General features: G+C 70.2%; 40 protein-coding genes. 21 read left to right on the plus strand and 19 right to left on the minus strand.

Annotated elements, in window-relative coordinates:
* Positions 1–8 precede the first annotated feature (8 nt).
* The gene (locus tag D451_RS0103470; RefSeq protein WP_017533437.1) at positions 9–1,142 is read left to right on the plus strand and encodes a S1C family serine protease; all 1,134 of its coding nucleotides are present in this window, start codon (positions 9–11) and stop codon (positions 1,140–1,142) included.
* Between the two features lie 79 nt (positions 1,143–1,221).
* On the opposite strand, the gene D451_RS0103475 is transcribed toward D451_RS0103470, so the two are convergent.
* Entirely contained in the window at positions 1,222–2,361 is a 1,140-nt protein-coding gene (locus D451_RS0103475) for an Mrp/NBP35 family ATP-binding protein (protein ID WP_014908528.1), read from the minus strand.
* 358 nt (positions 2,362–2,719) lie between these two features.
* Between D451_RS0103475 and D451_RS0103480 the strand changes: the two genes are divergently transcribed.
* A complete protein-coding gene (locus D451_RS0103480; protein ID WP_017533438.1) occupies positions 2,720–3,775 on the plus strand; it encodes a CPBP family intramembrane glutamic endopeptidase in 1,056 nt (351 codons plus the stop codon).
* A gap of 8 nt (positions 3,776–3,783) precedes the next feature.
* Here D451_RS0103480 and D451_RS0103485 read toward each other — a convergent pair whose 3' ends face one another.
* Positions 3,784–4,263 carry a GtrA family protein gene (locus tag D451_RS0103485; RefSeq protein WP_017533439.1) on the minus strand — a complete coding sequence of 160 codons (480 nt, stop codon included), beginning with the start codon at positions 4,261–4,263 and terminating at the stop codon, positions 3,784–3,786.
* Between the two features lie 198 nt (positions 4,264–4,461).
* On the opposite strand from D451_RS0103485, the gene D451_RS0103490 reads away from it, so the two are divergent.
* On the plus strand, positions 4,462–5,619 hold the full coding sequence (locus D451_RS0103490) for a 5-(carboxyamino)imidazole ribonucleotide synthase (RefSeq protein ID WP_036567734.1): 1,158 nt from the start codon (positions 4,462–4,464) through the stop codon (positions 5,617–5,619).
* Entirely contained in the window at positions 5,616–6,149 is a 534-nt protein-coding gene (purE, locus tag D451_RS0103495) for a 5-(carboxyamino)imidazole ribonucleotide mutase (RefSeq protein WP_014911560.1), read from the plus strand. The genes D451_RS0103490 and purE overlap by 4 nt, the downstream gene beginning before the upstream one ends.
* A gap of 58 nt (positions 6,150–6,207) precedes the next feature.
* Here purE and D451_RS0103500 read toward each other — a convergent pair whose 3' ends face one another.
* The gene (locus D451_RS0103500) at positions 6,208–6,783 is read right to left on the minus strand and encodes a TetR/AcrR family transcriptional regulator (RefSeq protein ID WP_017533441.1); all 576 of its coding nucleotides are present in this window, start codon (positions 6,781–6,783) and stop codon (positions 6,208–6,210) included.
* A gap of 69 nt (positions 6,784–6,852) precedes the next feature.
* Between D451_RS0103500 and D451_RS0103505 the strand changes: the two genes are divergently transcribed.
* Positions 6,853–8,373, plus strand: coding sequence for an MFS transporter (locus tag D451_RS0103505; RefSeq protein WP_017533442.1), 1,521 nt, complete (start codon positions 6,853–6,855; stop codon positions 8,371–8,373).
* Between the two features lie 29 nt (positions 8,374–8,402).
* On the opposite strand, the gene D451_RS0103510 is transcribed toward D451_RS0103505, so the two are convergent.
* The 7 genes from D451_RS0103510 to D451_RS0103540 all read right to left on the minus strand — a co-directional run bounded on the left by D451_RS0103510 (position 8,403) and on the right by D451_RS0103540 (position 15,108).
* Entirely contained in the window at positions 8,403–8,966 is a 564-nt protein-coding gene (locus D451_RS0103510) for a DUF6939 family protein (RefSeq protein WP_017533443.1), read from the minus strand.
* A 161-nt stretch (positions 8,967–9,127) separates the two neighbouring features.
* Positions 9,128–9,865, minus strand: coding sequence for a VOC family protein (locus D451_RS0103515; RefSeq protein WP_017533444.1), 738 nt, complete (start codon positions 9,863–9,865; stop codon positions 9,128–9,130).
* Between the two features lie 145 nt (positions 9,866–10,010).
* Positions 10,011–10,193, minus strand: coding sequence for a DUF397 domain-containing protein (locus D451_RS0103520; RefSeq protein ID WP_017533445.1), 183 nt, complete (start codon positions 10,191–10,193; stop codon positions 10,011–10,013).
* A 194-nt stretch (positions 10,194–10,387) separates the two neighbouring features.
* Entirely contained in the window at positions 10,388–11,122 is a 735-nt protein-coding gene (locus tag D451_RS0103525) for a TNT domain-containing protein (protein ID WP_014912149.1), read from the minus strand.
* A gap of 141 nt (positions 11,123–11,263) precedes the next feature.
* Positions 11,264–12,595 carry a UDP-glucose dehydrogenase family protein gene (locus tag D451_RS0103530; RefSeq protein ID WP_014913087.1) on the minus strand — a complete coding sequence of 444 codons (1,332 nt, stop codon included), beginning with the start codon at positions 12,593–12,595 and terminating at the stop codon, positions 11,264–11,266.
* Between the two features lie 256 nt (positions 12,596–12,851).
* Positions 12,852–13,553: a hypothetical protein gene (locus D451_RS0103535; RefSeq protein ID WP_017533446.1), complete on the minus strand. Its 702-nt coding sequence runs from the start codon at positions 13,551–13,553 to the stop codon at positions 12,852–12,854.
* A 43-nt stretch (positions 13,554–13,596) separates the two neighbouring features.
* Positions 13,597–15,108, minus strand: a complete 1,512-nt coding sequence (locus D451_RS0103540) for an LCP family protein (protein ID WP_026124795.1) — start codon at positions 15,106–15,108, stop codon at positions 13,597–13,599.
* 302 nt (positions 15,109–15,410) lie between these two features.
* Between D451_RS0103540 and D451_RS0103545 the strand changes: the two genes are divergently transcribed.
* Positions 15,411–16,406, plus strand: coding sequence for a glycosyltransferase family 2 protein (locus D451_RS0103545; protein WP_014910779.1), 996 nt, complete (start codon positions 15,411–15,413; stop codon positions 16,404–16,406).
* A 100-nt stretch (positions 16,407–16,506) separates the two neighbouring features.
* A complete protein-coding gene (locus D451_RS0103550; protein WP_017533447.1) occupies positions 16,507–17,577 on the plus strand; it encodes a DUF4429 domain-containing protein in 1,071 nt (356 codons plus the stop codon).
* On the opposite strand, the gene D451_RS0103555 is transcribed toward D451_RS0103550, so the two are convergent.
* Positions 17,574–18,326, minus strand: a complete 753-nt coding sequence (locus tag D451_RS0103555; RefSeq protein ID WP_014909055.1) for a glycerophosphodiester phosphodiesterase — start codon at positions 18,324–18,326, stop codon at positions 17,574–17,576. The two genes, D451_RS0103550 and D451_RS0103555, sit on opposite strands and share 4 nt — an antisense overlap.
* Positions 18,323–19,090, minus strand: a complete 768-nt coding sequence (locus tag D451_RS0103560) for an IspD/TarI family cytidylyltransferase (RefSeq protein WP_017533448.1) — start codon at positions 19,088–19,090, stop codon at positions 18,323–18,325. The genes D451_RS0103555 and D451_RS0103560 overlap by 4 nt, the downstream gene beginning before the upstream one ends.
* 419 nt (positions 19,091–19,509) lie before the next feature.
* Here D451_RS0103560 and D451_RS0103565 point away from each other — a divergent pair, with 419 nt between their 5' ends.
* The 8 genes from D451_RS0103565 (at position 19,510) to D451_RS0103600 (ending at position 26,636) form a co-directional block, all read left to right on the plus strand.
* A complete protein-coding gene (locus tag D451_RS0103565; RefSeq protein ID WP_017533449.1) occupies positions 19,510–20,358 on the plus strand; it encodes an ABC transporter permease in 849 nt (282 codons plus the stop codon).
* Positions 20,358–21,296, plus strand: coding sequence for an ABC transporter ATP-binding protein (locus tag D451_RS0103570; RefSeq protein ID WP_014909394.1), 939 nt, complete (start codon positions 20,358–20,360; stop codon positions 21,294–21,296). Before D451_RS0103565 ends, D451_RS0103570 begins: the two co-directional genes overlap by 1 nt.
* A gap of 198 nt (positions 21,297–21,494) precedes the next feature.
* Positions 21,495–22,181, plus strand: a complete 687-nt coding sequence (locus D451_RS0103575) for a hypothetical protein (RefSeq protein ID WP_014913134.1) — start codon at positions 21,495–21,497, stop codon at positions 22,179–22,181.
* A complete protein-coding gene (locus D451_RS0103580; RefSeq protein WP_017533450.1) occupies positions 22,178–22,936 on the plus strand; it encodes a DUF5941 domain-containing protein in 759 nt (252 codons plus the stop codon). Before D451_RS0103575 ends, D451_RS0103580 begins: the two co-directional genes overlap by 4 nt.
* Before the next feature lie 33 nt (positions 22,937–22,969).
* On the plus strand, positions 22,970–23,701 hold the full coding sequence (locus D451_RS0103585) for a phosphocholine cytidylyltransferase family protein (RefSeq protein ID WP_014908159.1): 732 nt from the start codon (positions 22,970–22,972) through the stop codon (positions 23,699–23,701).
* Positions 23,702–23,706: 5 nt separating this feature from the next.
* Positions 23,707–24,756: an iron-containing alcohol dehydrogenase family protein gene (locus tag D451_RS0103590; protein WP_014909142.1), complete on the plus strand. Its 1,050-nt coding sequence runs from the start codon at positions 23,707–23,709 to the stop codon at positions 24,754–24,756.
* Positions 24,734–25,504 carry a CDP-alcohol phosphatidyltransferase family protein gene (locus D451_RS0103595; protein ID WP_014912685.1) on the plus strand — a complete coding sequence of 257 codons (771 nt, stop codon included), beginning with the start codon at positions 24,734–24,736 and terminating at the stop codon, positions 25,502–25,504. The genes D451_RS0103590 and D451_RS0103595 overlap by 23 nt, the downstream gene beginning before the upstream one ends.
* A 301-nt stretch (positions 25,505–25,805) precedes the next feature.
* Positions 25,806–26,636, plus strand: coding sequence for a glycosyltransferase family 2 protein (locus D451_RS0103600; RefSeq protein ID WP_193789589.1), 831 nt, complete (start codon positions 25,806–25,808; stop codon positions 26,634–26,636).
* Positions 26,637–26,961: 325 nt separating this feature from the next.
* Here the strand turns inward: D451_RS0103600 and D451_RS0103610 are convergent, their stop codons facing one another.
* The 4 genes from D451_RS0103610 to D451_RS0103625 form a co-directional block, all read right to left on the minus strand.
* On the minus strand, positions 26,962–27,567 hold the full coding sequence (locus D451_RS0103610) for a malonic semialdehyde reductase (RefSeq protein WP_017533453.1): 606 nt from the start codon (positions 27,565–27,567) through the stop codon (positions 26,962–26,964).
* 109 nt (positions 27,568–27,676) lie between these two features.
* Entirely contained in the window at positions 27,677–28,876 is a 1,200-nt protein-coding gene (locus D451_RS0103615) for a glycosyltransferase (RefSeq protein WP_026124797.1), read from the minus strand.
* Between the two features lie 234 nt (positions 28,877–29,110).
* Positions 29,111–30,484: a nucleotide sugar dehydrogenase gene (locus D451_RS0103620; protein ID WP_017533455.1), complete on the minus strand. Its 1,374-nt coding sequence runs from the start codon at positions 30,482–30,484 to the stop codon at positions 29,111–29,113.
* Between the two features lie 101 nt (positions 30,485–30,585).
* On the minus strand, positions 30,586–32,259 hold the full coding sequence (locus D451_RS0103625; protein ID WP_193789590.1) for a glycosyltransferase family 4 protein: 1,674 nt from the start codon (positions 32,257–32,259) through the stop codon (positions 30,586–30,588).
* A 284-nt stretch (positions 32,260–32,543) separates the two neighbouring features.
* On the opposite strand from D451_RS0103625, the gene wecB reads away from it, so the two are divergent.
* The 3 genes from wecB (at position 32,544) to D451_RS0103640 (ending at position 37,941) form a co-directional block, all read left to right on the plus strand.
* A complete protein-coding gene (wecB, locus tag D451_RS0103630) occupies positions 32,544–33,653 on the plus strand; it encodes a non-hydrolyzing UDP-N-acetylglucosamine 2-epimerase (protein WP_014912035.1) in 1,110 nt (369 codons plus the stop codon).
* Positions 33,654–33,830: 177 nt separating this feature from the next.
* On the plus strand, positions 33,831–35,582 hold the full coding sequence (locus tag D451_RS0103635; protein ID WP_017533457.1) for a hypothetical protein: 1,752 nt from the start codon (positions 33,831–33,833) through the stop codon (positions 35,580–35,582).
* Positions 35,583–35,748: 166 nt separating this feature from the next.
* The gene (locus tag D451_RS0103640) at positions 35,749–37,941 is read left to right on the plus strand and encodes a glycosyltransferase (RefSeq protein ID WP_017533458.1); all 2,193 of its coding nucleotides are present in this window, start codon (positions 35,749–35,751) and stop codon (positions 37,939–37,941) included.
* A 409-nt stretch (positions 37,942–38,350) separates the two neighbouring features.
* Here D451_RS0103640 and D451_RS0103645 read toward each other — a convergent pair whose 3' ends face one another.
* The 3 genes from D451_RS0103645 to D451_RS0103655 form a co-directional block, all read right to left on the minus strand.
* The gene (locus D451_RS0103645) at positions 38,351–39,637 is read right to left on the minus strand and encodes a sensor histidine kinase (protein WP_026124799.1); all 1,287 of its coding nucleotides are present in this window, start codon (positions 39,635–39,637) and stop codon (positions 38,351–38,353) included.
* Positions 39,638–39,701: 64 nt separating this feature from the next.
* Positions 39,702–40,370 (minus strand): response regulator transcription factor, encoded by a 669-nt coding sequence (locus tag D451_RS0103650; RefSeq protein WP_014911258.1) that lies wholly within the window; start codon positions 40,368–40,370, stop codon positions 39,702–39,704.
* A gap of 265 nt (positions 40,371–40,635) precedes the next feature.
* The gene (locus tag D451_RS0103655; RefSeq protein WP_017533460.1) at positions 40,636–42,783 is read right to left on the minus strand and encodes a bifunctional metallophosphatase/5'-nucleotidase; all 2,148 of its coding nucleotides are present in this window, start codon (positions 42,781–42,783) and stop codon (positions 40,636–40,638) included.
* 324 nt (positions 42,784–43,107) lie between these two features.
* Between D451_RS0103655 and D451_RS0103660 the strand changes: the two genes are divergently transcribed.
* From D451_RS0103660 to recD2, 3 genes are all read left to right on the plus strand, one after another.
* The gene (locus D451_RS0103660) at positions 43,108–43,659 is read left to right on the plus strand and encodes a hypothetical protein (RefSeq protein WP_014909583.1); all 552 of its coding nucleotides are present in this window, start codon (positions 43,108–43,110) and stop codon (positions 43,657–43,659) included.
* 69 nt (positions 43,660–43,728) lie between these two features.
* Complete coding sequence (locus tag D451_RS0103665) at positions 43,729–44,211, plus strand: MmcQ/YjbR family DNA-binding protein (protein WP_014911329.1); 483 nt, start codon at positions 43,729–43,731, stop codon at positions 44,209–44,211.
* Entirely contained in the window at positions 44,150–46,405 is a 2,256-nt protein-coding gene (gene recD2 / locus D451_RS0103670; protein WP_026124800.1) for an SF1B family DNA helicase RecD2, read from the plus strand. Before D451_RS0103665 ends, recD2 begins: the two co-directional genes overlap by 62 nt.
* Positions 46,406–46,633: the final 228 nt, after the last annotated feature.

The raw sequence follows: 46,633 nt of genomic DNA on the forward strand, positions 1-46,633 counted from the left end.
TCCCGCCGATGGAACACGGCGCCGCACCCCCCGGCACGCCCCCCGAACGCCGCCGACGCGGGGTGCCGGTGTGGGCGGCGCTCACCGGCGCGCTCCTGGTGGCCGTCCTGGCGGGTGGCGCGGGCGGTGTCGCCGGAACGATGCTCTCCTCGGCGGACGGAGGCGCGACCGACTCCGACCAGGACGGGCCGGTCATGAACGAGCCCCCGCCCGAAGCCCCCGAACGGGCACCGGACACCGTCGCGGGCGTGGCCCAGCGGGTCAGCCCCAGCGTGGTCTCCCTGCGCAGCGCGGACCCGCGTGTGGGCGGCGGAGGCTCGGGGTTCGTCATCGAAGGCGACTACGTGGTGACCAACGACCACGTCTCCTCCGTGCTGGAGGACGACGGGATCGTGATCGACTACAGCGACGGCAGCAGCACCGGGGCCGAGGTGGTGGGCTCCGACCCCAGCTCCGACCTGGCCGTCCTGGAACTGGACGACCCCAGTGACGTGGAACCTCTGGAGTTCGGGAACTCGGACGAGGCGATCGTCGGTGACGAGGTCATCGCGATCGGGGCTCCGCTGGGTCTGGCCGGGACCGTCACCCAGGGCATCATCAGCGCCCTGGACCGTCCGGTCAGCCCGGACGAGGGGGACACCCAGTTCTTCGCGATCCAGACGGACGCGGCGATCAACCCCGGCAACTCGGGTGGGCCGCTGGTCGACATGCAGGGGCGGGTCATCGGGGTCAACTCGATGATCTACAGCATGGGAGGTGGAGCCTTCGGAGAGCAGCCCACCGGCAGCATCGGTCTGGGCTTCGCGATCCCCTCGACCGAGGCGGAGAGCGTCATCGGCCGGATGATCGACCACGGAGAGACCGCCTACGCCGACCTCGGCGTCACCTACGACCAGGAGAGCCCGGTCGTGGGAGCGGTGATCTCCGACGAGGACGACGCCATCGAACGCGGCGGCCCCGCCGACGAGGCCGGTCTGGAACCGGGGGACGTGATCGTCTCCTTCGACGGCCGTCGGGTCAACTCCCACGGCGAGCTCCAGGCGATGGTCCGCGACAAGAACCCCGGCGAAGAGGTCGAGCTGGACTACGAGCGCGACGGTGACCGCACCACCGTCACCGTGACGCTGGGCTCCGAGGACTGACCCTCCTCGGACACGACGACGGCCCCGAACCGGACGGTTCGGGGCCGTTCGCGTCTTCCGATCGACCCGGAGGCCGGCCTCAGCGACCGGCGGGGGAGATGCCGAGCTGCATCCCCGCCAGACCGCGCGGCTTGCTGACCAGCTTCTCGGCGATCTCGGTGATCACCTTGGAGGCCTCGGCGTCCGGCGTGCTCAGGACCAGGGGCTCGCCCTCGTCACCGCCTTCGCGAAGGCGGGTGTCCAGCGGCACCTGGCCCAGCAGCGGGATCTCCGCGCCGAGGGTCTTGGTCAGGGTGTCGGCGACCTGGCGGCCACCGCCCTGGCCGAACAGGTAGACGGGCTCGGCGCCCGCGTCCGGCTTGTAGTACGACATGTTCTCGATGACACCGGCGATGCGCTGGTGCGTCTGGGCGGTGATGGCGCCCGCGCGCTCGGCGACCTCGGCGGCGGCCTGCTGCGGCGTGGTGACCACCAGGAGCTCGGCCCCGGGCAGCAGCTGCGCCACGGAGATGGCGATGTCACCCGTGCCGGGGGGCAGGTCCATCAGCAGGACGTCCAGGTCGCCCCAGAAGACGTCCGAGAGGAACTGCTGGAGGGCGCGGTGCAGCATCGGGCCGCGCCACACCACCGGCTGGTTGCCCTGGGTGAACATCCCCACCGAGATGACCTTGATGTCGTGCGCGGTGGGCGGCAGGATCATGTCCTCGACCTTGGTCGGGAAGTCCGACGCGCCCAGCATGCGCGGCACCGAGTGACCGTAGATGTCGGCGTCGACGACACCGACCTTGTGCCCTTGGGCGGCCAGCGCCGCGGCGAGGTTGACGGTCACCGACGACTTGCCGACACCACCCTTGCCCGAGGCGACGGCGTAGACCTTGGTGAGCGAGCTCGGCTTGGCGAAGGGGATCTCCTTCTCCGCCTGACCGCCGCGGAGCTTGGTCTGGAGCTCCTTGCGCTGCTCGTCGCTCATCACGTCGAGTTCGACCTTGACGGAGGTGACGCCGGCGACCTCGGTCACCGCGGCCGTCACGTCCTTTTCGATACGCCCCTTCATCGGGCAGCCCGCGACCGTGAGGTAGATACCCACGTGCACGGCACCGTCGTCGGCGATGTCGACGCTCTTGACCATGCCGAGGTCGGTGATGGGGCGGCGGATCTCCGGGTCTTGCACCGTGGCCAGGGCTTTGTTTACCTGCTCGGTGGTTGGTGTGGAGGACATGTACTCAATCGTAGGTCAGCGGGACGGGGTACGAGGCCTGTGGTGTCACCCCAGGTCCACCCCTTCCAACGGAAGGGCGGTTCGTCGCTATTCCGGCCCGGTCGCCGTCTTTCCCCACACCCGGCTCCACAACGTGACCGGCCGATAACGGCGTGGCCTTAACGCAGGCGATACATGCCCGGATAGTAGCCTCGGCCGCACGATGGGAAATGTGCCGCCACCGCCTGGTTCGTCCTGGCCCACCGCGCCCGAGGGGCCGGATGGGCGGGCTCGTGGTGCGGAGGAACAGCCTCGGGAGCAGACCTGGGCCTGGCCGCCCGGGGGTGAGCGAAGGACACCGCCGGGCGGCCACCCGGCGTTGACCCCCGCACCGTCGGTGTGGGCCTGGCCACCTCCCCGGCCGGTACGGCGGAGCCGTTTTGCCCGCGCGGAGATCCCCGAGGGTGAGTCCTATCACAGGCTGGCCCGTACGCCACTGTTCCGATGGTGGATCCCGCCACTGGCGATCCTCGTCTTCGCGGTCCTGCTGTCCTTCCTGTGGATCGGCGTCGTCGTCGTGATGACCATCGTCGCGATCCTCGGCGGCGGCGGGCTGGCACCGGACTCGGCCCGTGTCGGTGAGATCGCCGGGCTCGCCTTCGGACTGTCGTCGATGGCCCTGCTCATCCCACTCGCGCTCTTCATAGCCCGCGTGGTGCAGTGGCGCAGCGCCGGCTCCCTGATCTCCGTGGACGGGCGTGTCCGCTGGCGATGGATGGGCGTGTGCCTGCTGGTCGCCCTCATGCTCGCCGGAACGTGCGCGGCCCTGGTGCCGATGCTCCCGTTCCACTCCGCCGACGACGCGGCGGTCGAGGCCACCTCGGCCGGCACCCGAGCCGGGATCCAGGTCCTGCTCGCGGCGCTCACCGTGATCGTCCTCCTCGTACCGCTCCAATCGGCGGCCGAGGAGCTCACGATGCGCGGGCTGGTGATGCAGCTCGTCGGGTCGCTGGGCTCCGAACACGGCGAGGGCGCCTTCTCCAGGGTGATGCGGTCCCCATGGCCGGCGATCCTGGCCGGTGGCACCCTGTTCGCCGCGTTGTACGCCTCCACCCACCCGGGACACGTGTGGACCACGGCCTCCCTCGTGGTGTTCGGCGCGGCCATGTCCTGGCTCACACTGCGCACCGGCGGCCTGGAGGCCGCCATCGGGCTGCACGTGGTCAACAGCCTCTTCCAGTTCACCCGCTGCGCGCTGGAGGGACGCCTGTCCGAAGTGGGCACCGGGGTGGTCATCGGCGCGGGACTGCCGGTGGGGGCCGACACCCCGCTGACACTGCTCCTCACCGTCGCCCAGGTGGGTCTGTACGTCACCGTCGTCCTGTGGTGCCTGCGCCGCTTCGGACCCGCGACCCGGAGCGCCGTCCACGCCTGAGCCCCGTCTCAGGGCACCCGGCTCTCGGGGGCCTCGGTCGGCTCGGGGTCCTCGGCCCGTCGGGGGAACACCCACGTCCGGTAGGCGAAGAAGCGGAACAGCGTTCCCAGCCCCACGCCCACGACGTTGCCGGCGATGTTGGTCGCCACGGGCCCGTCCAGCCCCAGCACGTGCACGGCGAAGCTCAGACAGCCCACCTGGATGAGCATGCCCACGCCGTTCATGAGCAGGAAGAGGAGGGTCTCTCGACCCAGCCCCGTTCCGGGACGGTCACGGAAGGTCCAGAACCGGTTCCCGACGAACGCGACCGCGATCGCGCAGGTGGTGCCGATCACCTGACCCGCGATGAGCGACAGGTCGGTGACGCTCCAGGCCAGGTTGGTGATCGCCACCTGCACCACGTAGGCGATGGCGCCGACGGAGCCGAACTTGCCGACCTCGGCCGCCAACGCGGCGATGCGGGGATGCCGGGCGAGGAACTCGCGCACGACCTGCGCCTCCAGTCCTTGGGGGAGCGTGAGGGTGGGCGGGGAGCGGCCCTCGGTGGGTCCGACCGAGGGTCCTAGACTCTCTAACCGGGGCTACGAGGAACACCCCGGCCGCGGGTTCCGAGCCGGAACGGCCAGGTTCCGCCAGGGGCGGGACCGTCCCGCATCCGCGGTTCACGAGCATTGAGTTGAGGAACTGTGAGCGAGCGTAACCGCATCGTCCCCCGCGTGGGAATGGTCGGTGGAGGTCAACTCTCCCGAATGACCCACCAGGCGGGCATCGCCCTGGGGGTGGACTTCTCCGTCCTGGCGGCCCGTCCGAACGACAGCGCGGCCCTGGTCTGCGGTGACGTCACCCTGGGTGACGACCGCGGGCTCGACGACGTCCTGGCCTTCGCCAAGGCCAACGACGTGGTCACCTTCGACCACGAGCACGTGCCCGAACCCGTCCTGCGCGCCGTGGAGGAGGCCGGTGGGCTGCTGCGTCCGGGCCGCGACGCCCTGCGCTTCGCCCAGGACAAGCTCCGCATGCGGACGCGTATGGCGGAACTGGGCGCGCCCTCCCCGCTCTGGCGTGCCGTGACCACCCTCGAACACGTCACCGCCTTCGCCGAGGAGGCCGGCTGGCCGGTCGTGCTCAAGGCCGCGCGCGGCGGTTACGACGGCAAGGGTGTGTGGGTCGTCGCCGACGTCGACGAGGCCCGCGAGGTCGTGGAACGCGCCGCCGCCGAGGACGTGCCGCTGCTGGTGGAGGAGAAGGTCGAGTTCACCCGCGAACTCGCCGTGCAGGTCGCCCGGTCCCCCTACGGCCAGGTGGCGGTCTATCCGGTCGTCGAGACCGTGCAGCGCGGCGGGATCTGCCACGAGGTGATCGCGCCGGCCCCCGGTCTGGACGAGGAGAAGGCCACCCGCGCCCAGCGGCTGGCCATCGAGATCGCGCACGCGCTCGGCGTCACCGGGATGCTCGCCGTGGAGCTGTTCGAGACCGCCGACGGGGTGGTCGTCAACGAACTGGCCATGCGTCCGCACAACTCCGGGCACTGGAGCATCGAGGGCGCCCGTACCTCCCAGTTCGAGCAGCACCTGCGCGCCGTGCTCGATCTGCCGTTGGGCTCCCCCCGCCTCAACGCCCCCTTCACCGTCATGGCCAACCTGCTGGGCGGCGACGACCCCGAGGTCTACCGCCGCTACCTGCACGTCATGGCCAAGGACCCCGAGGTCAAGGTGCACTTCTACGGCAAGGAAGTGCGTCCCGGCCGCAAGATCGGGCATGTCACCGTGATGGGCGACGACCACCAGGACCTGCTGGCGCGCGCCCGCGACGCCGCCGACTATCTGCGAGGAGACCACAAGTGACCGAGAACAGCCCCGTGGTGGGCATCGTGATGGGGTCGGACTCGGACTGGCCGGTGATGCGCGAGGCCGCCGAGGCCCTGCGCGAGTTCGACGTGCCCTTCGAGGCGGACGTGGTCTCGGCGCACCGCATGCCGCACGAGATGATCGCCTACGGCTCCGAGGCCGCCGGTAGGGGCCTGAAGGCGATCATCGCCGGGGCCGGAGGCGCCGCCCACCTGCCCGGCATGCTCGCCTCGGTGACCACGCTCCCGGTGATCGGCGTCCCGGTGCCGCTGAAGTACCTGGACGGGATGGACTCGCTGCTGTCGATCGTGCAGATGCCCGCCGGGGTCCCGGTGGCCACGGTGGCGGTGGGCGCGGCCCGCAACGCCGGCCTGCTCGCGGTGCGCCAGCTGGCCGCCCACGACCCGGAGCTGGCCGAGAGGATGTCCCGCTTCCAGGAGAAGCTCAAGTCCCAGGCGCACGCCAAGGGCGAGCGGCTGCGTCGCGAGGTCTCGGAGGGCGACAAGCCCACCGGCTTCGGCTTCTGAGGGCCAGGAGAAGGCCCCGGCGTCCACGAGGGACGCCGGGGCCTTCCCCCGTCCCGGGTCAGGGGGTCGGGGGCAGGAGGGCGCGGATCCCGGCCACCGCCTGGTCCACGGTGGGCATGTGCTCGGGGGAGACCAGGTACTGGAGTACGTAGCCGGTGACGATGTTGTAGAGCATGGAGCCCAGGCCCGCCACGGTGTCGGCGTCGAGCTCCTCCGGCGCGACCCCCAGGAGCAGGGCGGCGAGCTCTTCGCGGGCCCCTTCGATCCCGTCGGCCAGGGCGGCGCGCATCTCGTCGTCGAACTGGACCTGGGCGAAGGCCTGGACGCTGGAGACCATGAGGTCCCGGTGGGCGGGGACGGCCTCGAACAGCGAGGTGAGCACGGCCCTGATCCGTTCCTCGGGGGCGGCCGCGGAGGAGGACTCCCGGACGAGTCGGGTGAGCACGTCGCCCCACTCGCTCGTGGCCTCCAGCACCGCGGTGTTCATCAGTCGGTCCTTGGAACCGAAGTGGTAGCCGATGGACGCCAGGTGGGCTCCCGAAGCGGCCGCGATGTCGCGTGCGGTGGTCTTGCCGTAGCCCTTCTCGGCCAGGCACCTCTTGGCGCCGGCCAGCAGGTCCTCACGTTGGCTCATGCGCCCACCCTAACATTTTGACGTACGTACATATTGACGGTGGATTTTGACGTACGTACGATAAAATCCATGAACACGACCACCGGACCCCCACGAGCGCCCGTCCGCACCCGGATCGGGCTGCTCCTTCTGCTCATCCCGGCACTGCTGGTCTCCATGGACCTGTCGGTGCTCTTCGTCGCGGCCCCCGCCATCGCCCGCGACCTCGAACCCACCGCCGCCCAGTGGCTGTGGATGATGGACGTCTACGGCTTCGTCCTGGCCGGACTCCTGGTCACCATGGGCGCCCTCGGGGACAGGATCGGCCGGCGCCGGCTACTGCTCACCGGTGCCCTGCTGTTCGGGCTCGCCTCGGCCCTGCTCGCCCTCGCCCCCTCCAGCGGGCTCTTCATCGTCGGGCGGGCCCTGCTCGGACTGGCCGGGGCGACCCTGGCGCCCTCCACGCTCTCCCTGATCCGGGCGATGTTCACCGACGCCCGACAGCGGGCCGCCGCCGTCGGAGCCTGGACCGTGGCCTTCACCGGAGGGGCCGTCGCCGGACCGATCATCGGTGGCGCGCTGCTGGAGTTCCTTCCCTGGGGCTCGGTCTTCCTGATCAACCTGCCCTTCATGGCCCTGCTGCTCTTGGCCGGCCCCTTCCTCGTCCCCGAATCGCGCGACCCCGCCGGAGCCCGATTCGACCTGCCCGGGGCGCTGCTGTCCCTCATGGCGATCCTCGGCCTGGTCCACGCCGTCAAACGCCTCGTCCAGTACGGGGCCGACCCCCGAGCGATCGGGGCGCTCGCGCTCGGGCTGCTCCTCCTGACCCTGTTCGTCAGGAGACAGCGCCGTGTCGAACATCCGCTCATCGACCTGTCGCTGTTCGCCCGCCCCGCCTTCGGGGCCGCCGTCACGGGCAACGCGGTCGTCTCCTTCGCCGCCGCCGGCATGGGGCTGCTGACCTTCACGTTCCTCCAGAGCGTGCACGGGCTCGGCCCGCTGCACGCGGCCCTGTGGGCGCTGCCGACCTTCTTCGGCACCGTTCTGGGGGCGACCGTCTCCGGAGCGCTCTCCTCACGGGTCCGGCCCGCGCCGATCATGGCGGCCGGCCTGGCCCTGGGCGCGGGAGGGTTCGCCGTGATCGCCCTGGTCCGGCCGGACACGGCTCTGCCGATCTTCGTCGGCGGATACACGCTGATCACCCTCGGCGCTGGAATGGTGGGCGCCCTGGCCAACGCCCTCGTGCTGGCCACCGCGCCACCGGAACGTTCCGGGGCCGCCGCCGGTATCTCGGAGACCGGTACCGAGCTCGGGGCGGCGTTGGGCGTCGCCGCCCTCGGCACGATCTCCCTCACCGCCTACCGGAACGGGATGGCGGGGGTCGACGGGCCGGCGGGGGAGACCGTCACCGGGGCCGTGGACACGGCGCCCGGGCTACCGGCCGCGGAGGCCGAGCGTCTCCTGGAGGGAGCCTTCGCCGCCTTCACCCACGGGGTGAACACCGCCGCGCTGGCCTGCGTCGCCCTCCTGGGAGCGTTGTCCCTCGTGGCCCTGGTCGCCCTGCGGCGCCTGCCCGCCGGAACCGAGGCCCCCGAGCGGATCGACGCCTGACCCCGAGCTCCCCGCCTCGAAGGGGGAGTTCACGGGGACGTCGGCTCGCGCTCCTCCGGCCACGCGTCCTCGACGTACGACCGGACGAGCGCGGCGTGGGAGAGCGGGCTGGAAGGATCGGAGACGTCGCCGTTGGTGGTGTGGTCCAGGAGCACGACCTCCTCCTTCGCGCGCAGCCGCTCCACCAGGTCGGCGACCCGGTGTTCGAGGACCCACCGGTAGACGGGCAGGTAGATCAGGCGCCGCGCCGCCTCGTAGGGGAGCAGTCGATCTCCACGTGGACCGGCGCGGTGCCCCAGGACGGGCCCGTACCGGCGCACCGTCCGCTTCAGCCCCCTCATCGTCGTCACGTCGAACCTGGACGGATCGACGTCCGAGCCCTCGAAGACCTTGAGGCCCTGCCAGATCCCCTCCACGGAGGCACCGGTCAGGTCCTCTTCGAAGGGGATCGGGATCCCGCCGTGCGGGAAGAACGGGCTCAGCCGCACCCACGGTTCCGGAGCCCTGGAGGTCGTGTCGATGATCTCCGCCCCCGGGAACGCGGCCGCGAGCGAGGCGGGCGAGCGGCGGCGGGAGGCGACGTGAACGGTCATGGGGGGCCTTCCGTCTCGGCGGCACGGGCTCCGAGTATCCCCCGTGGCACCGACATATCCCCTCGAATCGACCTCGATCGGAGACACCGCGATGTCTTCGCGTGGAACGAGACGAGGCGCCCCTGAGGGAGCGCCTCGCCGTCGTCGTGCGGGTTCCCCGCCTACTTCGGCGTGAGGATGCAGAACTCGTTGCCCTCGGGGTCGGCCATGACCGTCCACGGCACGTCCTCCTGGCCGACGTTCACGCGCGTCGCGCCCAGCTCGCAGAGCCGGTCGGCCTCCTTCTCCCGGTCGCCGCCCGCGTAGGGGCGCAGGTCGAGGTGGACGCGGTTCACCACGGTCTTCTCCTCCGGGACCCGGAAGAACTCCACGTAGGGGCCGATGCCTGTGGCGGAGCGCATGACCGCGTAGTCGCCGTTGGCCTCGTGCACCGTCCAGTCGGTGGCCTCGCCCCAGAACCGGGCCATCGCCTCGGGGTCGCGGCAGTCCACCGCGATCGCGCCGATCGGCCCGGTGCCCTCGTGGCGGTCGTCTGGAGCGAGGACGCAGAACTCGTTGCCCTCGGGGTCGGCGAGGACGACCCACGAGCTGTCACCCTGGCCGATGTCGACCGGTGTGGCGCCGAGCGCCTTCAGCCGCCGCACCGTCTCCGCCTGGTGCTCCGGGGAACGCGAGGTCAGGTCGATGTGGACGCGGTTCTTGACCGTCTTCGGGTCCTCGACGGGCACGAGGTCGATGACGAGGTCGCTCGGGTTCGGGTAGTCGAAGCCCGCCGGTTCGAGGTTGATCTCCCCGGGGTTGCTGTCGTCGAACTCCCAGCCGACGGCCTCGGCCCAGAAACGTCCGAGTCGTGGCGCGTCCAGGGCCTTGATGTTGACCTGTACGAAGCGGAGGGTCATGCCGTCCTTTCGAGGATCGTCCGGGCCCGAAGGCGTCCGAAGAGGATCCGTTCGTCACCGCGTGACGATGAGCGTGGTGCGTGCGGGTCGACAGTGGCAGGGGGACTCAGACGTCGCAATGGGTTTTCGTGGCCGGATCCGGTCGTCACCGCGTGACGACGACCAGAAGGGCGGCCCACTCGTGGGCGGGGAAGACGAGGTGCCCCGCGACCGGACGCTCACTGTCGCGGACGGCGGCGCCCGCGGGGAACTCGGCGACCTCGACGCACTCCTGCCGGGTGGTGCTGTACGAGGACTTGTGGAAGACGAGGGACGGGTGCTCGGCCATGACGTGCCTCCTGGGGGATGCTTCTCGACCTCTCCGACAAGGATCCCACCCCCGGCCCTCCGGTGTCAGGGATTCCGTCACAAGGCCCGCACGGCCCCTCGGCCGGCTCCGGGCCCGCCTGCGGAGGAACGTGTCATCCACCGGGCGGCGCGGGGTGAGGACCCCGGTGCGCTGGAGTCCTCCCCGCGAACCCTCTAGGCGGCGAACTCCTCGGGGAAGAGGCACTCCGAAGTGGACCGCTGCTCCAGGTAGCGCCACTCCAGCAGGTCGTTGACGGGCACGTAGCCCTCTCCGCCGGCCTCGGGGACCTGCTCGGCGGGGACGAGGAGCTGTTCTCCGCCGCCGGGCTGCTCGAAGTGCGGCGCGATCGGCCCCACCAGCGCGGTGACGGGGCGGACGACCTCGTAGCAGTTGTAGTTGTGCTCGGGTCCGTCCGGCCAGGTGTTGAGCGAGTCCGGGGGCAGCGCCCGCTCGGCGTAGGAGGCTCCGGCCGGCGCGAGGAAGGTCCCCCACGGGGAGCCGAAGCGGTCCAGCATCCACCCCTCCGGCAGTTTCCGCAGTTCCTGGACGGGTTTGCCGTCCTCCACCACGAAGCCGTCGTGCTCGGGGTAGTCCCAGCCGTCCTCGGTGGCCCAGCGGTCCAGGAACTCGACGGGGGTCAGGCCGCCGAGCCGGTCGTATCCCTCGACCAGTTCGCCGACCGGCCCGTCGGCGGGCAGTTCCCTCGGCCCCAGGCGTCGGTCGCCGCACAGGTAGCGGTCCCGGTCCTCCTCGGTGGGCGGCGGGTCCAGAGCGGGGCATCCGGCCTCGGGCACCAGGGGCGTGACGGGTGCGAGGGGCGGGGAGGGGACGGCCTCCGCGGCCAGGACGGGGGAGGCGCTCGAGATCAGGGCCAGGGCGGTGAGGGCCGCCGCGCGGAAGGTCGGCATCGGTCTCCGTTCGATCCTTGAACACGGTGTGTTCCGCGAGAACTACAGAGAGAAGTCAACCATGGTGCGAGGCTCTGAACATGGGAAACGGCCGCCCCCGTACGGGAGCGGCCGTTCCTTCGGCTCGAACGGCGGTGGTGCCTACTGGCGGCCCAGGGCCCGGTAGGTCCAGCCGGAGGCGCGCCAGTACGTCGGGTCCAGCGCGTTGCGGCCGTCGACGATCCGCTTCTGGGCGACGACCTCGGCCAGCTCCTCGGGGTTGGCCTCGCGGAACTCGGTCCACTCGGTGAGCAGCAGGACCACGTCCGCGTCGCGGGCGGCCTCCAGCATGGAGTCGGCGTAGTTGAGCTCCGGGTGTGCCTCCCGGGCCCGCTCCAGGGCCTGCGGGTCGTACACGGTCACCCGGGCGCCCAAGGAGGCGATGGTCGAGGCCACGTCCAGGGCGGGCGAGTCCCGGATGTCGTCGGAGTTGGGTTTGAACGCCGCGCCCAGCACCGTCACGGTGCGGCCGGCGAAGTTGCCGCCGATCAGCTGGCGGGCGATGTCGATGGTGCGGGCCCGGCGACGCTGGTTGATCGCGTCCACCTCGCGCAGGAACGACAGGGCGGGCTCCACGCCCAGCTCGTCGGCGCGGGCCATGAAGGCGCGGATGTCCTTGGGGAGGCAGCCGCCGCCGAAGCCGAGCCCGGGGCCGAGGAACTTGCCGCCGATCCGGTCGTCGTAGGACAGGGCCTCGGCGAGCTGGATCACGTCGGCACCGGCCACCTCGGAGACCTCGGCCATCGCGTTGATGAAGGAGATCTTCGTGGCCAGGAACGCGTTGGCGGAGACCTTGACCAGTTCGGCGGTCTGGAGGTCGGTGACCAGGAACGGGGTTCCGGCGTCGACCTGTCGCTGCCACAGGGCGCGGACGGCCTTCTCCACCCGGGGGGAGTCGGTGCCGATCACGATGCGGTTGGGGCGCAGGGTGTCCTCCACCCCGAAGCCCTCACGGAGGAACTCGGGGCTCCAGCCCAGCTCGGCCTCCTCGCCGACCGGGGCGAGGGCGCTCAGGCGCGCGGCCAGGGTCGCGGCGGTGCCCACCGGGACGGTGGAGCGGCCCACGACCACGGCCGGTCGGGTCAGGTGCGGGGCGAGGGACTCCACGGCCGCGTTGACGTACTTGAGGTCGGCGGCGCCGCTCTCGTCGCGCTGGGGGGTGCCGACGCAGATCAGGTGGAGGTCGGCGAACTCGGCGGCCTCGGCGAAGCTGGTGGTGAATCGGAGTCGACCGGCCTCCAGCCCGGAGGTCAGGAGCTCGTCGAGACCAGGTTCGTAGAAGGGGACGCGACCGGAGCGGAGCGTTTCGATCTTGGCCTCGTCGACGTCCAGTCCCAGGACCTCGAAACCCATTTCGGCCAGACAGGCGGCGGTGGTGGCGCCGAGATAGCCGGTCCCGATGACGGTGACCCGCCTGCTTTCCGCTTCGACCACTGGTGTTCCTTCCTCGCTTCCGCACGCGCCTCGTACTGAGTCTTCCCGCTCATGACGGCTGACATCCCGCACGAGGGCAGAAAACGGACATGGTACGGCCGATGGGGGTGCCCAAGAGGGACGGTGCATCACCCTACGCTCAAGGGCGTGGCGCCCGACCCAACAACACGTGAACAGTCAGGCGCACAGGTTACCGGTGGGTGGGAGGCCGTCCGCACGGGGGATCCGCGGAGCCGTAAAGCCCGGGGACGGCGGGTCAACGGCGGTCGTCGTCGAGGATCCGGGTGTGTTCGGAGTCATCGTCCAGCGGGGTCCACACGGCCCCGCTCCCTCCGCGCCGGAACGGGGTCGTGGTCTTGTTCGGGTCGTCGAGGCCGCGCCGGGGCGAGGCGGGCGGCGGGACGTCGGGGACGGTGTCGCCGACCGGGCCTCCGTCGTTCCAGGGGCCTCCGTCGGAGACCTCCGGGCCGGACCCGTCGGCCTCCTCCATCGGGGCGGGACGGTACCGGTCGCGGTTGGCGGAGGCGACCACCCTGGTGCCGGGCAGGGGGCCGAGGTCGTCGGCGGCGCGCCACCGCGTGGGCAGGAAGGCCGATCCGGCGAGCAGGACGCCCAAGGGCAGGGCGACGACGAGCCCCGTCCCGTTCGGGTAGAGGAAACTGGCATCGTTGAGCCAGCTCAGCGCGGAGTCCAGGCTCTCCCGGGAGAGGACCGGCCACAGGCACAGGGCGCTCAGCAGCACCCCGGAGGAGGCCGCGACCATCGGCGATCGTCGCGAGGCCACCAGATAGGCGCCCAGGCCTCCCAGGAGGCACAGCACCACCACGGACGAGACCGTCGCGAAGCCCACGTCACCCTCGACGATCCGCGGGAACGTCTCGGACGACCAGGCGAGCCCCACCCACAACACGGGGGCCAAGGCGATGCCGGCGAGCAGGCCGAGCAGGTGGCGGAGCACTCTGTCCCTTTCTCTCCAGGGCCTTCCACGACCCTTGTCCAGGCTATGCGCAGATGTTGTCCCGAGCGGTGGTGGTGTCGGGGGCGGACGGCGCGGCCTCCGGCTCGGCCCCGGCCTGAGCGGTGGGGGCCGTGGGCGCCTCGAAGGTCGTGTAGTCGAACCCGATCACCACCTGGAGACCCTCGTCCAGGGTCCCGTCCTCGACCGTCTCCGAACCGGGGAGCGTGCCGGAGACGTACTCGGCGAGCGCCTCCTCTCCGGGCCCGTACCTGACCTCGGTCCGTTCCACGCTCCGGTCGGTCCAGTTCTCGGCCGGGTCGGTCACGTTGAAACCGGCCGTGGTGAAGCTGTCGTCGAGCCGGGCGCCCAGACCCGGGGTGGCGGTGCCGTTGAACACCCGCAGGCCGACGTCGGCCGGGACCGGCTCGTCGTCCTTCCCGCCGTCGTCCTCGGCCTCGGGCTCGGGGGCCTCCAACGGTCGGTCGGCGTTGATGGCGGCGAACATCTCCCGGGCGGCGGGTTCGTCCCACAGCAGGGCCACGTCGCCGCGCGGGGTCCAGTGGTCCATGTCCGAGATCGGCACCTGGGCGAAGGTGACGTCCTTCAGGTCCAGGTCGCGCATCTGATAGGCGAGGTCGTTGATGGCGCTGGTGGTCAGCCCCTCGTCCACGGTCACCGAGGACAGGGAGCTGTCGAGGAAGGCGGTGAGTTTCCCGGGATCGGACAGGGTCTGCGAGCTCATCGCCTTGTCGAGCATGGCCGAGAGCACCTGCTGCTGACGGTCGATCCGGTCCAGGTCGCCGCGGGCGGTGGCCCGGGTCCGGGCGAAGGCCAGCGCCTCGACCCCGTCGACCTGGTGCGTTCCGGCCTCCATGTCCAACTGCGCCTTGGGGTCCTGGATCGCCTCGGGCAGGCACACCTCGATGCCGTCCAAGGCGTCCACCACGTCGACGAAGCCGTTGAAGTCCACCTCGACGTAGTGGTCGACGCGCACGTCGGTGACCGATTCCACGGTCTGGACCGCGAGCCCCGGCCCTCCGTAGGCGTACGCGGCGTTGATCTTGTCCTCGCCCTCACCGGGGATGTCCACCCACAGGTCGCGGGGGAGGCCCACCACGGTGAGGTGATCGCGTTCGTGGTTGAGGCGCACCAGCATCATGGAGTCGGAGCGCTGCCCCGGGGTGGAGCCGACGCTGAGCGCGTTCTGGTCCTCGGTGCTCATCTCGTCGCGGCTGTCGGAGCCGATGACGAGGAAGGTGAGCCCACCGGTCTCGTCGGGACGGTCGCCGTCGCTCAGTCCGCCGAACACGTCGAAGCGGTTGATCGACCCCGACATCCATCCGGTGATCGCCCAAGAGGTGCCCGAGGCCAACAGGACCAGTACGGACAGTACGCTCATCAGCAACAGACCGTTGCGGCGACGGCGGACCCCGGCGCCGGGTACGGTGATCCGCCCCGAACGCGCGGAACGTCCCGGCTCCTCCGGGGGTAGGGGCGTGGACCTTTCGCGTCGGAACTCGCCCTTTGGTCCGTGCCGTCCGGCGTCGTCGCTCATCGGCATCCCCGTCCCACCCGTTCCACGGTGTCCTCGGTACCTAAGGTTGTCACCCGATCCGCCGAAGGGCGCGGGATGTCGACCATCGGCGTGTTGTGCTCCCCGGCGTCCTCATCAAGGTCGGACGCGTCGGAAGGCGAAAACGTTCTCCAGGGGGTCGCACGTCTCGGAACATCTGCCCCGAGGGGTAGGGCTCCACACCCCGCCGGACGGATGAGCGGCGGCGCGGTGTGCAGTACGGTTGACGGCGCGTAGATCCCCCCGTACGCCGTCCCGCCATGTTCTGACCCTGGGAAGTGCCCGTGTCCTGGCCGCCTGTCTCCGTCGTCATGCCCGTACTGAACGAAGAGCGCCACCTCGCCTCGGCGGTGGAGCACGTCCTCGCCCAGGAGTACCCGGGCGAGCTGGAGGTCGTGCTGGGCGTCGGTCCCTCCGAGGACCGCACCAGGGAGGTCGCCGACGGTCTGGCCGCGGCCGATCCCCGGGTCAAGGTGGTGGACAACCCCACGGGGAAGACCCCGGCGGGCCTGAACGCCGCCATCGGCGCCTCCTCGCACGACATCGTCGCCCGTATCGACGGTCACGCGATGATGCCCTCCGACTACCTCAAGGTGGCGGTGGAGACCCTGGAGGAGACGGGCGCGGACAACGTCGGCGGCATCATGGCAGCCGAGGGCACCACCCCGTGGGAGAAGGCCGTCGCGGCCGCCATGACCTCCAAGGTGGGCGTGGGCAACGCCCGTTTCCACACCGGTGGTGAGGGCGGCCCGGCCGACACCGTCTACCTCGGCGTCTTCCGGCGTTCGGCCCTGGAGCGCGTGGGCGGCTACGACGAGGCCTTCCTGCGGGCGCAGGACTGGGAGATGAACCACCGCATCCGCACCACCGGCGGCACGGTCTGGTTCCAGCCGAGGATGCGCGTCTCCTACCGTCCCCGACGCAACATGCGGCTGCTCGGGAAGCAGTACTTCCACTACGGCCGCTGGCGGCGTGTGGTCGCCCGCCAGCACAAGGGCACCATCAACCTGCGCTACCTGGCACCACCGGTGGCCGTGGCCGGGATCGTCGCCGGTCTCCTCGGCGGGTTCCTGTTCTGGCCGCTGTGGCTGGTGCCGGCGGCCTACCTGGCCTTGATCACCGTGGCCTCGGTTCCGCTGATCCGGGGGCTGCCGGTCTCGTCCTGGCCGCTCGTCCCGGCCGCGCTGGCGACCATGCACATGTCGTGGGGCGTCGGTTTCATCACCAGCCCGCCCGGCCTGGGCGCCGATTCGCGGACCGCGCAGGCCGCCGGTTCCTGACGAGACCGGGCGGCGAGGCCCTACCCGTAAGGGTTCTCACCCTCCCGTGGATTCTCCGCTTCTGCTAGTCAAGAGAGCGGAGACGACCGGAGAGGACGATATGGACGAGTTGCGCGGGGACCAGGCGTCATGGGCGTTCGACAGTGAGATCGTTCGTGTGCGCTTCGAGACGAAGGGCTGGTTCAAGAGCCCCCTGTTCAAACTCCTGGGGACCCTCGACCTTCCGGTCGGGGCGATCCGGGAGATCGACTTCCGGCCGGGCGCGGGTCGTAAGAAGGGGTGGGTCCTCCAGCTGCGGCTGCACGACCGCATGGACCCCTACGCCGCCGTCGGCGCCATGCTCGACGAGAAGTACCAGCCCTTCCGGTTGACCGGCCCCGCCAAGACCGAGCTGGTGGCCGAGTACCTGGTCGACCAGCTCCGATTCGCCGCCGAGCAGGCCGGCCCTCCCGACCCGGCCACCGTGCTCTCCCTGGTGCCGTCGACGCCTCTGCACGTCCTCACCTCGGAGGGCACCGCCCGCTTCGAGGCCGATCGGCTGTCCCTGGTGTGGTCCGGTACCTACGCGAGCGGCTACAAGAAGAAGAAACAGCGTCGTGAGTTCGAGCTCTCGGAGATCGCCCACATGGAGTGGGCCCCGGTCGACGAGTGGGGTTGGGGCTTCGTCCGGGTGGTGACCCGCGGCCGCGTCGCCGACGCCAAGCCCAAGAACGACCTCAACGTGCTGCGCGCGGGCGAGGAGGGCAACGAGATCCAGCAGGCCTTCCTGCTGGCCGCCACCGTCACCGCGCACCAGTGGGCCCGCGACGTGCGGCCCCGCCCGGCCCTGGGCTCCGGTGGGACGGAGGTCGAGGAGGAGACGAAGCCCGGCTTCGACGACCCCGAATGGTGGAAGGAGACCGCCCGCAACGCGGTCGACGTCCTGCGCGGTCCTCGGATCTCCTTCCATCTCCCCGGTTCCGGAGGCCGGGGCGCCACCGTGGAGGAGGACGGGGACGAGGCCGCCATCACGGCGGGAGAGGGTACGGACCCGGCCCCGGAACGGGGGACCGGGGCCGACACCGCGTGGATCTTCGAGCAGATCGAACGCCTCGGCGACCTGCACGCCAAGGGGCTGCTCACCGACGAGGAGTTCGGAACCAAGAAGGCCGAACTCCTCGACCGGATCTAGCGGAGGGCGGCCACCGTTCCGGGGACGTCGTCCACCACGACCGCGTCCATCCCGGCCTCCGCGAACCGCGCCGAGACCTCCGGGTCCGGGCACCAGGAGATGATCTCCAGCCCGGCCCGGTGCGCGATCTCCACGGTGTACTCCAGCGGGCGGCGCCCGGGTACGGGGCCCTCCACGCCGGTGTCCAGCGCACGGGAGTCCACCGCGACCACCGGGCAGCCCAGTCCCACGGCGCCGGGGATCGCCGAGTCCGCCGGGTTGCGCACGAAGGGCATCCAGGCGGTCGGGACCCCGGGGGCGCCCTCATGGACGGCGACCAGCAGCCCGGGGTCGAAAGAGCAGACGAACGTGCGCCGGCGGTCGGCCTCCCGGCGCAGGAAGGGCATCAGCAGCGCGGCGGTCCGTCGCGCCGGAGCGTCGACGGCGTCCTCCATCACCGTCTTGACGTCCACGTCCAGGCCGATGTGGTCGGGAACGACCTCAAGACCCTCCTCCAGCCCGATCAGTCCGGCCCGTCGGCACTCCGCGAGATCCAGGTCCACGATCGCGCGTCCGTCGTCCAGAGCGGCGTTGTGATGGAGCACGAGCGCGTCGTCGGCGGTCCGCCGTACGTCGATCTCGACCCAGTCCGCTCCGGAGCGCACGGCCGCCTCGAAGGAGGCCGCGGTGTTCTCCACCGCGCCGTCCACTACGCCCCGGCCGGCGCCCCGATGGCCGATCACCTCGGTCGCCTCGAACACCCCGCTCACGAGACCCCCTCCGCGATCGCGTTCCCGGACGCGTCGTGGGCACGTCGACGACGCAGCAGGGTCTCGGCGATCTCCACGTCCCCGGGGTTGGTGACCTTGATGTTGTCCTCCTCACCCGGAACGATCCGCACCTCCTCCTCGGGGAGGTAGCGCAACACCACCCCGCAGTCGTCGGTGGCCACCAGATCGGGGTCGGCCATGGCCGCCTCGTAGGCGCGCCGGGCCACCCCGAGCCGGAACCCCTGGGGAGTCTGCATCCGACGCAGGGACGAACGGTCCGGGGTCTGGGCGATGACCTCGCCGCCGGAGCGTCCTTCGGTCACCCTCACCACGGTGTCGGCGCTGGGCACCGCCACGCCCACGGCCCCGGCCTCGCCCAACGCGGACACGCAGGCGGCGATGGTCCGGGGGAGCACCAGGGGGCGGGCGGCGTCGTGCAGCAGCACCAGATCGTCGTCGGTCGCCGAGGCGACCGCGGTCAGGGCCGCGTAGGAGGTGTCCGTCCGCGTCGCGCCGCCCGGGAGGACCCGGCTCACCTTGGCGAACCCGGCGCGCGCGACGATCTCCTCGACCTCCCCCACGTACTCGTCCACCATCAACACCACGATCTCGTCCACCTCGGGCGCGGACTCGAAGGCCGCGATCGAACGCTCGATGATGGTGCGGCCCTCCAGCGAGAGCAGCTGTTTGGGCCTGGGCGCCCCCATCCGGGAACCGACCCCTCCGGCCAGAACCGCCGCGATCACCCGCGGACCTGTGGACATCGTCGCCTCCGTATCGATCGTCGGTCGCCGGCGGCGACCGAACGGGGACACGCCTCTCGTGGGCCGGAGATGACGGGAGGGGGGAGGGGACGACTCTCCGGGAACACGGGCGTGCGAAGGCCGACCCTAACCGAACGGAGGGAGGAGGAGAGGCGTCGGATCGGGGGAGGACGGTATGTGGTTGACACGGTCTGTCCGATGCGGCGGTAACCTATGGACGCCTGTTGGGCGTGCCCGGTCCCCACCTCCTTTCGATTCGGACGTTGGAGCCGGGCGTGGTTCATGACCGCCCCCCGGACTCCGCCGGATCCCCCCCGTTCCGGTCCCGGTGAGGGTAGGACCGCGTCGACGGCCGGTGCGCACAGGTGAGTTCGTAGACGCGACTGTCCGGCACATCGTGAACCGGACGATCTCAAACCTTGGAGGTGGCGGTGGCGTCAAGGACGCTGGCCGTCTGGGAGCACCGGAAGGTCGTCGGCCTCCTGGTCCGGCGCGACCTGAAGGTCAAGTACCAGCAGTCCGTGCTGGGGTACGCCTGGACGATGTTGGAACCCCTCGCCCTGACGTTGGTGTACTTCTTCGTCTTCGGTCTCGTACTCCAGGCCGACCGCGGCATACCCGAGGAGGCCAAGCCCTACGGCGGCTACATCCTCTTCCTCGTCGCCGGCATTCTGCCCTGGACGACCTTCGGAGCGATCCTCTCCGAAGCGCCGAAGGCCATGATCACGCATTCGAAGTTGATCACCACGATGAAGGTGCCCCGGGAGATCTTCCCGATGGCCACCGTGGGCACCAAGTTCGTCGAGTACCTGCTGACCTGGCCGGTCCTGCTCATCTTCGTGTTCGCCCTGGGCGGCCGTTTCACCTGGGAGGGCATGCTCGTCTGGCTGCCCCTGGCGATCGTGCTGACCTTCGCCTTCGGGTTGGGCGTCACCCTGTTCCTGGCCTCGGTCAACGTGTTGCTTCGCGATGTGGAACGACTGACACGTATCCTGACCCGAATCCTGTTCTACGGCTCGGCGATCCTCTTCCCGGCCTCGATGGTGCTCCACAGCGACGGAGTGCCCGGGTGGGCGAAGACGATCTATGAGCTCAACCCGCTTATGGGTATCTTCCAGATGCACCGCACCGTATGGTTCGCCGGGTTCGAGGAGTTGACCCCGAGCCCGCTCGCCGTGACCTCCGCGGTGGTCGGTTCCATCCTGATGCTCGCCATCGGATACTGGACGTTCCGTCGTCTGGAGATGTCCGTACTGAAGGAGTTGTGATGGCGTCCACCTACGAGGCCGCGGTCACCGGCGGTCCGGTCATCGAGGCCAAGGGGCTCGGCGTGAAGTTCGCCGTGAACCGTCGCCGCAAGCGCAGCCTGCGTGAGATGTTCATCCACGGCAACAAGCGCGACCCCAACGCCGAGGGCAACGAGTTCTGGCCGCTGCGCGACGTGTCCTTCGAGATCGCCAAGGGCGACTGCGTCGGCATCGTCGGCAAGAACGGCACGGGCAAGTCCACCCTGCTCAAGATGATCGCCGGGGTGCTCATCCCCGACGAGGGCACGGTCGAGGTCCGGGGCAAGGTGGCGCCTCTGCTGGAGCTGCGCGCCGGGTTCAACGACAATCTGACCGGACGCGAGAACGTGTACCTGGTCGGTTCCCTGCACGGCATGAGCGAGAAGCAGATCGACGAGCGCTTCGACGAGATCGTCGACTTCGCCGAGGTCAAGCCGAAGTTCATCGACACCCCGGTCCGGCACTACTCCAGCGGGATGAAGGTACGCCTGGGCTTCGCCCTCATCTCGCAGCTGGAGCACCCGATCATGCTGGTCGACGAGGTGCTCGCGGTGGGCGACAAGGCCTTCAAGCGCAAGTGCTACGAGGCCATCGACCGGATGCTCGCCAACGAGCGCACCATGGTGCTGGTCTCGCACAACGAGCGGGACCTGAAGCGCTTCTGCAACCGGGGTCTGTACATCAAGGGCGGCGAGCTCGCCCTGGACACCGACATCGACTCGGCCCTGGCCGCCTACAACGCGGACACCAAGGTGGAGATCGAGGAGCGCAAGAAGAAGGACGAGGCGAAGAAGAAGCGCGCCGAGGAGAAGGCGAAGAAGGTCGAGTCCGAGCAGAAGGCCGTCGAGGCCGACGCCGAGGACAAGGCCGAGAAGAAGGACGAGAAGGGCGAGGGCAAGGACGGGGGCCGGGCGGCCTGACCGGATCCACCCTTCACGACCTGCGGCGAGAGCGCACCACGGCATGTTCCGGAGGTGCGTTCTTCGCTGTTCGGACCTGTCTGAAACCGCTTTCCACGTGCGAAAAGGGCGTAACGGCGGCCTTGAGCGTGTCGGTGATGGATTGTGTACAGACGGTGGGTGACGGTGACTCTCAGTTGACATCGGGAGGGCACGGACATGGCCGAGGGAACCGTGGCGCGGGCGACCGCGAGGATCATCGAGCGAAGGCACGTCACCCGGTCGGGGGTGACCCGTGTCAGCCTCGTCGCCTCGGTCGCCGCCGCGGTCTGGTTCAGCCGGGCCGACCCCACCGGGGCCGTCCTCGGATCCCTGTTCCTCGCGCTGATCCTCGCCTGTGACGCGGTCCGCTCCCGGATGCGCTCCGACCGCCGGGACGCCCTCACGCTGTGGACCGTGTCCATGGCCTCCCAACTCCGGGAGTACGTGGTCTACGTCGGACTGGCCTTCGGAGCCGCCGCGGCCGGCCACGCCAGCGCCTGGGGATGGGCGGCCGGCGCCCTGATCGCCCTGGCTCTGCGCAACGCGCTCCTGGTGGCCTTCGCGGCCCCGCCCGCGAGTTCGGCGTCGCCCGCCCTCTTCGTGCCCGCCCAGCGACGTTCTGAGGCCGTTCGGCCACCCGGGGTGCCCAGGCCCCGCCCCGCCGGGGTCCCCGAGCCCTCGCTGCCGCTGCCGCTCCTGGTCCGTCGGGTCATGGCCTTCGGGCAGCCGACCCGCTTCCTCGTCATCGCGGTGGCCACCACGCTGTGGGACGCCAGGATCGCCTTCGTCAGCCTCATCGTGGGCTGTGCCGTGGCGATCACCGGAGAACTCGTCGATCCCTCCTCGCGCGGGGAGGGCCGATGAACGGAAGACCGGTGAACGGCTTCGGGGCCGAAGAAGGCGTGAACGGCCATGACGTGCCCCGGACGCGGGAGAGGCTCGTGCCCGCCGTACCGGATCTGCGTCACCTGCGTGATGACGGTCATATCGCCCGGCTGTGGGGGAGGGTCGCCCCGGGGATCGCTCCGCCGCTGCTCACGGCGGTGGCCGGAGCCCTCGTCGTCGCCGTCCTGTTGGCGGCGGACCGCGGACAGCTCACAGGCATTACCCTGTTCGCACCGGTCGCTGCCCTGCTACTGTCCGGTGCGGCCTCGGGCCATCCCCACGACGGACGGTTCGACCTGTTCGTGCCGCCCGTCCTGCGTGTCACCGAATACGGCTACCTGGCGGTGCTGGGTTCGGCGTCCGGCGTACCCGGTCCTATGGTGTTCGTACTCTTGGTGACGATCGTCTGTCACCATCGCGACGACGTCGCGCGGCCCGCGGTCGGTGTGGATCGACCCCTCGGGGTACGCCACGCGGCGCTCGGGTGGGACGGCCGGATGCTCGTCATCGCGGTCGGGGGCGCGTTTTCCGCTCTCACCGCCGCCTACGGCATACTCGCCGGATACCTGGTGGTCCTGATGGTGCGCGAGTGCGTGCGCACCTGGAGCGCGACACCGGTGTCCGACGTGCGGACCCGACCCGCCACCCCCGGCGGGGCGGACCCGGGGGATCGGTCGATCCCCCACGACGGAGACGGGGGCCAATCGGTCTCCGGAACGAACGGGGAGGCGTGAGCGCCTCCTCGACCTAAGGAGGAACTCGCCCTCATGCTCGGAATGGTTCTCGCCGCAGGCGCGGGGCGCCGTCTGCGTCCCTACACCGACAGCCTCCCCAAGGCCCTGGTGCCCGTCGACGGCGAGACGACCATCATGGACATCTCGCTGCGCAACCTGGCGGCGGCCGGGCTCACCGACGTCGTCGTCGTGGTCGGCTACTGCGCCCAGGCGGTCGAGGAGCGCAAGGAGGCCCTGGAGGAGCGCCACGGCGTCAAGATCACCCTCAGCTACAACGACAAGGCCGAGGAGTGGAACAACGCCTACTCCCTGTGGACCGCGCGTGAGTTCTTCTCCGAGGGCGTCCTCCTGGTCAACGGCGACACCGTTCACCCCGTGAGTGTCGAGGAAACGCTACTCGCCGCCAGGGGACCGGAACTCCTCCTCGCGGTGGACAACGTGAAAAACCTCGCCGACGAGGAGATGAAGGTGACCCTCGACGAGGACGGTCACCTCCAGAACATCACCAAGCTGATGGACCCGGCCACCGCCGCCGGCGAGTACATCGGCGCCACCCTCATCGAGAGCTCGCTCGACTCCCGTCTGGCCGACGCCCTGAAGGCCACCTGGGAGCGCGACCCGCAGCTCTACTACGAGGACGGCTACCAGGAGCTGGTCCGCCGCGGCGAGAAGATCGCCGTCGCCCCCATCGGCAAGGTGGACTGGGTCGAGGTCGACGACCACGACGACCTGGCCAAGGCGAGGGAGATCGCGTGCCGCTACTAGCCCGAATGCTCCCCTCGCCCCTGGCGATCGACGTGCGCCGCGGCGCCATCTCCTCGCTGGGAACGGTGCTGGCCGACCGCCGCATCGCCACCGAGGGACGTATCGCCGTGGCCGTGGGCCCGGGTCAGGGGGCGCAGATCGCCGCCGACCTGGACCTGCCCCAGTGCGAGGTCTTCCAGGTCGAGGAGGGCACCGTCGACGCGGCGACCGAGCTCGGCAAGAAGCTGCGCTCGGGCGCCTACGAGGCCGTGGCCGGCATCGGCGGCGGCAAGACCATCGACGTCACCAAGTTCGCCGCGACGATGGCGGGCATCCCCATGGTGGCGGTGGCCACGAACCTGGCCCACGACGGCATCGCCTCTCCCGTCAGCTCCCTGGAGCACGAGGGCGGCAAGCCGTCGATCGGCGTGACCATGCCCATCGCGGTGGTCATCGACGTCGACTACGTCCAGGCGGCCCCCTCGCGTCTGGTCCGTTCCGGGATCGGCGACGTGGTCAGCAACATCTCGGCGATCGAGGACTGGGAACTCGCCGGGAGGGTGAACGACGAGCCGGTCGACGGCATGGCGGTCACCTTCGCGCGCGTGGCGGCCGAGGCGGTCCTGCACCGCCCCGACTCCATCGAGTCCGACGGTTTCCTCAAGGTGCTGGCCGAAGGGCTGGTGCTGTCCGGGATGGCCATGTCGGTCGCCGGTTCCAGCCGGCCCGCCAGTGGCGCCTGCCACGAGGTCCTGCACGCGGTGACCCAGCTGTACCCGGGGGCGGCCAACCACGGCGAGCTCGCGGGTCTGGGCTCCCTGTACGCGTCGTTCCTGCGCGTACGGCACCTGGACTGGCCTCAGGCCCGGCTGGACGAGATCCGTTCCTGCCTGCTCCGCCACGAACTGCCCATCGTCCCCTCCGACGTCGGTCTCGACGAGGCCTCGTTCGCGAAGGCGGTGGCGCACGCCCCGGACACCCGTCCGGGACGGTTCACCATCCTTGAACACCTGAACCTCTCCGAGGCCGAGATCGGGCGGAGTGTCGCGGACTATGTCGAAGCCGTCGGTCGCTGAGGTCCGCGCGGGAGGTCAGCCCGCGGGGATCAAGGAGCGCGTCAACGAGGAGCACTGGGCGGGTCGTCTCTACATGAGGGACATCTCCCCGTACCTGTCCACGCTCTTCGTGCGGCTGCGGGTCCCCCCGAACCCCATCACCTACCTGATGATGGTGTTCGGGGTGCTCGCCGGCGTCGTCGTCGCCTTCGGTGGACTGTGGTCGGCGATCCTGGCCGCGGTGATGGTGCAGATCTACCTGCTGTTGGACTGCTCCGACGGCGAGGTGGCCCGTTACACGGGGCGCACCAGCGTGGCCGGGATCTACCTCGACCGGATCGGTCACTACGTGTCCGAGGTCGCCCTCCTCGTCGGTCTGGGCATCCGCGCCCAGGGAGAGTTCGAGGCGGGCGGCTGGGTCGTCCTCGGTATGGCGGCCGCGCTCGGCGTCGTGCTGATCAAGGCCGAGACCGACAACGTGGTCGTGGCCCGTGCCAAGGCCGGGCTGCCCGAGAAGATCACCGAGGAGGCCATGCGGCCCAAGTCCTCGGGGTTGAGTCTGGCCCGTCGTCTGGCCTCGGCGCTCAAGGTGCACCGCCTCATCCAGGCGGTCGAGCTGTCCCTGATCGTGGTGGTGGCGGCCGTGGCCGACCTCTTCCTCGGGGATCTGCTCGCCACCCGGATCCTGGTGGTGGCCTGCGCGGCGGTGGCCGTCCTGATGAGCTTCGCCCACTTCGTGAGCGTGCTCGCCTCCCGACGCCTCGAATAACGCGTCGATGACGCTCCGGTGACGTTACGGGGCCGTGGACGGTACCCGGTCCACGGCTCCGTACACTCCACTTTTATCCTTTCGTTAGTCTGTTTCTGCGAACGTTGACATGTGTCCACCTGTCAGCCGCACGTCGTCCATTGAACGGTTCGCGATCATGGCCACACCAGTGATTCCGCCCTCGCAGGGCTCCGTCTCGTCCACCGACTCCGGTACGTCCAGGGCGCGGGACCCCCGAGCGCAGGAACGGAGCGGTCCTCAGGTGCCCGGTAAACCCACTCTGTCCTGTGTCCTGCTGACCATGGGCACCCGCCCCGCCGAGCTGCGCAGGGCGATCACGAGCGTGTTCGAGCAGGAGGGCGCCGACGTCGAGGTCATCGTCGTCGGTAACGGCGCCGACCTTCCGGAGCTGCCGGAGAACGTCGTGACGGTGCGGCTGCCGGAGAACCTCGGCATCCCGGAGGGACGCAACCACGGGGTGCGGGCGGCCCACGGCGACGTGATCCTGTTCCTGGACGACGACGGCTGGTACCGCTCCATGGACCTGGCCCGGCACGTGCGCGACCGTTTCGCCGAGGAGCCGAGGCTGGGCGCCCTCTCGTTCCGGATCGCCGACCCCGACGGCGGCCCCGACCAGCGTCGACACGTCCCCCGCCTGCGCGTGGGCGACTCCCGCAGGTCGAGCGTGGTCACCACGTTCCTGGGCGGGGCGTGCGCCATCCGTCGCACCGCCTTCGAGGAGGGCGGCGGCCTCCCTGGCGAGTTCTTCTACGCCCACGAGGAGACCGACCTGGCCTGGCGGATCATGGACGCCGGCTACACCATCGAGTACGACGCCGACGCCGTGATGTACCACCCCGCGGTGGCGCCGACCCGACACGAGAACTTCTACCGGCTCAACGCCCGCAACCGGGTGTGGCTGGCCCGCCGTAACCTGCCCTGGCCGCTGGCCTTCGCCTACCTGGGCACCTGGGTGGGGCTCACGGTCCTGCGCGAACGCGACAAGGAGTCGTTGAAGGCCTGGTTCGGCGGCTTCCGCGAGGGCTGGCGCGAGGACGCCGGCCGTCGCACGCCGATCGGCTGGCGTACCGCCTGGCGGATGACCCGGGCCGGCCGGCCGCCGATCATCTGAGCATCGCACCGTCTTCTCCGAGGAGGTCGTTCTGGGCGCCATCACCCTCGTCCTGCTGTTCGGGGCGCTGCTGTTCGTCGCCGTCGTCGTGGGGGTCGTGGTCATCGCCGTGACCTCGAACCGACGTCGTACGCGGGCGCGACACCATCCGGCCGGATACGGACCACCACCGGGGTACGCTCCGCCGTACCCTCCGGGGCCGGGAGCCGGCGGCCACCACCCGGGGCAGCGGGGTCCCCTCGGGCCCTGACCGTTCATCCCACGCGTGACGAAGGGGGCGGGCGCCGTACGGCGCCCGCCCCCTTCGTGTGCTCTCCCGAGGGGATCAGATCTCGGTGACGACCTCGTCGTAGTCGAGGCGGGGGAGACGGTCGAACCAGGCGTCGGGGCCGGGCTTGCCGATGTTCATGACGACGAGCGGACGCTGCTTGGAGTCCTCGCCGAAGAGCTCCTTGCGCAGGCCCTCGGCGTCGAAGCCGGTCATCGGGCCGGCGGCCAGACCGGCGGCGCGCACGCCCACGATCAGGTAGGCGACCTGGAGGAGGGCGTTCTGGAGGGCCATGGACTCGCGGGCCTCGACCGGCATGCCGGCGAAGTTGTCGCGGGCGTCCGGGGCGACCGGGAAGGTCTTGGGGAAGTGCTCGTGGAAGTCGCTGTCGGCGGACAGGACCAGGGCCAGGGGAGCGGTGGAGGTCTTGGGGGCGTTGTTGCCCTGCATGTGGCGGACCAGACGCTCACGGGCCTCGGGGGAACGCACGACGGTGACGCGCAGCGGCTGGTTGTTCATGGCCGTGGGGCCGAACTTGACGAGGTCGTAGATCGCGCGGAGCTGCTCGTCGGTCACCGGCTCGTCCGTGAAGGAGTTGGCGGTGCGGGCGCTGCGGAACAGAAGGTCCTGGGCGTTCTTGTCGAGGGCCAGGGTGTCGGTCATGATCGAAAACCTCGTTGTGCTCTTGAACGTGGGAAGTCTCGCCCGAGGGCGACGAGCAGCACAACCTAGTTTGCTAGGAAGATATTTCTATAACCGACCATATGTGACGTCATTCACTAAGGGCGGTGCGCGGATGCCGCCGGCGCTGACGGGGTACGCGCCCCGGCACGATGGTCGGAGTGGTGGGCTCGGGGCGCTCATCGGAGACCTTGGGCCCCCCGGCCTCGGCCACCCACTCCTCCAACTGCTTCACGAACAGTCGGGCCTGGACCGGCCAGTGGAAGGACCTCTGCGCGATCCGGTGGCCGGTGCGCGCGTACTCGCGGCGGACCTGTTCGTCCCGCCGTAGCTCCAGCACCGCCTCCGCCGCGGCCTCCGGGTCGCCGAAGGGCACCACGATTCCGGAACGACCCTCGGGACGACGGGTCACCAGGGCCTCGGCCATCGGGTTCGGCGTGGTCACCACCGGAAGCCCGTGCGCCATGTACTCCACGACCTTGGTCGGCAGGGAGTGCCGGTAGTTGTCGGTGTCGTGGAGCAGGCTGATCCCGGCCAGGGCGCCCGCCGTCATCCGCAGCGCGTGGTCGTTGGGCACGAACCCGTACCAGTGCAGGGCGTTCTCCTGGTGGGCCTCGCGCAGAAGCGGTCGGATCGACCCGTCGGCGTTGCCGATGATCTCCAGGCGCACGCCGTGCTCGCGCAGCCGACGCCCCATCTCCACCATTTCGAGGGCGCCGCGGGCCTTGGACACATGGCCCAGGTAGACGACGCGCTCGTCGCCGGGAGGGCGCAACGGGACGTCGGGGACCTCGGTGGTGTTGGGGACCACCGGGTGGTTCCCGCGGAAACGGGGACGGTAGCCCTCCTCGGCCAGGAGCAGACGCATCCGACGCTCGGCCCTGCGCTCGAAGCCCCGGACGACCCGACCGAGCGGGCGACGCAGCGGTTCGGGGATCCAGGGCTTGGTGAGCAGGGCGGCCGGGGTGTCCTCGTGCACGTCCCAGACGGTCACGGGTCGCTTGGAGGGGAGCGCGAGCAGGAGCTCGGGGTCGTGGAAGAGCAGCAGGTCGGCCTGGGGCGCCAGCGCCGCGAGGGCGGACCTGGCGGCGCGCAATGAGGAGAGTCGGTCGCGGCCCTGGGCGCGCGGTACGTCGACGGAGCGGACCCGGTCCCAGGGGGTCACCCCGCACTCCCGGAACGGGGCGACGTAGGTGACGGTGTGTCCTGCGTCCACCAGGGCACGGATCTGGCGGTGCAGGATCCTGGCGTCCTCCGGGTGGTGCACGATCGTGGCCACAAGCGCGTGCATGAAGATCACCTACGTGTGTCACCGATTTGTACCGACTACAGCGATGATCTGCCGTTTAGCGGCGATATTCGCTGTACGACACGGTATTCACCTGGGGAAACGCACGGAGGACACCCGGATGGACTCCGGGGGTGGTTCCGGTGAACCTTCGGTCGGCGGGTGGTGAACACACGAAGGCACGCCGTCGAACGCCATGGGCGTTCAGAGCGGCGTGCCCTGGTGAACGGCTCTGTTCTACAACACCTGAAGACCTTCGCGCTGGATTCGCCGGCGCTCCTGTGTCGGCACCCCGGCGGCGATCGCGGTCTCCTCCGGCTCGGAGCGGCGCAGGACGCCCCGGGTGTCCAGGAGCAGTCGCGCGTACTCGCTCAGCAGCTTGGGCCGGTAGTCGCTGTGGTCCGTGAGCAGGATGGTCAGGTCGGCCTCGGCCAGGGCCTGCTCCAGGTCGGTGGAGCGGGGCACGTCGACGCCGTCCACCTGCCAGGACTCCACGTGCGGGTCGTGGTAGGTGAGCGTGGCGCCCTTGGCGGCCAGCTTGCGGGCGACCGGACGCGCGGGCGACTCACGCTGGTCGGCGATGTCGGCCTTGTAGGTCACGCCCAGCAGCAGGACCTTGGAGCGCGACAGGGCGAGCCCGGACTCGTTGAGCAGTTCCTGGGCCCGCTGCATGACGTAGGACGGCATCCGCCCGTTGATCTCCTGGGCCAGCTCGACGAACCGGAACGGGTAGCCGAGGGTCTTGACCTTGTAGGAGAGGTAGTTCGGGTCGATCGGGATGCAGTGACCGCCCACGCCCGGACCCGGGTAGAAGGCCTGGAAGCCGAACGGCTTGGTGGCCGCCGCGGCGATGGAGTCCCACAGGTCCACGCCCAGCTCCTGGCAGAAGATGGCCATCTCGTTGACCAGGGCGATGTTGACGTGCCGGTAGGTGTTCTCCAGGAGCTTGGCCATCTCGGCCTCGCGGGTGCCCCGCGCGCGGACGACCGTCTCCACGAACCGCCCGTAGAAGGAGGCCGCGGCCTCTCCGCACGCCTCGGTGAGGCCCCCGACGACCTTGGGCGTGTTGGCGACGCCGAAGGTCGGGTTGCCCGGGTCGATGCGCTCGGGCGAGAAGGCCAGGTGGAAGTCGGACCCGGCGACCAGGCCCGATTCCTCCAGCAGCGGGCGGACGACCTCGTCGGTGGTGCCCGGGTAGGTGGTGGACTCCAGGATCACCAGGGTGCCCGGGGTCAGGTGGGCGGCGATGGCCTTGGCGGCCGAGGTGACCGCGCCCAGGTCCGGGCCGCCCTCCGCCGACAGCGGGGTGGGCACACAGATGACGATGGTGCGCGCCGTGGCCAGGCACGCCGGATCCGTGGTCGCGCTGAACCCCTGGTCCAGCATCATGGCCACGTCGTCCGAGGACAGGTCGTCGACGTGCGAGATCGCCTGGTTGAGCCCGTCGACCACACGGTCGCTGACGTCGAAGCCGGTCACTCTCAGCCCCGAGGACACGGCCTCGGCGGCCAAGGGTAGACCGACGTAACCGAGCCCGAGGACGACGAGATCGGTCGCCGAGCCGTTGTTCTGCTCGGGGACAGTGGCTGGGTTGTTGGCTGCGGCATCCACTTCGTGGTCACACTCGCATTCATTTCGTGAACGGGCGCACATATTCGAGGACTGCCATTCGGAGTGATGGACGTCCGAGTGTAGGCAGCTGTTGTCCACGGTTACGGGATCTGGCCTGGTCCGGACATTTTTCGAATGAGAACCCGATACGCCTGGTTGTAGCGGTATGCGGCTTCAGTCCATGTGCGCTTCGCGCCTACACGGTCCTGACCTGCTCGTCCATAGGACGTCCGCTTTTGCCGACTGTAGGCGAGTTTTGTGATGACATCAGCTAGACGTGCCGATTCGCCCGCCGGAATTAACTCTCCTGTCACCCCTGGTTCCACGATCTCTCTAAGAGCAGGAAGATCACTGGCAACAACGGGAAGTCCTCCCGCCATGGCCTCCACGGGTTTCAAAGGCGTCACCAGACGGCAGACCCGTTCATCTCGGCGAGGGACGACGAACACGTCGAGCGCCGCGTGATGGTGACGGACCCGATCGGCCGGGACCCGCCCGGTGAAGTGCGCGGCGCCCTCCAGGCCGAGCCGGTCGGCCAGGGAGCGCAGGGCCGGCAGTTCGGGCCCGTCGCCGACGATCAGGGCGTGCGCCGACCCGCCCTGTTCGCGCAGGAGCGCCACCGCCTCCAAGAGCACGTCCAGCCCCTCGTACCCGAAGCAGCTCGTGGTGGTCCCCACCACGAACTCCTCGGCCCCGATGCCCAGGCCCTCGCGGACCTCGGAACCCGAGGGCAACGGGTCCAGGAAGGAGGCGTCGACGGCGTTGGGCACGACCAGCAGTCGCTCCGAGGGGACCCCGCGGTCCTCGATGTCGGCGCGCATGGCCTCGCCCAGGGTGACCACCAGATCGGCGGCGAGCATGCACTCGGTCTCACTGGCGCGTTCGGCCTTGTAGAAGGCGTCGTCCACGCTCCGGGAGGGATCCCTGGACAGCCACGACTCCTCCAGGAAGCCCCGCACCTCGTAGACCACGGGCAGGTCGTACCGGCGTCCCAGCTCCAGGGCCAGGCGCGCGTTGTGGTGGTTGCTCGCCGCGTGCAGGACGTCCGGGCGCACCTCCTCCACCAGCCGTGAGGCCAACCGCAGCCCGACCCGCAGCTCCTCGGCGGGATCGGCCGGAGCGGTCCAGGACAGCAGACGGTGGTAGGTCACACCGTCGATCTCCACCCGGGTCCGCGGATCCGGAACGCCCTTGGTGAGCGGGTAGCCGACACGGGTGACCACGTGCACGTCCATGCCCGCCTCACGCTGGGCCACCGCGATCTTGTGCGTGCGCTGGGTGTACCCGGCGTTGGTGTGCGGCAGGGCGTTGGTGACCAGGTGCAGGACCCGGGGGGCGTCCTCCGCGAGGGCCGGTCGCCGAGCGTTCACCGTGTCGTCAGGCCGCGTTGGCGCATCGCGGGTTAACGTGATCCCGTGACGGTCAGGCGAAACGGACATGGACGCGGGGACGGCACGTCCCGTGGCCAGGGCCGTCCGATGCTCGGCCGTACTCCGATGCGGACCCGGTGGGATGCGTTCCACGAGTTCACGGGCGGTCTCGGAATCGCCGGCGGCCAAGGCCGCGGTGACCAGGCGCCCCAGTCCTCGGGGAGAACGGCGGGACGCCGCGGCCAGCAGCGCCTCGCGGGCCTCCTCGCGTCGACCCTGGTCCCACAGGGAGTAGGCGCGTGGCAGGGCACCCGAGCGGGCGGCCACGGCGCGCACCGGACCACGCAGCGGACCCGGCATCAACCGGGCGGCCAACAGCGGCAGCCGGGCGGGGTCGGACCGCATGTGGTTCCAGGCCAGCGACGCGGTGAAGGTCACCGCCCGGGGCCACAGGGTGCGCGGACGAGACGGTCGGGGTTCGGGAGTCTGGGTGTCTTGCACGGTCAGTCACACAACCACGTGGACGTGACCAGGTGGTGACACCACGGCGACATGGGCGGGACAGATGGGGCAAAGAAGCCCGCCACTCGAACGGATCGTCCCGTATGTTCCCGATGTCCACCTCGGAGTCGCCCCCTCCGAGTCACCGACACCACAGCCAACGTGAACACCAGCAGAAGGAAACAACCGTGGCAACGAGTGCCCCCCCAGGCAGTGAGGACACCGCGATCGCGCACGTGGTCGGCGCCCGTCCCAACTTCGTCAAGGCCGCCCCGGTCGTCTCCGCCCTGCGCGGTCGAGGCGCGCACCAGCGGGTCGTGCACACCGGACAGCACTACGACGACCGCATGTCCGCCGTCTTCTTCCGGGACCTGGGCCTGCCCACCCCCGACGTCGATCTCGGCGTCGGATCGGGCTCGCACGCCTCCCAGACCGCCGCGCTCATGGTCGGTCTGGAACGCGAGTTCGTCGAGAACCCGCCCGGAGCCGTGGTGGTCTACGGCGACGTCAACTCGACCGTAGCCGCGGCCCTGGTCGCCGCCAAGCTCGGCATCCCGGTCGCGCACGTCGAGGCGGGGCTGCGCTCCTTCGACGACACCATGCCGGAGGAGATCAACCGCAAGGTCACCGACCGGCTCAGCGACCTGTGCTTCGCGACCAGCCCGGAGGCCGTCGGCCACCTCGCCGGCGAGGGCATCGACCCGAGCCGCGTGCACCTCGTCGGCAACCCGATGATCGACACCCTTCTGGGCAACCTCGACCGCTTCGACGCCGACGCGCTGCGCGCACGACTCGATCTGCCCGAACGCTACGTGGCGGCCACCCTGCACCGGCCGGCCAACGTCGACGACCCCGACAGCGTCGCCCGCCTGACCGGACGCCTGCACGAGATCGCCGACATCGTCGACGTCGTCATGCCCGTGCACCCGCGCGGCAAGGCCTCCTTCGACCGGGCCGGTCTCGGCGACCACCCGCGCGTACGCCTCCTCGAACCGCTCGGCTACCTCGACTTCGTCGCCCTCACCCGGGGCGCCGAGGCCGTGGTCACCGACTCCGGCGGCGTCCAGGAGGAGACCACGATCCTCGGCGTCCCCTGCCTGACCCTGCGCCCCAACACCGAACGACCGATCACCATCACCCATGGCACCAACCGGCTCGTCACCGAGGCCGACCTGCTCGCCACGCTCGACAAGGTCCTCGACGGCCACGTCGGCGAACGCCTCGGAGACACCCCGCCGCTGTGGGACGGACGGTCCGGTGAGCGCATCGCCTCGGTCCTCACACAGTGGTCCAGGTGAGAGAAGCCATGCAGCCCTCCCACGCGCACCCCGGGGGTCCCGAACGGTCCGCCGTCCGGTCGACCCCGGGCCTTCGCACCCGTCCCGGCACACGTCGGACGGCGTTCCCGCCGAACCAGGGTGCCGCGCACCCGAGGGGCGACAGGGCCGTCCGACCCGAGCACAAGGTGGCAGACCGTGAAACGGCGTGAACAGAGCCAGACCGAACAGCTTCGGCAAGCCCTGGCCGAACGCGAGGCCCAGCTTCAGGAGGCCCAGGCCCGCCTGGCGGCGCTGGAAGGGTCCACCTCCCTCCAAGTGGGGCGGGCTCTCACCGCGGCGGCCAAACGACCGGGCCGCTCCCTGGTCCGCCTGCCGCGCGACCTCTACCGTCTGTGGCGCCGCAGCGGTACCACCAACCACGCCGAACGCCGCCGGGTCGAACCGGTCCGCTCCTTCGACGCCGAACGCCAGGAGGCCCGCCTCCTCACCGGCCTCGGAGGAGGAGGCACCGACCGTCTGGTCGCCGCTACCGTCGTGGGACCCGAGGTCCAGAAGGCCATCGACCCCTATCTGAGCTCGGTGGTGCTGCGCCCGCACGACGCGCAGATCGTCATGGACGCCGTCGACGTCGACCTTCTCCTGGTCTCGTCCTCGGCCGCCGCCCCCGGTTCCTCGTGGGCGCACGTGGGCGACCCGGCCGCCGTCGACCGCACCCGGGCCCTGCACTGGGTCCTGGAGTCCGCCGGCTCCCGAGGCATCCCCACCGTCCTCCTCGACGACGGGACCGCCCCGCCCGCACTGCGCAGGCTCGGCTTCGACCGCGTGTACAAGGGCGACGCCGGGGTGCCCCTGCACCTGTTCAACCCGGTCGCGGCCGAGCTCGCCCTCGGCCCCGAGGCGGTCTACGTCCGCACCGGCCCGGACACCGTCGTCCCCGACGTGCTCCTCGAACTCGGCGTGGGCGTGATCGACGTGGACTCGCCCGGACTGGCCGACGCCCTGCGCGCCGCGAACGTCGCGGTGATCCCCGAATCCACCCCCGGCGAGGCCGCCCTGCGGCGCCGGGCCTGGGCCTGCGGCACCCGGGTGGTCTCCCACCCGGCCGTCCCCGCCCCCGAGAGCGAGGACCTGACCGTCAGCGTTCCCCGACTGCGTTCGCTCGGCCCCACGCCGCGCGAGGTACGGACCATGCTCCGCCAGGTCTTCCTGGAGGAGGCCACCCCGGTCCGCCTGGCCACGCTCCTGGAGGGCCTCGACTTCTCCGAGGGGACCCCCGGCACCGAACTCCCGCTCAGCGGGCGTGGCGTCGCGGTCCTGGCCGACCCGGGCTCCGCGGAGGAGGCCGATCGACTCGCCGAGGACCTGCTCTCCTCGCGCCTGCGACCGGCCGAGGTCGTCGTCCCCGACACCGCGGGCCGGCTACCCGGCCTTCAACGGCTGCGGGCGGAGGGCGTCACCGTCCTCACGGTCCACCTCTCGGCGCCCGACACCCCGGAGGAGCTGGAACGGGAGGCCGGCACCACCGGACCGGGCGGCCTGGCCCCCGGGCAGTGGGCCGCCCTGGCCGAACGCGCCACCAGACCTTGGGCCTACCTGTGGACCGGAACGATCGGCGGACACCGTCTGGTCGACCTCGTCTGCGCGGCCGAGTGCTCCGGCGCCGACGCCGTCGGGATCCCCGACACCGCCGAACACGGAACCGAACCGGACGGGGGCGGGGAACGCGGCTTCTTCGACCGGAACACCGGGGTCCGACAGTACGTGTTCGTCACCGGGATCGAGCCCGAGCTGGCCCGCACCGACCTGCTCCGGAAGTCCTGGCACCCACGAGAATGGAACCGGCGCGGCACCCGACTCCTGGCCCTGGGACCGGACCACGGGACGGGGCCCGACGGCGACGACGAGGGTTCCACCCACGTCGACGCCTCCACGGGGGCCGTGGGTTGACCCCCGTCCGTTCGTCACCCGCCGCCACCCTCGACGGACGCCCGCGGCGCGGTGACTCCCGTCCGTCGCCCGGCGGCGACGGCTCCGGCGCGGCGAACTCTCCCGCATGGGCCACCCACCAGCATCCGAAGGGAAGAACGTGAGCACAGTTCCTCCGCGCGCACTCTTGTACGGCGACGTGGACCTCAACATCATCGACGGTTCGGCGATCTGGGCGCAGTCGATGGCCCAGGCCCTGGCCGCGGCAGGTTGCGAGGTCACCTTGCTGTTGAAGGCGCCGGTGCGCACCGACCGGCTCACGGCGCCCTTGGAGGAGGTCCCCGGGGTCCGACTGGTCCGTCCCTACGAGGACCGTATGCTCTCCGACCTCGGTCCCCGGGGGATCACCCCCGAGCAGGCCGTGGAGCTGGCGGGACGACTGCACGCCCGTAAGCCCTTCGACCTGGTGGTCGTCCGGGGCCGTCGGGTCGCCGGTCTGGCCGCCCAGGAGGAGGCCCTGTCCGGACGTCTGTGGACCTACCTCACCGACTTCCCGCACAGCGTCGACGAACTGACCGCCACGGCCACCGCCGAACTCACCGAGATCGCCCTGGCCTCCCGCTTCCTGCTCTGCCAGACCGAGGAACTGCGGGCGTTCCTGGAGACCACGGTGCCCGCCGCGTGCGGACGTTCGGTGCTCTTCCCCCCGGTCGTGGTGGTGCCCCCGGGCGTCTCCGCCGACGGACAGGTGCACGCCCGCACCCGCCTGACCTACACGGGCAAGTTCGCCCCGCGCTGGAACACCCTGGAGATGACCGGGCTGCCCGAGGAGCTCTCCCGTCTGGGAGTCGACTCGGAACTGGTGATGATCGGCGACAAGATCCACGCCGAACCCGCCGACTGGGCCAAACGGATGCGCAAGGCCCTGGAGGGCACGCCCAACGTGGACTGGCGCGGCGGTATGGCCCGCGCCGAGGCGCTGCGCCAGTCGGCCGAGTGCGACTTCGGGCTCTCCTGGCGCGACCCGGACATGGACGCGAGCCTGGAGCTGTCCACCAAGGTCCTGGAGCTGGGCGCGCTCGGCCTACCGGTGGTGCTCAACCGGACCCCCATGCACGAGGCGATGCTCGGTGAGGACTACCCGCTCTTCGCGGGGGAGGACACCGCCTCGGTGGCCGCCGTGATCGCCCGCGCCTACAACGACCGCGCCGTGTACGCCGACGCGGCGGAACGCTGCCGGACGGCCGCCGCCGACCACGCCCTGGAGCGGGCCGCCGAACGACTGCGCGGCCACCTGGCCGAGGCCCTGCCGGCCGCCCCCGAGGGCACCGACCCCGAACTGCCGTTGAAGGTGGTCATCGCCGGCCACGACCTGAAGTTCTTCACCCGCCTCGCCGAGTACCTCGACTCGCTGCCCGGTCTGGACGTGCGCATCGACGAGTGGGAGGGACTGAGCACCCACGACCAGTACCGTTCCCGCGAACTCGCCGCCTGGGCGGACGTGGTCATCTGTGAGTGGTGCGGCCCCAACGCCCTCTTCTACGCCAAGTGGAAGCGGCCCGAGCAGCGCCTGATCGTCCGCCTGCACCGTTTCGAGCTGTACGCGGAGTGGCCGCGCCGCCTGGACGTGTCCAAGGTCGACGCCGTGGTGTGCGTGAGCCCCCACTACGCGGACCTGACCCGCGAGATCACCGGCTGGCCCGCCGAGAAGGTGGTGGTCCTGCCCAACTGGGTGGACGATCGCCAACTGGACCGTCCCAAGCTGGCGGGGGCCGAGTACTCGCTGGGCATGATCGGTATCGCGCCCTCCCGCAAACGCCTGGACCGAGGCCTGGACGTGCTCGCCGAGCTGCGACGTCTGGACCCGCGCTACACGATGTCGGTCAAGACCAAGCAGCCCTGGGAGTACTGGTGGATCTGGAACCGTCCTGAGGAGCGGACCTACTTCGAACGGGTCTACCGGAGGATCCAGCGCGACGAGTCGCTCGCCTCAGGGGTGATCTTCGACCCCTTCGGCCCCGACGTGGCCACCTGGCTGCGCCGGGTCGGTTTCATGCTCTCCACCAGCGACGACGAGTCCTTCCACCTGGCGCCCGCCGAATGCGCGGCCTCCGGGGGAGTGCCGGCTCTGCTGCCGTGGCCCGGTTCGGACACCATCTACGACCCGCACTGGATCCACGACGATCCGGTGGCGATGGCCGAGGCGATCCACGCGACGGTCTCCGAGGGCCGGTTCGCCGAGGAGAGCGAACGCGCCCGCGCCGAGGTGACCTCGGTCTACGGCCTGGAGCGGGTGCGTTCCCTCTGGAGCGACCTGGTCGTCCAGGACCGGCTTCCCGAACAGGCCCCCTCCACCGCCCACGCCACCACCGGAGGCTGACCCTCGCCCTCGTCCTCCTACCCCCACCCCTGGAGTCGGGGTGGGAGGTCGTGTGGCGGTCACACCCTGCTGTGGTCGGGGTGGGAGATCGGGTGCGGGTTACACCCTGCTGTGGCTGGGGCCCGAAAGTGTTCGCTTTGCGCCTCCGCTTCGCTTCGGCGCGTGTTCGGGCGCCAAGGGAGGGAGCGTTCTTCATCCTCGTCCACGCCTGGCTCGTTCCTCGCGGGCGGCTCGACTCGTCTTGCAGAACACTCCCGGCGCCCGAACGGGCAACCCCCCGTGGCGAGGTAGGAGATCGCGTGCAGCGACCCCCTGGGGTACCGGAGGGTGCGGACTCCCACCTTCACCCCCAGGGGTGGGACCGGTACCCGCCCTCCTACCTCGACCCCCAGGGGGTGGAGGCACACCCCTAGACAGGCCCCGTCATCTTCGACAGGCCGCCGGCTCCGGCGGGCAGGAAGAGCGCGAAGGTGGTGGGCCTGGTCTGGACGAGTTCGATGCGGGCGCCTTCGGATTCGGCGATGTGGCGGGCGAGCGCCAGGCCGAGGCCGGTGCCTCCGCCGCCGCTGACCTCGCGTTCGAAGATGCGTCCGGAGAGGTGTTCGGGCACGCCCTCACCTTCGTCGCTGACCTCTATGCGGACGGACTGTCCGGTGTCGAGGCGGCGGATGGTGACGGTCCCGGCGCCGTGTTTGTAGGCGTTCTCGACGAGGGTCGCCAGGATCTGGGCGAGGTCGGCGGGGACGGTCATGGCGGTCAGGCCGGGGTCGCCGGTCACCAGGAGCCTGCGTTGTTCCTGCTGGAAGACGGGGGACCATTCGGCCTGGAGATGGTTGAGGACGGGGTCGAGGGCGACGGCCTCGACCTCGGGGTTCTGGCTCTTGCGGGCGCGGCCGAGCAGGCTTTCGACGGTCTCGGTGAGGCGTTCGGCCTGGGCGAGGGCCGCTTCTCCCTCTTCGCGTACGACCTCGGGGTTGCGGGCCTCGGCGATGATCTCCTCCAACCGCATGGTGAGCGCGGTCAGCGGGGTGCGCAGTTGGTGGGAGGCGTCGGTGGCGAAGTGGCGTTCGGTGGCGATGAGGCCTGCGATGCGTTCGGCGCTGCGGTCCAGGACCTCGGCGACGCGGTCGGCCTCCGGTATGCCGTAGCGGTGGCCCCAGGGCGTGGTGACGCCGGAGCCGAGACGTTCGGCGGTGGCCGCCAGGTCGACCAGGGGCAGGGTGAGCCTGCGGGCCTGGACCATGGACAGACCGACGGCGACGCCGATGGCCAGCAGAGACAGTGAGGCGATGCCGAGCCAGGCCCGGATGACGCTCTCCTGAAGTGATTCGGAGTCGGTCCACACTTCGACGGTGGTGCCCGCCTCGGTGGTCGCCGAGCCCCGGATCAGCCCGGGGGAGTCCGCGGCGCGAGGATTGAGCCTCGGGTCTCCGGCCGTGAGCACGGTGGAACCGTCGGCGGTGGTGATCCGCACGTAACGGTCCTTGTACTCCCGGTCGATCGAGGTCAGGTCGACCTCGTCGTCCCGCTCGAGCATGTTGTCGATCTCGAAGCCGAGCAGCTCCGCCTCGCCCTCGATCTGGCGGCTGTTCTCGTCGTGCACCAGTTTGTAGGTGAGCGCACCCAGCGGCAGTCCGAGCAGCATGACGGCGATGACGGTCACCACCAGGGTGGAGAAAACCATCCGCCTGCGCATGTCACCTCACGTCCGTCCGACCCGGGCGAGGTCGACCGGGGAACGCGTCGAACCCAAGATCGTGTCAGTCTCGTTCGAACCGGAAGCCGACGCCCCTGACGGTCGTGATGTAGGACGGCTGGTTGGCGTCGTCGCCGAGTTTGCGGCGCAGCCACGAGATGTGCATGTCGAGGGTCTTGGTCGACCCCCACCAGTTGGTGTCCCACACCTCGCGCATGATCTGTTCCCTGGTGACCACCTTGCCCGCGTCGCGTACGAGGACGCGGAGCAGGTCGAACTCCTTGGTGGTGAGCTGGAGTTCACGGTCGCCGAGCCAGGCTCTACGAGAGTCGTTGTCGATGCGGACCCCGTGGACGACGGGGACCTCGGCTCCTCCGCGACGCAGCAGGGCGCGGACGCGGGCGAGGAGCTCGGCGAGCCGGAAGGGCTTGGTGACGTAGTCGTCGGCACCGGCGTCCAGGCCGACGACGGTGTCGACCTCGTCGGCGCGGGCGGTGAGGATGAGGATCGGCGTTCCGTGTCCTTCGGCGCGGAGACGACGTGCCACCTCCAGACCGTCCATCTCGGGCAGGCCGAGGTCCAGGACCATGAGGTCGATGTCTCCGGCGCGGGCGCGGTCGAGTGTCTCAACGCCGTTGACGGTCACGTCCACCGTGTAGCCCTCGCGGCGTAGCGCACGCGCGAGAGGCTCGGAGATCGAGACATCGTCTTCGGCCAGCAAAACGCAGGTCATGGAGCCGATCGTAGGTCCAGGGTGGCGCATTTCCCTATTATGCGCGCCGGATGGCCCAAGGTTGACCGAAAATACGCTAATCACATAACGGTCAAATAGGTTAATCGGCTACGTAGATTCTTTTCTTTGGACTTTCTTGGTGTGGTCGGGGAGGAACTCCGATGACGAAGAGTACCGCGCGCACGAAAAGAAGCACGGAACACGGAAAGGGGCCGACGCCCGTCATGGACGTCGGCCCCTCGATCCCGGATCACCGGATCCTCGTTCAGCCCCTGCGGGGCACGACCTCGAAGGTCAGCGGACCCGCCAACACCTCACCGGTGTCGGTCAGCAGGTAGGCCCGGTGCTCGCCCGTGCCCAGCCCGCGGGTGTTCGTCACGGCACGGCCCTCGGACTTGTGGGCCTTGATCTCCGCGAAGGGGGCGTCGACCCCCGGCTCGTCACCGCCGCGGAAGATCGCCACGACGTTCCCGGCGTCCGGGGCGTCGGTCGTGTAGCGCAGGTGCATCGCGATGCCGTCGCGGACCGGGGTCCGGTCCAGCTCCAGCGTGGAGGAGGGGTCGCCGCCCTCGCCTCCGTCGTCACCGGGGACGGTGGCCTCGTCACCCACCACGATGCGGCCGGAACCGCCCTCGGGGTAGTCCTCGGCACCGATCCGGCCCTCCAGGGTCTCGGTGACGAACAGCTCCAGGGCGCCCTGGTAGTTGGAGCCCACCACGGTGTAGTCGGCGCCGCGGAACGGGTACATGTCGCCGCCCCGCGCGGAGAAGTCGTTGGTGGCGATGGTGATGGGGTCGCCCTCCACGACCTCGCCGTCCTCGACCAGCACGGTCCCGTCGTGCAGGATCACGTTGCGCACGCGCTCGCCCGGGGTGAGGACGGTGCCCTCCTCGTCGACCACCTGCGCGGTGCGCTCGGGGTCGTAGGCGAAGTTGACCCCGCCGACCTGCATGAACCCGCCGTTGGCCGCCGGCGCGGCCACCACGCTCTGCTCCAGCAGTTCCTTGACCTGGGAGCGGGGGATGTCCGGGACCACCGCGACCTGGTTGGCGAACGGGGCGATGGAGTAGGTGTCCAGCACGGTGATCGGACCGGACGGGATGAGCGACGCGTTGCGGATGCCGCCACCGTTCTGGATACCGATCTGCGGCTCGGGAACCCCGTACTCGGCGGCGTTGCGCGCGCCTGTGTCCAGCAGGGCGTCGGCCATCAGGTTCCCCAGGTTGGTCTCCTGGGTGCGCACGCCGGGGGACTGGCGGCCTTCGAGGTCGACCTCGCTCTGAGCGATCTCGGTCTCGGCGAGTTCGTTCACGTGGTCGGCCACGGGGCCGGAGACGCGCTCCTCGATCTCCGGGTGCGGGGTGACGGAGCCGTCCACCACGACCGGACCGGAACGGTCGCCGACGGAGACCAGGTTCCCCTCGGCGTCGAAGTTGATGACGAGACGGCCCACGTACTTGTAGTTGGAGCCGGCCGTCACGATCGGGACGTCGACCCCGTCGGGGTTCTGGGCCACCAGCGGATAGGTGAGCGGCTCACCGGTCCCGGGGTGGGTGTTCACCGAGTCGCCGGGCACGAGGACGTCGTCCTCGGAGCCCATCACCTCGTGGCCGCCGCCCGCGACGATGGCGTCGACGTCGGTCAGCTCACGGGCGACCCGCTCCTCGTAGGTGATGTTCTGGAGGTGGGAGATCATGATGATCTTGTCCACCCCCTCCTCGGTGAGGCGGTCGACCTCGGCCTGCACCGGGCCGACGATCTCGTCCACGACCACGTCGCGGGAGCTGGTGATGGTGGCCAGCGGCGGGTAGAGGGCGCCGACGATGCCCACCTGCTCGCCATTGGCGTCCACGACGGTGCTCGGGGCGATCCTGCCGGAGGCCTCGTGCGCGGCCAGCCCGGGCTCGGCGGACACGTCCACGTTGGCGGCGACCACGGTGGTGTCCTCGGACAGTTCACCGATGAAGTCGGCGTACAGGTCGGGGCCGAAGTCGAACTCGTGGTTGCCCATGGAGATCGCGTCGTAGCCGACGTAGGAGGCGCCGATCGCGTCGTAGAAGGGGGCGTCCTCCTCCAGGGAGGCGGCGAGCTCCGGGCCGGGCAGGTACATGTCACCGGAGTTGACGGTGACCACGCCGCGGTTCTCGGACTCGCCGGCCTCGGCGTCGACGCCGGCGTTCTCGTCCTCACGCAGCTCTTGGACGAGGGTGCCGAACCGGGCGGCCCCGCCGTATTCCGGATCGGCGGGGGCACCCAGCAGCGCCGACTCGGGGTCGTTCGCGTGCAGGACGGTGAGGGTGAAGGCCGCCTCGTCGGAGGCGTTCATGGGTTCGGCCGCGGCGGCCGGCGCTAGGGGCACCACCAGCGCGCCGCTCAGGAACAGTGCGCCGGAGGCACGCACGAGTCTGGACATGTCCGCTGTTACTCCTTCGGGGGATCGTGCGGGGGAACTGTCGGGGGCACCGCCGGGGTGAACGGGGGCGGAGCCTGTTCACCCTAGGCGTGGTCGGGTGTTGAGGCACGGACCAGGGGGTTACGATTTGCAGAATCTCCCGGCGTTCGAAGGACGACCGCCCCGCACGGGTCGTCCGAGGTCACCGTCCGCCGCGGCCGGTCGCCCCGGGTGACCGGACCGGGGCGCGATCCCGTACCGATCGTCGGGAGCCCGTGGCCGTCGCACCGGCGCGCCTCTACCATGGTGGGGACCGTCGGCTCGCTCATCCCTCGGAGGACGTCCGTGTTTTCCTCTGGCCAGGACCCGTACGACCCGAATCGGGGCGGGGTCCCCTCGCCGCGCGGGATGTCGGACTTCAACGCACGCTTCGAGGCCATGGGCCCCGACGCCCCCATGCCCGCGAAGGTCGTGACGACCCGCATGCTGATGTACATCGGCGGCGCGTGCGGTGTCCTGCTCTCCCTCATCTTCCTGCTGCCCCTGGCGTTCCCGACCGACATGATGGCCCAGGCCCTGGACGAGCAGACCGCCCTCATGGCCGAGGAGGGGGTGGAGATGGTCATGGACGTCGAGACGATGCGCGCCCTGATGGCCGTCTACGCGCTCGTCACCGGCCTGTACGGCGTGGCCTCCCTCATGCTGGGTCGGCGGCTGGCCCGCCGGACCGTCGGCGCTTACTGGGGCGTCGTGGTGTTCCAGGGGCTGGCCGGCCTGTTCCTGCTGTGGAACGTCCTCGGCGGCGGGCTCCTCATGCTCGTCCCGCTGGGCTTCACCTGCTGGATGCTGGCCAACATGTTCTCCAAGGAGGGGCGCGCCCACTACGGGCTCCTCTGACGTCGTCCCGATCGTCGTCGACCTCTGGCACTCTCGGAGGAGACGACGATCGTCGGCGAGGGAGGACGGATGACACCGGAACGGTTCATCGACGTGGCCCTGTGGTTCCCCGAGACGGAGGAGAGCGAACCCTTCGGCCCCGGGCCCCTGGTCTACAAGATCGCCCGGCAGAGGATGTTCGCGCTGCTCATGCCGGGTGACGAGGACCGGCCGGCCGTGGTCAACCTCAAGTGCGACCCGGAGACGGCGCTGGAACTACGGGCCCTCTTCCCGGCCGTCACCCCCGGGTGGCACATGAACAAGCGGCACTGGAACTCCGTGCGGCTGGACGGGACCGTCCCCGACGACGAGTTCGTGGAGATGGTCGACCACTCCTACCGGAGCGTCGCCCGAGGCCTGCGTCGCGCCGACCGCGACCGGGTGCTCGGGGCCCTGGGAGACCGACTTCCGACGGACGACGCCGACGACCGAGAAAGGACGGCGACGCGCGGTGCCCACCCCATCCGAGACCTCTCCTCCCTTCAAACAGGCCGTGGTCCAGGGCGTCCTTGAACGCATCACCTACGCCAACGAGGAGACCGGGTACACCGTCGCCAAGGTCGACACCGGTCGGGGCTCCGACGACCTGCTCACCGTCGTCGGCTCACTCCTCGGGGTCCAGCCCGGCGAGGCACTGAGGTTGCGCGGCCGTTGGGGCTCCCACCCCCGGTACGGCCGCCAGTTCCAGGTCGACGACTACACCACCGTGCTGCCCGCCACGGTGCAGGGCATCCGCCGCTATCTCGGATCCGGCCTGATCAAGGGCATCGGACCCAAGATGGCCGAACGGATCGTCGGCCACTTCGGAACCGACGCCCTGGACGTCATCGAGGAGGATCCCGCCCGGCTGATCGAGGTTCCGGGGTTGGGCCCCAAGCGCACCCGGCTCATCGCCGACGCGTGGGAGGAACAGAAGGCCATCAAGGAGGTCATGCTCTTCCTCCAAGGGGTCCAGGTCACCACCTCGCTGGCCGTGCGCATCTACAAGCAGTACGGCGACGCCTCGATCGAGGTCGTCCAGAAGGAGCCCTACCGGCTCGCCGACGACGTGTGGGGGATCGGCTTCAAGACCGCCGACACCATCGCCCAGGCGGTGGGCATCCCGCACGACAGTCCCGAGCGGGTCATGGCCGGGATCCGGTTCACCCTGTCCGAGTCGAGCAACGAGGGGCACTGCTTCCTGCCCGAGGAGCGGCTGATCTCCGCCGCCGTGAAGATCCTCCAGGTGGAGGCGGGGTTGGTGATCGAGTGCGTGGCCCGCCTCGTCGCCGACGAGGGGGTGGCCCGGGAGAACGTCCCCGGCCCCGAGGGGGAGCCGGTCCGGGCCGTCTACCTGCTGCCCTTCCATCGTGCCGAGATGGGTCTGGCCACCGGGCTGCGCACCCTGCTGGACACACCCGAGGAGCGCATGCCCGCCTTCGCCGACGTCGACTGGCCGGTGGCGCTGGACTGGCTCGACCGCCGCGCCGGTACCTCCCTCGCCGAGGCCCAGAAGGAGGCGGTCCGGGAGGCCCTGTCCCGGAAGGTGTGCGTGCTCACCGGCGGACCCGGCTGCGGCAAGTCCTTCACCGTCTCCTCCATCGTCACCATGGCGCGGGCCAAGGGCGCCGAGGTCATCCTGGCCGCGCCCACCGGTCGCGCCGCCAAGCGCCTCACCGAACTCACCGGACACGAGGCCTCCACCGTGCACCGGCTCCTGGAGTTGCGCCCGGGCGGTGAGGCCGCTCACGACCGGGACAACCCCCTCGACTGCGACCTGCTGGTGGTCGACGAGGCCTCCATGCTCGACCTCATCCTGGCGAACAAGCTGGTCAAGGCGGTCCCGCCGGGAGCCCACCTGTTGCTGGTGGGGGACGTCGACCAGCTCCCCTCGGTCGGCGCCGGGCAGGTCCTCCGCGACCTTCTGGAGGAGGGGTCGCCGATCCCCAGCGTGCGGTTGACCCACGTCTTCCGGCAGGCCCAACAGTCCGGGGTGGTCACCAACGCGCACCGGATCAACCAGGGGGAGCCTCCCCACCTGCGGGGGATGGCCGACTTCTTCCTCTTCCCCTGTGAGGAGACGGAGGAGGCCGCGGAGATGACCGTCGACGTGGTCGCCCGCCGCATCCCCCGACGCTTCGGGCTCGACCCGCTCCGCGACGTCCAGGTGCTCACCCCGATGAAGGGCGGCCCCGCCGGTTCGGCCAACCTCAACTCCGCGCTCCAGGCCGCGCTCACCCCGCCGGGCGAACGTGTCTCCGAACGTCGGTTCGGCGGCCGGATCTTCCGGGTGGGCGACAAGGTCACCCAGATCCGTAACAACTACGAGAAGGGCCGCAACGGTGTCTTCAACGGCACCCTCGGGGTGGTCACCGGCCTCGATCCCGTCGCCCAGGAGGTGACGGTGCGCACCGACGAGGACGAGGAGATCGCCTACGACTTCGCCGAACTCGACGAGCTGGCCCACGCCTACTCCATCACCGTGCACCGTTCCCAGGGCAGCGAGTATCCGGCGGTCGTGATCCCCGTGACCACCAGCGCCTGGATGATGTTGCAGCGCAACCTGCTCTACACCGCCGTCACCCGGGCCAAGAGGCTGGTCGTGCTGGTGGGATCCCGTCGTGCCCTGGCGCAGGCGGTGCGCAACGTCTCCTCGGGGCGTCGTCACACCGCGCTCGGCCATCGACTGCGTCTCTCCGGTTACTCGAGCGCCGATTCCCTCAACTGAGCGCCCATTGCGTGGGGAAAAGACCGTTTTCGTCCCTGAATAAGTTCGAAAACCTTCCCCGAACCACCCCCATGGGCTCATCCGGATGCATAGGCTCTCGAACAGTCACTCGTTCACCGGCGAGAAGCTTCCCGCGAGTGCTATCGAGGCCAACATGAGAAACGGCGCCCTTTCCTCCCCCCGGAGAGCGCCGACCCCCGGGCGCCGGCCGCAGAAGGCCGGCGCCCG

This window comes from Nocardiopsis alba DSM 43377 (assembly GCF_000341225.1).
GTDB lineage: Bacteria > Actinomycetota > Actinomycetes > Streptosporangiales > Streptosporangiaceae > Nocardiopsis > Nocardiopsis alba.

Bases quoted from the DNA above. Each gene is read 5' to 3' on its own strand.
- D451_RS0103470 (WP_017533437.1), top strand. From the start codon at position 9: ATGGAACACGGCGCCGCACCCCCCGGCACGCCCCCCGAACGCCGCCGA.
- D451_RS0103475 (WP_014908528.1), bottom strand. From the start codon at position 2,361: ATGTCCTCCACACCAACCACCGAGCAGGTAAACAAAGCCCTGGCCACG.
- D451_RS0103500 (WP_017533441.1), bottom strand. From the start codon at position 6,783: ATGAGCCAACGTGAGGACCTGCTGGCCGGCGCCAAGAGGTGCCTGGCC.
- D451_RS0103505 (WP_017533442.1), top strand. From the start codon at position 6,853: ATGAACACGACCACCGGACCCCCACGAGCGCCCGTCCGCACCCGGATC.
- D451_RS0103510 (WP_017533443.1), bottom strand. From the start codon at position 8,966: ATGACCGTTCACGTCGCCTCCCGCCGCCGCTCGCCCGCCTCGCTCGCG.
- D451_RS0103515 (WP_017533444.1), bottom strand. From the start codon at position 9,865: ATGACCCTCCGCTTCGTACAGGTCAACATCAAGGCCCTGGACGCGCCA.
- D451_RS0103520 (WP_017533445.1), bottom strand. From the start codon at position 10,193: ATGGCCGAGCACCCGTCCCTCGTCTTCCACAAGTCCTCGTACAGCACC.
- D451_RS0103525 (WP_014912149.1), bottom strand. From the start codon at position 11,122: ATGCCGACCTTCCGCGCGGCGGCCCTCACCGCCCTGGCCCTGATCTCG.
- D451_RS0103540 (WP_026124795.1), bottom strand. From the start codon at position 15,108: ATGAGCGACGACGCCGGACGGCACGGACCAAAGGGCGAGTTCCGACGC.
- D451_RS0103550 (WP_017533447.1), top strand. From the start codon at position 16,507: ATGGACGAGTTGCGCGGGGACCAGGCGTCATGGGCGTTCGACAGTGAG.
- D451_RS0103560 (WP_017533448.1), bottom strand. From the start codon at position 19,090: ATGTCCACAGGTCCGCGGGTGATCGCGGCGGTTCTGGCCGGAGGGGTC.
- D451_RS0103570 (WP_014909394.1), top strand. From the start codon at position 20,358: ATGGCGTCCACCTACGAGGCCGCGGTCACCGGCGGTCCGGTCATCGAG.
- D451_RS0103575 (WP_014913134.1), top strand. From the start codon at position 21,495: ATGGCCGAGGGAACCGTGGCGCGGGCGACCGCGAGGATCATCGAGCGA.
- D451_RS0103580 (WP_017533450.1), top strand. From the start codon at position 22,178: ATGAACGGAAGACCGGTGAACGGCTTCGGGGCCGAAGAAGGCGTGAAC.
- D451_RS0103585 (WP_014908159.1), top strand. From the start codon at position 22,970: ATGCTCGGAATGGTTCTCGCCGCAGGCGCGGGGCGCCGTCTGCGTCCC.
- D451_RS0103590 (WP_014909142.1), top strand. From the start codon at position 23,707: ATGCTCCCCTCGCCCCTGGCGATCGACGTGCGCCGCGGCGCCATCTCC.
- D451_RS0103595 (WP_014912685.1), top strand. From the start codon at position 24,734: ATGTCGAAGCCGTCGGTCGCTGAGGTCCGCGCGGGAGGTCAGCCCGCG.
- D451_RS0103600 (WP_193789589.1), top strand. From the start codon at position 25,806: ATGGGCACCCGCCCCGCCGAGCTGCGCAGGGCGATCACGAGCGTGTTC.
- D451_RS0103610 (WP_017533453.1), bottom strand. From the start codon at position 27,567: ATGACCGACACCCTGGCCCTCGACAAGAACGCCCAGGACCTTCTGTTC.
- D451_RS0103615 (WP_026124797.1), bottom strand. From the start codon at position 28,876: ATGCACGCGCTTGTGGCCACGATCGTGCACCACCCGGAGGACGCCAGG.
- D451_RS0103625 (WP_193789590.1), bottom strand. From the start codon at position 32,259: ATGCGGTCCGACCCCGCCCGGCTGCCGCTGTTGGCCGCCCGGTTGATG.
- D451_RS0103645 (WP_026124799.1), bottom strand. From the start codon at position 39,637: ATGCGCAGGCGGATGGTTTTCTCCACCCTGGTGGTGACCGTCATCGCC.
- D451_RS0103650 (WP_014911258.1), bottom strand. From the start codon at position 40,370: ATGACCTGCGTTTTGCTGGCCGAAGACGATGTCTCGATCTCCGAGCCT.
- D451_RS0103655 (WP_017533460.1), bottom strand. From the start codon at position 42,783: ATGTCCAGACTCGTGCGTGCCTCCGGCGCACTGTTCCTGAGCGGCGCG.
- D451_RS0103665 (WP_014911329.1), top strand. From the start codon at position 43,729: ATGACACCGGAACGGTTCATCGACGTGGCCCTGTGGTTCCCCGAGACG.